The sequence below is a fragment of the Youngiibacter multivorans genome (assembly GCF_017873395.1).
Lineage (GTDB): Bacteria > Bacillota > Clostridia > Clostridiales > Clostridiaceae > Youngiibacter > Youngiibacter multivorans.
In genome coordinates, this window is sequence record NZ_JAGGKC010000001.1 from 115344 (window position 1) to 173014 (window position 57671).

Here is a 57671-nt window from a genome sequence, read left to right on the forward strand (position 1 = left end):
GTCATGTACTACCTTGGATATTTTCCCGTGCATCGGTTCGTTTCCCCAGATAATCTTTGCTCCGAATGAATGGGCTATGCACTGATAACCCAGGCATATCCCAAGAATTGGAATCCTTCCGCTGAAGCTCCTTACGATCTCAAGGCATATACCTGCCTGCTCAGGAGACTTGGGACCTGGTGAGATAACAATCGCTTCAGGATTCATCTCTTCAACATCCTCGATGCTGAGTTTGTCATTCCTGAAGACCGATACATCAGCATCGAGCTCTTCGAGATACCGTACCAGGTTATAGACGAATGAATCATAGTTATCTATCATCAGAATCAAAAAACACCACTCCCGGTTTTGTTTTATATTTAGAACGGAATAATTCTGGATATTTTAGAGATATAATTTCGGTTATTGAACGCTTGTTATGCTATTTATTCGATAGGAAGATATAATTAGCTTGGATGGACTAATCCTAAGCTGATCTGGTGAAAGCTGCCGTAACAACTATTTTTCTTGTTTCTATTTATAGGAGCATCAAGTGCAGTTAAGTCCGATTATTTCATGCAGTTTTTACGATGTATTGCAGCCACTTTACGGAAGTATAACAGTTATCGCATTTTTAAGTTTCGGGGGCTTGAAGGATGAAATATTACTGCAAAGAGCAAATCCTACTCGTTTGGTTATTTTACCAGATACAATATATTCTGTCTCCATATGAAGTTGGAAATCATATGAGTAATAGAACGTTAGACAGCAAAAAATTTATTAAAATTCGTAAGCATATCAGCACGTTTGTTTTAGAACATTCAAAGTTATTGGCAGAAGAAACTAAGAAGTTTCTTTTGAATGAAAGTAACTTGGAAGATATTCTTACTTATCTGGAAGAAGTCAATTCAGAATATTTAATCCGAGAAAACCAAAAGAACTCTGAAGCTTCAGGATTGCTTTCAAAATTTGATGAGAAGGAATCAAAAGCATTCAATGAATTTTTGGAGAGCATAAATGGGGGCGATGGTAGCAGGATATCTATGGATAAAGGATCTTGTGTGATAGACATCCGAGAAACTGAAGCCCTCATGATGTCAATTATATTGGAGAATGCCTATGGAGAAAATATAGAAAGTGACATTTTATGGGATCATGCTGAATTGTCAAAATCAGATGACACATATCTGCTTGAACTTGTTTGTTCCGATTATCTCGATGGCGAAGACATTTTGGGCAAGATTTCGTTTAGCACCATGAGCCTGAATATTCAGTTGTACAACTATACTCTTTCTGTAGTCAGCAGAGGGAATTCGGTGCCATGGGATACTCTCACTGGATTGCTGGGTGAGATTGAAGCAAAGAGGAGTCTTGGATCTGAATATATCAATGAAAAAGAAGAAGAATTACTACCGTTGTGTAACCTTGAGCTTTTCAGGCCTTCAATTTTCGATACAGTTGAGTTTGATGATTCACAGTATGAAAAATTGACTATCTACATCGAGAGATCCAATTGCCAAAAGCTGCTGCCTATCCTTGATTCCATCCGGAAGTCTGAAACGAAGAAACGAAGACAAAAATATATTAAAGAATTCAAGAATGAGATAATCAAATTTCAATATGAACCTTTATGGAGATCCATTTTTGATGATGTGAAGGCTGCGGCAAGTGAATATCCATCAAAGGCGGAAGTTCTATGTGAACAGGTACAGCTTAAAGACATCAGATCTGTCGTTTCAAAGAAGTTTTTCGATGCAGGATTTCAAGGAGAATATCCGCATTTCAGGAAAATGGGGAGCCTTGATAGACTGCATTTGGCAGAAATAAACGGGATTACCTATTGGGTAGGATATGAAAAAAATATGGCAAGCTATGTGGATTGTATGGAATTCTGTTATGACGGGACACTGACACTCTACTTCGTTATAGGGATAATTCTATTAAAGCCAGATAAACTTGATACCTTTAACAAGCTGGATGCATTCAGTGGTTTCTTTCATGATAGAGCTAGAAGAACGGGTAAAGTGCTCTGCGGTTATATTCCAAAAATGCTGCCGGATTCAAGCCGAGACCTTGGTGACTTGTTAGAAACAGTATCAATTGCAATTAAAAAGTCAATGTTTCAGAAGCTGTCTGGAAGTGAAAGGAAAAACCTCAACAAGTATGATATTGATAAAAAAAGCATATTAATGATCGGCCTCATATGGACAATAGCAGGAATATTATATGGATTTATGATGACTGTATCATTCATGATCTTTGAACTGATAGTTGGATTGATAGATTCATCGGGATCAATTAGCGAAGCATGGGCTTTTTTTATTCAGACTCCCTGGTGGATTTTCTTTGCAGGTACCTCATTTGGTTTCGGAATACTAATGTTAATTATCTCTCTTTTTGCACAAAGGTCGTAGTGATTTTATAGATTAGCATGTAGATTGCTCTCTGAATACATTCCCACTTCAATGCCACCTTCCACACATCCTGTAAACTTGAATCAATTCTACAGGATGTGCTACGAGAGTGGTAAACTAATTCATGATCATTGACCTTTGAAGTGGTAAACTAACTGACTACTATTCACATGCAGATTTTCATCGAAGGTGCTGCTGCATTTCTTGCTGCTTATAATATGGATGTTAACGCACTTAAGAAGCTCCGTGATGATTTTTTTAGTAGGGTTATAGCTTTGCAAAAATGGATAAGGAAGAGTGGTGGTATACTGTGTTAGGAATTATCGGATTATTGATAGCAATCCTGGTTCTTGTGGTCTTAGCCTATAAGGGAGTAGGTGCATTTCCAATTACAATAATAGCAGGCTTCATTGTAATCCTGACTAATGGTATGGATCTCTGGGAATCATTTTCAGAAGTCTATATGAACGGATACCTTGGCTTTTTCAAGAATTACTTCTTCATTTTTGCGGCTTCATCTCTCTATGCCAAGCTGATGGAGGAATCCGGGGCTGCAGTATCCATAGGCTACAAGTTTGTTGACTGGTTTGGTTCAAAAAGGACTGTGCTTATCGTATTTATGATTACTGTCGTCCTGACATATGGAGGCATAAACCTATTCATAGCAATATTTGCTGTAACACCTATAATAATGGTTCTCTTCAAGGAGGCTGATATCCCAAGGCGACTGGCTATAGGAGTTTTTGTGGCTGGCTCTGGTACAATAAGCATGTCAGCTTTACCTGGATCCCCAGCACTTGCGAATGTCATACCTACCAGATTTCTTGGAACTTCAATAACTGCGGCACCTGTTCTTGGAATCATAGCAGCAATAATGATGACTGTAATGATACTTGTATACCTGAAATGGGAAGAGAAGAGACTTAGGAAGGCGGGAGAACATTTTTCATATATCCCTGGAACAGACCATAAGATCTATGAGGTGGATAGAAACTCGCTTCCGCCAGCAGGAATATCATTCATTCCGCTTGCTATTGTGATAGGAATGATCATAGGGTTCAAAGAAATCATACCTAATGCCGCTGCGCTAATTGTCCTTGCTATGATAACAGCATCTGCAGCGGTTCTTGCTTTCTTCTGGAGCAGAATCAAGGACAAGAAGACTACAATCAATATTGGTTTAAGTGGCGCGATTGGTGCCATTGCAGGACCCTGTGCAGTAGTAGCATTTGGAGCCATCGTTCAAAAGTCATCATCCTTTATCGATGTTGTAGGTTGGATTAACGGCCTCCGTATGAATCCCTACTGGACGAGCACCATTGCGACAGCGATAATGTCAGGTGTAACAGGTTCAGCATCGGGGGGACTGACAATCACATTACAGACCTTTGCTGAGCAGTTTAAGACTTCAGGCGCGAATCTGTCAATACTCCACAGGCTCATCTCGATTGCATCAGGAAGCCTTGGCTCGCTTCCGCATGGCTCCGGATTTTTTCTTATGTTCGAATGGCTTGGACTAACACACAAGGAATGCTACAGGTTTGTCGGAGTAGTGGCAGTCATCATTCCGCTTATAACCTTCGTTGTGCTTACAACGGCAGTTATTGCGATGGGGTTGTAGTGACCTTGAAAAGAAAGACTAATGTCAGATTCTTTAACCATCGGTGAAAAAGAAATATGTCAGGAAAACAAGCCACCTCGAATCACTTAAGTCAGTGAAGCGAGGTGGCATTTTATTAATATTCAAGTTTGACATGTATGCGGCTATTTTTTGGTATAGCTCTTCGAATCACCATCATCTTGTGTTATAGTCAATGTTTTTCCATTAATCTTAATAGGATCCTGATAAACCTCACCCTGAACCGTAACCTGCAGTTCGCCATTTTCCATAAGCTTAAATGTGCCAGGATATTGGCCTCCAATCATCACTTTGCCATCTGCAAAGAACTCTATGCTCTTAACCGGAAGTCCTACGACTATCTTTGCATCGTCTTCGGTCCATACACCGATGAGATCCGACTGCTTTATGGCAGATGAACAGCTTACCAACATCAGAATTAGTATCAATGATAGTAATCTACTAATTTTCGAAGATTTCATCTTCAAAACCCCCTTCTGAGTCTGATGAACTTCGACACGATTATGTTTACCTTTATTTTCACACTGATTGGGATTCTTTTTCACCAATCTGTTCTTCCTGCTGAAAAAACTTTCCCCAAAGGTAATATCTTCTACTTCAATATTACTGAATTTCTAAACGACGGAAATTTCCGGTAGCAGCCACTTTACATTTACGCCAAAACAAACCCAGCCAACAATGGTGAGTTACTCTGATTGCTCTTTTTTGAATAAGGCTTCCAGTTTTTGACAAATAAAAGTCAAACTCTTATTTTCAACTTCATTCTGTACCTTTATTGTTCAAGATACAATAGAATCAAAATGAATTTACATTCGAAGGTATATCATTATTAATTGTCATAAAACGTTAACACACGTTTAACAAAAGAATTTAACTAGAGCTTTTCTGAAAGCAAAATGGACAATGTCAAACCAATCCTGATTTGACATTGTCATTTATTGTTGGCGCTATTTAATTACTGCTGTTTGTATAAAACTGTGTCTAGAATACCATCGGTGCTATGAGTGTTGCCAGGAGTATTATGAATGCTCCTCCAAGCCTTGAGGATATCTGTGCGAATGGCATAAGCTCCATCCTGTGAGCTGCTGTGAGAACCGCAACGTCTCCTGTTCCACCCATGTTAGCCATGCAGAGGCCGGCAGTTAATGCAGATTCGATCGGATAGAAGCCCATGAGCTTTCCTACTATCATGGTTCCGACTACAGCTCCAAGGACTACAAGGAAGCAGAGGAATATGTAGAGAGGTGTCATTGCTGCAAGTACCTGTCCAAGGTCTGTGTAGGCTATGCCGATACCCATGAGAAGCGCTGCTGTCCAGTTCTTTGCAACGAAGTTGTACCATACTGCACAAGCCTTCTCAAACTTCCTTGGAAGAAGGTTAAGTGCCTTTGCAACTGCAACAGATATTATCATCCATGCATAGGAGTGTATGTCTACTCCGGTAACCTTCTTGAAGAGACTTGCCACGATTACGCCGAATACGAAGAATACGCATGCGATTGCTATTCCTACTCCATAGTCTGAGAGCTCAAGCTTTTCGTTTTGATCTTCCTTCTCGTGAAGCTCCTCATCTCCAACTTCCATGAGCTTTCCGTTTCCTGTAAGCTCTGGTCTTGCCTTTCCAAGCTTATCAAGGAGTCCGCCGGCAACTATTGCCATCGCGTTTCCAAGTGCGACTGCAGGAACAAGCTTTGAGAGTATCTGTTCAGCTGGGATTCCAAGTCCGTTTGCAAATACCTGCGATATTGGAACCGCACCTGCTCCCATTCCGCCTCCCATTATTGGGATTCCGATGTAAGCTATGGATTCTCCTGGTGCCTGGCCGAACAGAAGTCCACCGAGTGCAACGAATGCAAGGGATACGACTACTCCACCGATTATGGTCGGGAAGTATCTGAGCGAAGCCTTTATGAGAAGCTTCTTGTTCATTCCAAGTATGGATCCTGTTATAAGTGCTGCGATGTAGAAATCGAGGAATCCGCCACCCTTCATGAAGGTGTTGACGTTCTTTACCACCGATTCCGGAAGAATATTGTAGTAAGCGAGTGCAGCAGATCCGAAGATGATTACGATCGGGCCGCCGCCGAAGAATGTCTTTACGATCGGAGTGTTGTTTCCTATGACGTCAAGCAGAGCTCCGACAATCATCATGAAGGCGAATGCACCGATCATTCCTGCAGGAAGAATGTCCATTACGATGGCTACGATTAAGATTGCGAGTAATACTAAGTAGAGCGGCAGGCTGATACCCATGATTTTGTAGTCTTTCATTATTTCCCTCCAATATATTATTAACCTTGCGGTTAGCTGGACGAGGTAGTGAAAATTGAGAAATGGGAATGAATCATACTTCTATGTGCACATAAGAGTATCCTGCAATTCTATTTGTTCAAACTATCTTTCATGCGCTTTAGATACATTGGCTTAATGCCGCCTGAATTAAGTATGTTCAACGCATGGTCACCGATTTTTTCTCCTTGCAGCAATTCTCCTGTTGAAACTATAAGTACGGTACACTCTGATACATTGACTTCGATCTCATCTTGATTCTGAAGCTTTTTGCTTAAGTCTTTGCATATGACGAGAGGCAGCCCCAGATTGATGGCATTGCGGTAGAATATCCTGGCAAAGGAGTCTGCAAGTACAATGCTTGCCCCCATGTTCATAAGAGCAATTGGAGCATGCTCTCGGCTGGATCCGCATCCGAAATTACTTTCTGCTACGACAATATCACCCTTTTTGAAATTAGGTGCAATCGTCTCATCTATCCCTGCAAAGCAATGACTTCCAATTTCCTCTGGATCAACTATGTCCAGAAATCTTCCTGGATAAATCTGGTCAGTATCTATATTTTTTCCAACTAATAGAACCTTACCTCTAATTATGTTATTCATATAAGCCAAGCCTCCTTCTCATTTGATTCTGGCTCTTCAAGATAACCTGCGAGGGCAGATGCTGCTACTACTGCTGGAGATGCCAGGTAGATTTTCGCATCCCTGTGACCCATACGTCCAGGGAAATTTCTGTTTGATGCAGTAACGCAAACCTCGCCTTCTGCAAGGATACCTTCATGTGCTCCAAGACACGGGCCGCATCCTGGTGTAGATATTGTCGCGCCAGCATCTATGAAATCTGAAATATATCCAAGTTCCATGGCTTTTTTCATTACTTCATTCGATGCAGGAATGACAATGAATCTCACATGCTCTGCGATCTTTTTACCCCTCACGATATCTGCAGCTGCTTTCAGGTCTTCAAGCCTTCCGCCTGTACAGGTTCCTACTAAGCACTGATCTACCTTTACCCGCTCAACCTCACCAATTGGAAAGACATTATCAACACTGCTTGGCACTGCAATCTGTGGTGTAAGCTGACTAATGTCAAAATAATGAGACTCGATGTATTTAAAGTCTTTGTCGGTATGTTGAACTTCAAAGGGTCTGACAGCCCTTTGCGTCACATAATCAATGACTTCCTGGTTTGGCTGCATGTATGCCGTTTTAGCTCCCATTTCTACTGCCATGTTACAGATGGTCATTCTACCTGCAACTCCCAATGAGTCCACATAGCTGCCGGTGAAGTCAATTGCTTTATACACAGCACCATCTGCTTTGATCTTGCCAAGGACTGCCAGTATCACATCTTTTGGAAGGACTCCTTCCTGAGGCTTTCCATCAAGTCGGACCTCTATTATTTCTGGCACTCGGAACCATAGCTCGCCAGATAACATGATTGTGGCCATTTCTGTAGCGCCTACGCCTGTTCCAATTGCTCCAAACGCTCCATGGGTAGTGGTATGTGAGTCTGTTGCCACTATAATTGCACCAGGGTAGATCACTCCCGCTTCTGGCATTACTTGATGACATACTCCCATATTTGTATCAAAATGGTATTTTAGTTTTTGGTCAGCGCGAAATTCACGCATTTCCTTGTGGATCTGTGCAGATTTGATTGTAGGTGCAGGGGCATAGTGGTCAAAGACAAAAGCCAGTCGTTCATTATCCCATACTCTGTCTCCGCCCATTTCCCAAAAGGAATATATAGTCTGAAGATAAAGATCATTAACTTCTGCAAAGTCGATTTTAGCAACTACAATTTCACCCGTTTCAACGGATTCTTTCCCACTGTTCTTTGCAAGTATTTTTTCAATTGCGTGCAATAGTTATCGTCTCCCTTACGCATATTCTGTATTTCGTATATTGTATACAATTATATATTATTTCTGAAAACGATTTTTGTCAATGAAATCTTAGGATCTTTCATATTTTGATGGATTTCCGAATATTCCTTTTTGCATTCATTATATTTTGACAAATATACAAGATTTGGCCATAATAAATTTAGTATTATGATATGCATTGTAGGGAGAAAAAATGAAATCAAATCAAAACATCCCATCTTTACAGATAGTCTCAATCAGGCATCAGGTTGCATCTACATTGAGGGAAGCAATTCTCAGAGGTGAACTTAAATCAGGCGAAGAGCTTTCTCTGACATCGCTTTCGGAACAGCTTGGGGTAAGCCGGACACCAATCCGTGAGGCCCTGCAGATGCTCGAAGGTGAAAAGCTTGTTACCCTTAGGATGCATAGGGGTGCGATCGTAAATTCAATTGATGAACGTTATATACGCAATCACTATGAAATGCAGATTTTCATCGAGGGTGCAGCCGCGTATCTGGCTGCTTCGAATGGAATGGATGTAACGCAGCTTAAAAGGCTCCATGAAGATTTTTTGAAAAAGGGAGACAGCTTTACCAAAGAGGAATACGTTATTTACAATCGTCAATTCCACAGTATGATCTGGAATGCATCCGAAAATCAGACAATGGTAGAATACCTTGAGGGTCTCTGGAGCGAAGGGCTGATCAGCAGACTTTTCCCGACCCTTGATTATAAGAAGCAATCCCTTGCCGGACATGGTGAGCTGATCAAATTTATTGAAGAAGGCAATTCTGAAGAGGCCAGAAGACTTATGGAGAAGCATGCGACCAGGACGATGAATAACATCCTTAATAATTATCGAAATATGATTAATAAAACCACATAAGTATACTTAAAGCTGTTTCGAAAGACTACTAGAGTTTTTGGTACAGCTTTTCACTTGAGGGATATATTTTTTCAAGTGATGAAAAGGGGAGTAAAGTAAGGAATCACTCAAAATAGCCGTGTCATATTCATCATGGCCGTCCATTCTAATGAAAAGTGTTGTTCTATCATATTTCTACCAAGCAACTTTTAACTCCAAATCAATCGGCTCCTAAAAACTCCAAAAAAATACACTGATTCCCAATTATTGAAAGGAATCAGTGTTTAATAGTCGCAATATTTATTTCCGCAAAATCTTTTCCATTGTCTTTCCTTTAGCCAGCTCATCAATAAGCTTATCCAAATACCTGATTTCCCGCATGGTGGGTTCCTCGATCTCTTCCACCCTTATGCCGCAGATCAATCCTTTGATCAGAGCCCTTGATGGATTAAGCTTCGGTGCTTTTTGAAAGAAGGCTTCAAATCCTGTATGATTTTCAAGTTCTGTTTCCAACTCTTCCTGGCTGTATCCTGTAAGCCACCTTATGATCTCATCGACTTCTTCTTTAGTGCGGCCCTTTTTCTCTGCCTTAGCAATGTAAAGGGGATAGACGCTTGCCACACTCATTGCATATATACGCTGATTGTTCATAGGATATCCTCCTGGCATTAATAAATTCAGTATATCACGAAAGAAACGTTTTGAATGAATGGAGCTTAAGTGATAACCATCATAGGGTTATGGGATACGGGGCGATGTTGTTTGATTCAGACAGGGACTTTCTATAGTCCGTATCCTCTTGAACGGAAAGGACACCCTTTACAAAGTAGTCCAGCATAGTTGCTGTATTCCATGTTTTTCTTGGACCGCCGTTTATTGCATATATCTTCAAAATGAATCCTCTTTTGATTTCTGCTTAGTTGCTTCCATTATAAGTCTTATTCCCAAATCGAATGCCTTTTGGCAGTCGATAGAAAACTGATTCTCTCTTGTAATTGCCTTGAGTTTTGGGTCGAACATTGTAACATCATATTTGGAGTAGTCATTGAATGGGTACATATCCATCGAGTACATCGATTCACAGGTTCCAAATAATCTGCTAAGTGCACGTTCATTTACAGATAATATCTTGGGGTATTCGACTCTTTCCATGATATTTTCAGGTGCATTCATTGTATAGATGAAATGGGGAGAAGAACAAATACAACTGGACACATAAGAAATTCTTCGTAGCCACTGATAAGGGATAGGGACTCTACATTCCTATCTGGCTTGAATTCTGCAGTAATATCAATTGAATCAATTTATGCAGTAACCTTTCTCTGTTTCAGTAAAGTATGCTGAAGCCAGGGAGGGGTTCTATCTTTTCTAACTATTTTTTCTCTGTTTTGTGCATCCGTCAACTTTTAGAAAGCAACACATGGCTGCTATATGTAAAATTCCGCTCTGCCAACAAGTATTCATTTTAGTGATACTCTCAAGTAAGTAAATAAGTATCTGCCTGCATATATCTTATTAAGTCGCCTTAAACTACAGAATGGTGCAGAAATACCAATGGAATCTGGCAAATTAAATAGATAATGCTAAAAACACTGAAGTTTTATGTTGAATACAGAAATTTCTGAAAATTAAAACATTAATACTCGATTTGTGCTATAATGTATACAGGGAGAATTATCACCTAAAGCGTGTATTAAAATGAAGAAGGGATTTTGATATAAACATCTGTTCGGATTCAGACGTGTTATAGGTGAACAAAGACCTTTTTTAATGACACATACTGAATGAACATTCATTCAGAAATGAAACTTTCTCAGTCTAGACTGGAATGTTATTAAATCTAAAAATATCAGCTAAGTGCATCTTAAAAATTCAGAATATTGCGAAAATAGATGTACAAAAAAGAATAGGAGACATATGAATAAGAAGGAGTATACAAATTTATTGGCTACAAAAGCTATTGCAGAAGAGGTTCACTATAAAACTGAAGTCAAAGCAATAACCGACAATGCTGAAATGGCCATTGGTACCATATATATGTATTTCAAAAACAAAGAAGAGATCCTTGACTATTATTTAAGCCACAACATATTAGGATAATTGCATTCATTGGAGAACTCGAGACAAAACCATCTTCATTGGATAATATTTAATATTGTAATACTGGTACAACAAATAGAAGATCAATCTGTTTTAAAAAGGCATTATTGCAGGAGGTAATAATAGTTGAGACTTAATCATGGATGATACGACTAGACAAACTGACACGAGAAATACAAAACTGGTAAGTCATTTGGGAGAAAATATTATTGGCATTATCTACGGCTTAATTGAGATTCTACTGGCCTTTCGTCTGGGTTTCAAGCTGCTTGGAGTAAATCCGGAAAATGAATTTGTTAGTGGGGTCTATAAGGTCACCCAGTATATTGTAGGCATCTTTGAAGGCGGTTTCTCTCGCGTTATAACCAATGGTATCGACACCACTGCAATTTTCGAACCAGCAACCCCTATTTCGATGTTGGTTGTTGCCTTGATCGTCTGGGGCCTCATGAAGTTGATCAAGCCACGATACGTAAATCGTTATGAAAAGGCCGAACAATCTGACCATGAATATCGTGAGAACTAATAGCGAATCGAATTTTTGGTGGATTTCAAATAGCAGGTCCTTAATAAATCCAGAAAAGATGTGTGGACAATACGGCTATATGATTCTCTAATAAAATGGATCAGAAAAATTACATGAATCTGAGGATTATGTTTGTAGACTGTTGGCTAGTTTAACCCGCGTTATGCAACGAGTAAGCTTTTAAGTTCCAGCAATGCCAATCATTGATTTAGTTGCGGATGCTTAGCAAGTAAGCTTTTGGCTCAATATAAGATTATAAAATGGGAGGTTTATTATGGAAATAATAAAAGAAAATGTTGGAGATGCATTTGACGCAGCGAAGGACAAGGCAGTAGAACTTAAGGAGAAAGCTGAAGGCAGGATGGAAGATATTAAGAATAAAGCTGAGGAATCAATCGAGAATGTGAAAGATACTGCTGAAGATATAATTGATGATATAAATGCAGAGGCGAAGGCTGAAAAAATTAAAGCAAAAGCTGAAGAAAAGGCAGAAAAAACAAAAGCAAAGGCTGAAATAAAGGCAGATAAGCTAATTGAGAAAGCTGAAGAAAAGGCTAATAAACTAAAGTACAATGCTTAATTGATGGATCACATTTTTGTTTTACTGGATGCAAATGTCAAAATCTCTTTCATCGTAAGATAGCTGTGACTGGAGGATGTTTCAAGAAATAAGGAACATCCTATGCGACTTAAGCTAGTAACTTCAAATCACAAAATTAATATAGTAGTTTGCTTGAATGATATTTATTTAAGAAAGGAGATAAGTTCAATGGGAATTCTGGGAACTGTACTGGTTGTAGTATTAGTCATTTGGTTGGTTCAAAGAATAATGTAGCATAGAACTGGAGTTTCATGATAAGCGGAAAAATACAGTATAATCCGTGCATGGTGCGGTGTTTGCTTCAAATATGATATTAGGCTGCGGAGTTAGGTTACCCTCAATGTGGTGTGATATTGCCGATAATCTGTAACAGCTGCATAAAGTCTTTGAAAAAGGATGATAGTAAATCTATATGATGATTAGATTGGATTTATAATATGCAGCTAAATGTATTAGCGACAATAAAACTGTTTTGAAACTAACCATTTTAAGACACACCCCACATTGAGGCCGTAGCTATTTTTGCAATATTATAAGTCAAAGCACAGTGTGTAACCCGCTTGCTTGAGCTGCAAATATGGTGCTTCATTGAATCTGAAATATTCGCCAAAACGCATAAGGTTTGAATGGGTAATGAAATAATAAGAGGGTAAGAAGAACAAGCCTGGTAGGTAACCAGAAGTTACTAAACAGGGCAAATTCTAGGTCACATTGTGAACACCCGAACTATTAAGATTGATACAGGTAGATGCTTATGCGAAGAAGTAACCATTGGGTTGATTTCATATTGTAATGAACACAAGAAATATAGAGAGCTAAGAACTTGAGTATTATGGACGAGTGATCTGCAGCTACAGACCATATTTTGCATGGGATACCTATAGAAATCACATTAAGCTATAGAATGTTGTCAGTAATTTCGCTGGAATGCTAAAATTTATATTAATACTATTGAAATATTTGTAACTTTATGTTAATATGAAATTTTAGAAAAATTACGCAAGGGTATTCAATTTGTGTTATGATGTGTATAGGAAGAGAACATCAACTAAAGTGTGGCATGTAAATGATGAGGGGATTTAATACATATTCTGTTGTGGTTCATCAATGTAATATGAGAAAGAGGCTTTTATCTCTATATGAATGAACATTCATTCAGCAGTTCAAAATTTCTAAGCATGGGCTTGTAATGTTTTGAAAATTAGATATCGCAGCAAAGATGCGAGTTAAATATTCAGAATATTGCGAACAAACTGAGGTTAGGATGCGTTAGGAGACATCATGAACAAAAAGGATCTTATCCGTTTATCGGCTACAAAAATAATTGCAGAAGAGGGCTTCTATAGAACAAAGGTCCAAGCTATAGCGGACGATGCGGAAATTGCTGTCGGAACTGTATATATATACTTTAAGAGTAAAGATGATATTCTAGACTACATATTTGAGTCGCAACATACCAAAATTGTTGAATACATAGAGGAACTTGAGAAAACGAAAATACCTCCATTGGAGATGATTAAAAAAATATTGAAATACCACTTCAAAGAATTGAAGAACAATCCTGATTTAGCTAAGGTCTTATCACAAGAAGGTGGAGGTTCAATTGAAAACAAATTGAACGGAATGAAGGACGATTCATTTGGTGTGCCTGAAATATTTCATAGAATGCTGGATGAATCAAAGAAGAAAGGTGAAATCAGGGATATCGATACAGAAATATTTGCATCTGTCATTTTCTTTGTCGGAAGAGAAACCGCATATATGCTCCAGGTTAAGGGGAAAGGTGACAGGTATTATACGGCGTTTGAAGAGTTGGTAACATTCATTATTAACGGTATTAAGAAATAGCGTATATGAATAAGGGATGCTTAGTTCCGCATTTTGCTTAGCAGCAAGGATAATTGGAGGATAAAAAAATGGTTAACATGACAAGAAGAACAGAGACTCATAATAGTAAACAGGAAAGTCATATGGGACAAACTATTATTGGCATAGTCTTCGGAGTAATAGAGATACTGCTTGCATTCCGCCTTGGTTTCAAACTTCTGGGTGCAAATCCAGGAAATGACATAGTCCGTGGGATATATTCAGTCACTCAGTATATTGTGGGTTTATTTGAAGGTATTTTCCCTCGAGTCACCACCGATGGCATCGAGACAACTTCTGTTTTTGAACCGTCAACTGCGATTGCAATGCTTGTAGTGGCCCTGATTGCATGGGGTGTTATGAAGCTGATAAAGCCACGTTCAGGACATCGTTCTGAAAGGACCGAATACACGGATCAGAGTTCGCAGGATAAATAAATTATGAAGCGCGTCATTGATTGATTCCAATGTTATTTGAGACAATACTTATTAATTTATAGAAGTCAGTTTTAACTATAGGTAGTAGGACAAAACCTTTAATAAATGTGGTTGGAACATAGAATTATAAGGAAACTGAGGATAATATTGATTGCCTTGTATCTCGGGTAACTGCATTATGCAATGGTAAGCGCTTGGCTCATCATCCAGATTATAGAATGGAGGTTTTATAATGGAAAGATTCAAGAAAAATATTGGAGATGCATTTGAATCAGCAAAGGACAAGGCGGAAGAACTTAAAGAAAAGGCTGAGGACAAGATGGATGACATCAAAGATAAAGCCGAGGACACTGTCGAAGATATTAAAGATAAGGCCGAGGACAAAATTGATGACATAAAGGCTAAGGCGAAGGCTGAAGAAATAAAAAACAAAGCTGAAGAAAAGGCAGAAAAGCTGATAGAAAAGGCTGAAGATACTGCCAATGATCTAAAATACAATTCTTAATTCTCGGTTCATATTTTGCTGAATCTAGCTTCAAATAAGAACTATGGAAAATCATAGATTGTATTTCTGGATGCATTCGCAACCAAAAAAAGGAAGGTGTTAATAAATGGCAGTAGTAAAAGTGATTGAAATAATCGCGGAGTCGACTGAAAGCTGGGAGGCAGCAGTGCAAGATGCAGTTACAGAGGCAGCAAAGACCGTTGATGGTCTTCAGACCGCCTATGTACAAGACTTCCAGGCAATTCTTGAAGGAAACAAGATAGTCAAGTATCGTGTGAACGTAAAGGTTTCTTTCATTGTAAAGTAGCAGAGTTTAAGGGTGTTCTTATAAATATGGGAACACCCTATAGAGGATCAAGCAATCAATTTCAAGTCCGCTGATTTAATTAAAGTATTGCCTTCTTGGAATAATATTTAATTGCGAAAGGAGAGTTTACTATGAGCACGAATCGTTTAATGGGAATACTAGGAACAGTATTGGTTATTGTATTAATAATTTGGTTGGTTCAAAGAGTACTGTAGCATAGGATTTGGATTTTAAGATATATAGGGAAACACCGCATTATCCATGCATAGTGCGGTGTATAAATCAAATATGTTGTAAACTTTTATTCTACACTCGCTTAAAGTTGACACCTTTAAAAAGAGATGATTATGGAATAAAAAATTAAGATTTATTCGTCAATCCACTATGAAATGAATGAATCAAATAAACAGTAAGCATTTTCTTTAGAATACTCCACATGTTGAAACAGTGGTTCTCCTCAAAGAAAACACAAGGTAATACAGAGCATAATCACATAAGCATTCAGAACATGCTTTGTATTATTTTTTAATTTTGAGATAATGGGTGGTATTCTTAAACCGGTTTGAGAATTCCATCCATTTCTCTTTAAATCCATATTTCGGACTGTGATTGTTTAGTAACTGCTAACAGCGAATGATGTTTTTGTAAAAAAAGAGGATGAAGTAATTCTGGATATCAAGGTTAAATTTGCTCATCAAGGTTAAGGAGGAATTTACAATGGCAAGCAAATTTTTAATAGTCAAGGAAGAAGGCAAATTCAGGTTTCACTTGAAAGCGGTAAATGGCGAGCTTATTTTAAGTTCGCAGCCTTACACAACTCTTGAATCATGTAAGAAAGGCATTGAGAGTATTAGGACCAATGCTCCTATAGCACCTATAGAAGATCAAACTGTTGAGGGATTTGAAACAGAGAAGAATCCGAAGTTTGAAGTATATGAATATAAGAATGGCGATTATCGCTTTAGGTTAAAGGCGAGAAATGGGGAACTTATTGGTACTGGCGATAGATACAAATCGAAAGCTGGATGTATGAATGGTATTGAATCAATCAAGAAAAATTCTGTAGAAGCGATTATCGTAGAAGAATAAACCAGAGTAATTTTGTGCGAGCAGATTGCGTAATCACCGTATTATTCAGAAATGGTGGATAATACGGTGATTTTGTTTATGACCTGTTTGTGTCTTCCAAACTAAGGTAAGACCTCAATAGTGGGAATTTAAGCATTCTTTTACAAATTCCTTAACCAAGTTTCAGCCATATCAATCCAGCTTTGGCATTCCTCCTGGACACAGGAATGATCCTGATTGTCTGTCAGTTCATTGGCCAAGGACAATCCATGGCCTCCTCTTTCATACATATGGAACTCGACAGGAATCTTATGCTGCATTAGAGCCTGAACCCATAATAAGGAATTTTCTGCAGGTACGGTGTCATCTGTGAATGTGTTCCATATGAAAGTTTTAGGAGTTTGAATGCCTACATGCTTTTCTAGAGACACCATCTTCTGGAATTCACTTTTCTGCCAGTCCTTACCAAGAAGGTTCTGTATACTCCCCTCGTGCCGGTAAACTGGATCTGCTGTTATCACCGGGTATCCAAGAATAAGTGCGTTGGGTCTTAGCAATTCGCTTTCACATCCACACAGTTTTGCCAGCTCTGGACTATTCCAGTAAACTCCATAGCTTGCTGCAAGATGACCTCCCGCAGAAAACCCCATGATTACGATTCGTTCGATATCAATATGCCATTTTTCGGCCTTACTCCTAAACATTGCTACACATTGGGCTACTTCCCTTAGAGATACAGGAAAGCAAACAGGTGCAACAGAATACCGTAGTACCGCTGTGTGATACCCCATAGACATTATCCGAAGGGCGACAGCTTCGGCTTCTCTGTCTGTTGTCCTGTGGTATCCACCTCCAGGGCAAATAAGTACAAGAGCGCGCTTTGAAATAGGGATCTCCGCAGAGTCATCCCAAAGATATGTTCTCAGGTTTGCATAATCGGATGAACCTTCTGCTTTAATCTTTATAACCTCATGTTTCATAAAAAACTCCCTCAATTGCTTTCAGCACATTCAATGCTTTCGTTCATTTTCACCATTGTAGCATTTCTCAAATGCTCACTCAATTGTCCAATTCAAGCACATGAAGTGGAATTGATTGAAATACAATCAAGGGATGGAGATAAACCAATTATTTGTGAATAATTCCTTCATACATAAGTTAAGGGGCTTTTTTTAGTTACTGCAAATTGCAATTGGGTTTAAAGAAATACTTTACAAATCACTGATTATCAGGTAAGTTGTAGGTACAACAATTGTATGTACAACTAGTTATGATCATTAAAGGAGATTATGAAATGCGAGAAATATCGCCACGTAAGAGTCCATGCTACTGTATAAACCTGAAACGTGCAACAAATACAATAACCAAGTTCTATGACAAAAAGATGGAGAGCGCAGGTCTGACAGCGAGTCAGTTTTCACTTCTTAACGATATTAGGTTGTTGGGGACATGCAGTAAAGCGGAGCTGTCTGAATATGCGAAGCTTGATAAATCAACAATCACAAGGAATCTGTTAATTTTAAGGGATAAGGGTTACGTAAAGGACTTATCAACTAATGGAAGCAGGGAAAGCCAGGTGTCCTTGACAGATTTAGGACTGGAGAAGATTGAAGAGGGTAATATGGCATGGAAAGAAGCTCAGGAATATATAAAGGAAAAGGTCGGTGGTGAAAACATCGTACAACTCAAAAAAATCCTTGATGTGATTGAGAATGATTTAAGCATATAGTTTTTGAGGAGGGGTATTGTGTCTACTGCTGCTGAAATAAAGGAATACGGGCGATATTTGGGATATTGCAGAGTTGGTATAACTACAGCTGATGATTTTGATGAGTATTTGGAAGTATTGAGTTCAAGGGATAATTACGAGTTTATCCAAAAGAACAATATCGTGACATATGACCCCAAAAGGCTTATGCCTTCAGCAAAATCAATTATAGTTCTGCTTCTTGACTATAAACAAAAATCCATACCTGAAAATTTGGATAATATGATTGGAAGCATCTATCTGGACAGGTGTTATGACCCGCAGCCAGGCTCGCTTAATGGGGCCAGGCTAAAATTGATGGCTGAACACCTGAAAGAATTGGGCTGTGAAGTGAGAACTGATATAAGCATACCAGCGCGCTGGGCAGCTGCCAGAGCCGGGGTTGCTACAATCGGCAGAAATAATTTCGCATATGCTGACGGAATCGGATCATACGTAATGATTTATACCCTGGCAGTTGATAAAGAATTGGATTATGATACTCCGACATTACAAAACAAGTGCCCGGAAAATTGCACATTGTGCATTGACAGCTGCCCAACACAAGCTATACTGAAGCCATTTCATCTAAACCCTAAGAAATGTATCCCGTATAATAACTGGGCGACAAAGGAAGTTCCTGTTGAGCTGCGTGAAAAGTTAGGAAGCAGAATCCATGGATGTGATAAATGCCAGCAGGTCTGTCCAAGAAATATAAAAGTAAGGGATAAGCTTGTGCTGCCAAAGGATGAGTATCTGGAAGAACTGTCAAAGGACCTGACACTTTCTGCCATTTTAAACATGGATGATGAATTTTTTAAAACCAGGATACAACCAATCATGTACAACTATATCTCCAAACCCAGGTTGTTTCGAAGAAATGCAATAATTGCCATGGGCAATTCAGGTGACAAGACTTATATCAAGGATCTGGAAGTGGCTATGAATAGTGATGATGATTTGATAAGCAGATACGCAGGATGGGCACTGGAAAATATTAGGATGAATCAGGGCAACAAATCAGAGTAGAAAGGGAGGATTTTTAAATGAACAAGGCATTAGAAGAGGTAAAGCTGACTAATCTAAGTTTGAAAAACAGAATTGTAAGATCTGCAACAGTGGATCCGTTCGGAAACCTTGACGGAACTGTGTCTGAGGAGCAGGTGAAGCTTTATGAAATCTTGGCTGAGAATAATATTGGGCTTATTATTTCAGCTATGAGTTACATTACACCAGCGGGTAAGGTTGGAAGAGAACAGAATGCAATCTGTGATGATGAATTCATTGACAGCCATAGAAAGCTCGTAGATACAGTGCATCTAGCCGGGTCTAAAGTCATACTCCAAATCAGCCATTGCGGCTCCGGATCAATGAGTCTTGACGGGATGCCGCCGGTGGCACCATCACCTGTTCCATATCCCGGCTCGGATGTTGTTCCCAGAGAGCTGACTGTTCCTGAAATTGAATTGATAATTGAGCAATTTATTGAAGCAGCTGTAAGAGCAAAAAAAGCTGGTTATGACGGTATTCAGTTACACTGCGCCCATCAGTATCTGCTTTCGGAATTTCTTGATCCAGTATACAACAAAAGAGATGATGAATACGGATCGAGCATAATGAACAGATTCAAAATATCAGAACAGATAATCCGTGGCTGTGTCAGAGAATTGGGAGTTTCATATCCAATTTTCATAAAGGTCAATTCCAATACTGCGGGGAATGATGATGAGTATTATAATGACCTGATTTATGTTGCCAAGAAATGCAAAGAGCTGGGAGTGGCTGCAATAGAATACAGCGGCTATAATTTCACGCCGCTTGGAAGGAAAGGTCTTCACAATTATTACCTTGATAGGGTATCAGACATCAGGAGGGAGGTTGACATACCTGCCATCCTGGTCGGGGGAATCAGGAGCTTTAAAGATATGGATACTGTGCTGGATAGTGGTATTGACATGCTTTCAATATCAAGGCCATTCATTTGTGAACCTGACCTGGTGACAAGGTTGATTTCAGGACAGGAAGAGGCAAAATGCACAAGTTGCAGTAAGTGTTTTTATTTATACAGGAAAGAAGGAAGACGATGCATATTTCATGAAAAGTTAGATTAGCATGTCATTTTTCCCATAAGGTGATAATTTGAGATAACAGAAAAACTCTCTGTCCAGTAACACTTAGCGATTCGGACTTAGCAACTCTGATTTGGAAAAGACCAGGGCTCGCCACAGGGACTGGGTGGCAGACTTACCAACAAGCGGCTTTCTTTACCCGGAATTCATAGACCGAAGCTCAGATGTCAATTCATTGATCTACTATACAAAAAATGTCAAGAACCCACATCCTGACATAATTGAGAATGTCCTTGGGCGCTCTGAAAAGCAGACCACAGCCATAATCAGGGATTCTTTCGACGCTATGGTTGTGAATCCTTTGCTACTGATGAAGGATTCTTGGTATTCATGGAACTTCAGGAAAACCTAAATGCCATGGTTGAGGAATTTGATGCAACATATGGATACGCTGATGCCAATCCAGTTTCCCTGACTTTGAAAGACTTGCAGGATTTTTTGAGCGATGTCGGTGTTTCGGAAGAAATATCTGAAGAGCTTGAAAAAGCCTTCTTAGAATACTTTGAAGATGACTATCCATTGACGGAGACACTTCTGGATTCTAAACTCTTCAAGGCTAATGAGCAGAGGAAGAAGGAGGGAAAGCTAATTAAGCAAGTAGAGACACTTCAGGCAAGCTTGAACAAATGAAGCAGATCAGTGAAGAACGGTAAAGTTAGAAGGTATCTTATAGGCTGAAACAGTTCCGGATTCTTTTGATTTATCATTTGACATCGTACGTCACGTGACTCCTGATAAGATACCTCACATCAAGTCTATGGTGATTGACGGGCAGAAATGTATATTGATTCCTGTGAACGATGATGAACAGGCTACAGTCAACGGAAAGACCGGATTGTTATAAAAAAGATGAAATGCAGATCACTATCCGGTGTTTAATGATTTGCATTTTTTTGCCAAAAACGTTCAGACGATTCTATACCAAATAGTATAATCTTGCGGGTATAGTCTTGCATATAATATTGAAGTGGAGAGAGGGATACTATGTTAGGAATTATTGGATTATTGATGGCAATCCTTGTTCTTGTGGTCTTAGCCTATAAGGGAGTGGGCGCATTTCCGATTACAATAGTAGCAGGCTTCATTGTAATCCTTACTAATGGTATGGACATCTGGGAATCATTTTCAGATGTCTATATGAACGGATACCTTGGCTTTTTTAAGAATTACTTCTTCATTTTTGCTGCCTCATCTCTCTATGCCAAGCTGATGGAGGAATCTGGAGCTGCAATAGCAATTGGCTACAAGTTTGTTGACTGGTTTGGTTCAAAAAGGGCTGTGCTTATCGTATTTATGATTACTGTCGTCCTGACATATGGAGGCATAAACCTATTCATAGCCATATTTGCTGTAACACCGATAATAATGGTTCTCTTCAAGGAGGCTGACATCCCAAGGCGACTGGCTATAGGAGTTTTTGTGGCTGGCTCTGGTACAGTTAGCCTGTCAGCCTTACCTGGATCACCGTCACTCGCGAATGTCATACCTACCAGATATTTGGGAACATCAATCACTGCGGCACCTGTTCTTGGAATCATAGCAGCAGTAATGATGGCTCTAATGATACTTGTGTATCTGAATTGGGAAGAAAATCGACTTAGGAAGGCAGGAGAGCATTTTTCGTATATCCCTGGAACAGACCATAGGATGTATGAGGTGGATAAAAACTCGCTTCCGCCAGCAGGAATATCATTCATTCCGCTTGCTATTGTGATAGGGATGATCATAGGGCTCAAAGAAATAATACCTAATGCAGCTGCGCTAATTGTCCTTGCTATGATAACGGCATCTGTAGCTGTACTTGCTTTCTTCTGGAGCAGGATAAAGGACAAGAAAGCGACAATCAATACAGGTTTAGGTGGTGCGATTGGTGCCATTGCAGGACCCTGTGCAGTTGTAGCATTTGGAGCTATCGTTCAAGAGTCCTCATCCTTTATAGATGTCGTAGGTTGGATTAACAGCCTCCGAATGAATCCCTACTGGACGAGTATCATTGCGACAGGGATTATGTCAGGTGTAACAGGTTCGTCATCGGGAGGACTAACAATCACACTACAGACATTTGCTGAGCAGTTTAAGGCGTCGGGTGCTAATCTGTCGATACTCCACAGGCTCATCTTGATTGCATCAGGAAGCTTTGCTTTGCTTCCACACTGCTCTGCATTTTTTTTGATGTTCGGCTGGCTTGGGCTTACTCACAAGGAAGGCTACAGGTTTGTCGGAGTAGTGGGTGTCATAATTCCATTTATAACCTTAGTGGTGCTTACAACGTCAGTTATTGCAATGGGGTTATAGTGACCTTGCAAAGAAAAACTAATGTCGGACTTAATCGACTCGAAAAAACACTGACTCCCAATTTATGTGAGGATCAGTGTTTCGAAGTCTACAGTGTTTATTTCCTCAAAATCTTATCTATTGTCTTTTATTTTGCAAGCTTATCAACAAGTTTATCCAGATATTGGATTTCCCGCATAGTGAATTCTTCGATATTCTCCACCCTGATACCGCAGATTAAGCCCTTGATCAGGGCACATTATGGGTTAAGATTTGAAGCTTTCTGAAAGAAAGCTTCAAATTCTGTCTGCTTTTCAAGTTCTTCTTCAAGTTCTTCCTGGCTGTATCCTGTAACCTGCCATCCTGGTCGGAGGAATCAGAAGCTTTAAGGACATGGATACTGTATTGGACAGCGGAATTGACATGGTCTCATTATCAAGACCATTCATCTGTGAATCTGACCTAGTGACAAGGCTGATTTCAGGACAGGAAGAGGCAAAATGCACAAGTTGCAGTAAATGCTTCTATCTTTATAGAAAAGAAGGAAGACGATGTATATTTCATGATAAGGTGGAGTAGTGTGTAAGCAGCATTTGTTAGATATTTGGGTATTGGATTAATTTCCAAATGCTACTGTAGTCTGAAGGAATTCAATAAGTGGCCAGTTTCACTTCACTCGAAGAAACTGAGCTTGTAGTTATGGACTGCAAGGTAAAACCTCGATAAACTACAGCTTTAGGCATAATGGATAGGTTCTAACGAATTTAAGGCACCAAAACAGCTGATAAGACTGTTTGGTGCCTTTTGAACAGGCTCAATCTTCATACATAATTAACTAATCAGAAATACTTTAACTGTAATGAAGTGCTAAGTTTTAGACAAGACAGGTGATTTCAATATATGACTGCAGCATCGCCTTACGCGCTTCCCCCCCGGCATATCTGATTTTAACGATGTATTTATATCATCTTATCTAAAATGGAACTAATTGTGTTGAATTAGTAGGGTGTGTGAAACACATTGCATATTCGGAACGGTGCCATAGAATGTATGAAAATCCACGCCTTGTTATGGATATGATTTGTGTTAAGTATCATAACCCTAAGATAAAAAAAGGTTAATCTGGTTGAAAGTGAGGTAAAACAAATGAAAATAATTGAAGTGAGAGCGCTTAGAGGGCCAAATTACTATAGCAGACTTCCGGTTATTTTCATGCAGCTGGATATACAAGAACTTGAAACGAAACCAACCGATATGGTTCCTGATTTTAAGGACAATTTGGCTAGGATGATGCCGAGCCTTTATGAGCATAAATGCTCGCCCGGAAGGGTTGGTGGATTCTTTGAGAGGTTGATTAGTGGAACCTGGGCCAGTCATGTTGTAGAACATGTTGCTATAGAACTTCAATGTCTTGCAGGGCATGAGGTTGCTTTTGGAAAAACTTTTAGCACTCATGAATTCGGAATTTACAATCTGGTTTACCGTTATCTCGATGAAAAAACCGGGTTAAGAGCAGGTGAAATGTCTGTAGATTTGGTTGAGAACCTTTTTAAGGGAAAAATCACAAATGTGCAGCCGCTGATCACTGAATTGAAAAAAGTAGCAGAATCTAGCCAGCTTGGCCCTTCAACGCAGGCTATTGTTACCGAAGCTATCAGTCGCGGGATACCCTACATCCGACTAAATGATGCAAGTTACGTACAATTGGGACAGGGAATATTTCAGAGAAGAATACAGGCTACTATGATGGATAATACCTCCGCAATAGGAGTTGAGATAGCCGATGATAAGGAAAGAACGAAAAAACTTTTGTCTTCGATGGGTATCCCTGTGCCAGAAGGACACTCTGTCAAGACAGTTGATGAAGCAATAAGAGTTGCGGAAATGATTGGGTATCCAGTTGTGGTCAAACCTTTGATAGGGAATCACGGCCGAGGAGTTACCGTTAACGTTAAGAATGCAGAAGAGTTGCTTGTTGCATTTCAGATATCAAGTGGAATACATGAAACCTCGATAGTAGAAAAGTATATAAATGGATTTGACTTTAGGGTTCTTGTCATTGATGGGAAATTTGTTGCAGCGGCTCTCCGTGAACCAGCTTTTGTTATCGGAAACGGAAAAGACAGCATTCAGCAACTGATTGACGAAATCAACAGAGACCCTGAGCGAGGTATTGATCATGAGAAAAATCTGACCCAAATAACAATTGATTATACGACAGAAAGGCTTCTAGCTATCCAGAAGGTTACATTGAAGAGCATTCTAGCTGATGGTGAAAAATTATACGTTAAATCCACAGCAAATATTAGTTCGGGAGGTACTGCAAAGGATGTTACTGAAAATGTCCACCCACTGAACAGGCTATTGGCTGAGCGAATTTCCCGAATAATTGGTTTAAATGTAATAGGGATTGATATTATTGCCGATTCACTTGAAAAACCCCTTGAGATGGAACTTTCAGGTGTTGTTGAAGTTAATGCAGCACCGGGCTTCAGAATGCATCTAAATCCTACTATTGGTAGTCCGAGAAACATTGCAATTCATGTTGTGGATATGTTGTTTCCACCTGGAGTGAATCATTCCATTCCGGTTGTTGCTGTTACAGGAACCAATGGTAAAACCACAACCACCAGATTGATTTCTCATATACTGGGGTTCAACGGAAGCATTGTAGGAATGGCATCAACAGATGGAATATACATAGATAATATACCAATTCTAAAAGGAGATTACAGTGGTCCGGAAGGCGCCCTTAAAGTAATGATGGACTCTACCATAAATCAGGCTGTACTTGAAGTAGCAAGAGGTGGAATCCTACGGCGTGGACTTGGCTTTAAAGAATGTGATGTAGGGGTTTTGCTTAACGTTAGTTCTGACCATTTAGGAGAAGGTGGGATCGATACTTTAGAGGAGTTGACGCGTTTAAAATCAACAGTTACTGAAGCGGTTAAAACAACGGGATATGCTATATTTAATGCCGATGATCCGTTGGTTCTTTCTTGTATAGATAAGACTAAAGGTCGTACAATTTTATTCTCCAGAGATCTTGAAAATCAAACGCTTAAATCTAATATTGAAAATGGAAATCTAAATGTAACAATTAAGGACGGCAACATAATCATTCAAAGAAGAGGATCGACTCAAATCGTTGCTAATCTAATTGAAATACCTGTCACCTTTGATGGTAAAGCAGGATTCAATATTGAAAATGTGATGGCAGCAGTAGGAGCTACAGCTGCGCTGGGACTAAATGCAGAGCAAATTAGAGAAGGTCTTATAAATTTCAGCCCATCTATTGGTCAATTACCTGGAAGAATGAATGTCATCGATATGGGTGATTTCAAAGTAATTGTTGACTATGGTCATAATATTGGAGCAATCAACGCTACTGGCGACTTTATCAAAGGATTGATGCCAGGAAGGAAAATTCGTATGGCCCATGGAGTTGGAAATCGAAGAACAGATGATATTATTGAATTTGCATTTGTTCTTTCAAAATACTATGACCACATTGTACTTTGTGATTCTGATCCAAGAGATAGAAAAATCGGGGAAACCGCACGAATTGTTGAACAGGGGTTGCTGAATAGCGGCTTTAAACCGGATATGATAACGTTGGTCTTAGATGAAAAAGAAGCAACTATAGTATCTCTTAAGATGGCAAGACAGGGAGATCTCGTAGTATTGCAAGCAGATAATATCGTTCAGGTCATTAAAGATGTGCTTGATTTTAAACTTAGTTAGCTGGGATACTTCTAATGAAGTGTAAAAATAAACAACTAAGGATTAGCTTCAGTAATCTATCTGATTTTAGGGTTGTTCTAGCTTTATGTTGTAGCAATCATCAGGTTAACTATGAGTACGGTGAAATGCTAAAAATAATACTAAATAAAACACTTAATACGATTGAAATATTTGTAACATTATGTTATTATTAAATTTTATAAAAAATAAGCATGCATGTTTCATTTGTGTTATGATGTGTACAAGAAGAAATATTACTAAAACGTGATATAAAATGAATACATGGCTAGCCTCTGTTTGGCTTCAAAAATGTGATAGTAAAAAAGACCTTTTTTTATTATCTTCATATGAATGAATGCTCATTCAGTATGGAACTTGAATGTTTTGAAGTTAGAAATCTAAGCAGAAATACGATTTAAATATTCAGAATATTGCGAAAATAATGGAGAGGTTAGAAAGCTTCTATAACAAAGGTCCAGGCTATAGAAGACGATGGGTTTCAAACTGCTGGGACAAATTCGGAAAATGACTTTGTCCGTGTGATATACTGTGACCCATTATATTGCAGGCGACTGTGAAGGCATTTTCTCTTAGATTAAAACTAGCGGTATCGGGAACTCTTCGATTTTTAAACCGGCAACCGTAATTTCAATGCTAGTCGTTGCACTGATAACATGGGCGTTATGAAGTTAATTAAGCCGCGTTCTGATGAACGAATACATGGATCATTGCACTCGCGAATAAAGTATGAACCGAATCCTTGATTTGTCCAAGTATTATTGGTGCTTGATATAAGGATGGATAACTATTGTGGTAATTTACCATAATCACTAGTTTATGGCAACTTGGCATTATGTGATTGTTTAGCTTTGAAATTCAGGCAATTCTGATGCCTATTATTGGTATATCTGCGGGTGTTCTAATACTGATTTGCATGTGAGCACTTGGCTCAACATCAGATTATTGAATGGAGGGTTTATAATGGAAAGATTCAAGAAAAATGTTGGAGATGCATTTGAAGACGCTAAGGATAAGGCAGAAGAACTTAAAGAAGAAGCTGGGGACAAGATGGAGGATATCAAAGATAAAGCCGAAGACAAGATAGAGGATGTCAAAGATAAGGCAGAGGATAAAATTGATGATACAAAGGATAAGCTGAGATCTGAAAAAATTAAAAAAGAAGCTGAAGAAAAGGCTGAAGAGCTATTAGAAAAGGCTGAAGAAAAGGCGAATGAGCTAAAGTACAATGATTAATCCTCGATTCATATTTTGCTATCCAGCTGCAAATATGAACATTGGAAAGCAAGGATTGCATTTCATTATGCTATAGAATTTGAATAGAGAAGGAAGGAGTAAAAAATGGCAGTAGTGAAAGTGATAGAAATAATCGCAGAATCAACTGAAAGCTGGGAGGCAGCTGTGCAAGATGCAGTGACAGAGGCAGCAAAGACCGTTGATGGTATTCAGACTGCTTATATACAAGACTTCCAGGCAATTCTTGAAGGAAACAAGATAGTCAAGTATCGTGTAAATGTCAAGATTTCTTTCATTGTAAAATAGTAGAGATTGAAGGGTGTTCTTGCAAATATGGGAACACCCTATATCGGATTATGTAAGTAACTTCAAATTCGCTGATTTGATAAATATAATTGTTTGTTTGAATGATATTTAATTTGGAAAGGAGAGTTTACTATGAACTCGAATCGTTTGATGGGAATACTTGGAGTAGTACTGGTTGTTGTGTTAATCGTTTGGTTGCTTCAAAGAATATAAACATACGAAGCCAAGTACAAGATAACTAGAATCGTGGACTTGTTATCAAGAAGGCGGTTGTCAGAAAACGGATAACGTGGTGGATGAACTTGGCAAGCGTCTAGAAGCAATGACATTTAGTGCGGATAGTGCCTGTGGCTTAGAGGACAACGTCCAGAATGCCAGGGAGAAGAATACTTAACCGGGTAAAAACCGGAAAATATGTGCGGCGAAAACACCCAAAACTGTTGCCAGAGCTCAGTATTTGAAATAGTATCACAGAGGATTTAAGGAGTTCACAAGGAAGAGAACTGCAGTGGAAGGTATACCATCGTCCTAAGAAGATATCATGTTCTCTCCCTTGTTTTCTCACTCCAAAACCATTTGTTAAAATTTTGCCACACTAAAAATCAGTTTTTTATATCCAAAGAAAGATCAAAAATATTGTCGAGTTTAACCGAAAGGAGGACAATGTTATGGGTAAATCTGTTGGTATTGATTTAGGCACAACCAACTCCGTTGTATCTGTCATGGAAGGTGGAAAACCAGTTGTCATCGTTAATTCAGAAGGTGGCAGAACGACTCCGTCTGTTGTTGCATTCACCAATAAAATGGAACGAATCGTTGGCCAGGTGGCCAGGCGGCAGGCAGCCCTAAATCCTGAAAGAACCTTATATTCGGTTAAACGCTTTATCGGCCGGAAGTTCTCTGAAGTTGCCGACGAGATGAAACTTGTTCCCTATAAAGTAGTCCAGGGTCCCAACGACACTGTTAGATTTGATATTGACGGCAAACTTTACGCGCCAGAGGAAATTGCATCAGCAATCATAAAACGACTGGTTGAAGACGCTTCAAAATATTTGGGAGAAAAAATAACCGACGCGATCATAACTGTGCCAGCATATTTTAACGATGCCCAGCGTCAGGCAACCAAAGATGCAGGCAAGATAGCCGGGCTGAATGTCCTGCGCATCATTAACGAGCCAACAGCCGCCGCTTTAGCTTACGGCCTTGAGAAGAAAAAGAACGAAACCATACTGGTCTTTGATTTGGGTGGAGGAACATTTGATGTCTCTATTTTGGATGTCGGCGATGGCGTTTTTGAGGTCAAGGCTACCAATGGCGATACACACTTGGGTGGTGATAACTTTGATAAAGCAATTGTCGACTGGCTCGCAGAAGAATTCAAGAAAGATTTCGGAATCGATTTACGTCAAGATAAACAAGCACTACAAAGATTGACCGAAGCAGCCGAAAAGGCCAAAATCGATCTTTCCAACATTCTTGAAACACAAATCAATCTACCGTTTATTACTGCAGATGCCAACGGCCCAAAACACTTAGACTTCAAACTGACAAGGGCAAAGTTCGACGACTTGACACACAGTCTTGTTGAAAGATGCCGTCAACCGGTTACTAACGCCCTATCTGACGCTAAGATAACTGCTAGCGATATAGATGAAATTATTTTAGTTGGCGGTTCGACGCGTACTCCGTCTGTTCAAAAACTTGTTCGAGAGCTCATGAACGGACGCGATCCCAACCAAGGGGTTAACCCTGATGAGGTTGTTGCAATCGGTGCGGCAATCCAGGCAGGCGTTTTAGCAGGTGAAGTCAAGGATATATTGCTGCTGGATGTAACACCGCTGTCCATGGGTGTTGAAACAATGGGTGGAATCGTTGCTAAGATCATTGAAAGAAATACGACCATTCCGGTTCGCAGAAGCGAAGTCTTTTCAACAGCAGCAGACAACCAGCCAGCCGTGGATATCAATGTACTGCAGGGTGAAAGGGAGTTAGCCAAGGATAACCGTTCGCTTGGCCAGTTCAAACTTGATGGTATACCCCCAGCCCCAAGAGGGGTGGCACAAATCGAAGTTACATTCGATATCGATGCCAACGGCATACTGAAAGTCAGCGCCAAGGATAAAGCAACCAACAGGGAACAGGCTGTAACGATTTCCGGATCCACCAGCCTGGACAAATCGGAAATCGACCGGATGGTTAGTGACGCTGAGTCTCACGCAGCTGAAGATAAAATAAGACGTCAGGAAGTGGAAATACGTAATTCTGCAGATTCGACTGTTTATCAGGTTCAGAGACAGTTGAACGAAGCCGGAAACAGACTACCAGTTCATGAAAAAGGCCGTATTGAGCAGCTTTTATCCGAAACAAGGCAAGCGCTCAATGATAATGCCCCAATCGAGCAGATTCGTAAGCTGACCAGCGACCTGACCCAGGCTGCCAATGTGTTTAATTCTGCTCCAAGGACAGAGTCCCCGACCAACACAGAAGCTGCTCCGAAAACAGATGGACCGGATGATGTCATCGATGCGGAATATACGGAAAAGTAAGGTGGTTTAATGTAAATGGGTGCAAACTATAAAGACTATTATGAGATTTTGGGCGTAGACCGCAAGGCTTCTGAAGCGGAAATCAAGACAGCCTATCTGAAAGCCGCCCGGAAGCATCATCCTGATTTACATATCAAAAGTGAGAAGGCAGCTTCTGAAGAAAAATTTAAAGAAATCAATGAAGCTTATGCCGTCTTAGGCGATAAAGAAAAACGGGCTTCATACGACAGTTTGGGTGAAAATCTGCACAGCGGTCAGGAATGGCAACCGTCACCTGATATGGGAAGCTATGGAAGCCAATCCTGGAGTTCAGAAGAAGCCGAAGGCTTCAGTGATTTTTTTGAAAGCCTTTTTGGACAAGCCAGATCAAATAATCCTTATGGCGGATTCAGGCAGACTAGAAGCATTCGAGGCCAGGACCTGGAAAGTGAGCTTGAGCTTACTTTAGAAGAGGCATATCACGGCGGCCAAAAGCTGCTTCAATTTTCTTTTCGTGGAACGGGCAACAAAACCATCGTCAAGTCACTTGATGTCAAAATTCCTCCTTTTGTCCGGGATAAAAGCAAAATCCGGTTAAAAGGACAGGGTGGAGAAGGCTTAGCCGGTGGTTTAGCCGGTGACTTGCTTCTGACAGTCAAGATCCTGCCGAATGCCAAATTTAAGCTGAATGGCGACTCTCTTGAAACAACCATTAAAATCAGACCTGAACAAGCCGTTTTGGGAAGCCAGGTTCACGCACCTACGATCGATGGCCAAGTTATGATTACTATCCCTCCGATGACGCATAATGGGCAGAAATTGCGCTTGCGTTCCAAAGGGTGGCTGGGCAGAGATGGGATTCGTGGTGATGAATATGTACAAGTGATTATTGATATTCCGCGGTCAATAAATCAATCCGAAAAAGAACAATATGAGCGTCTGGCGGACCTGAATGAAGGGGTACATTAACGATGAGTAAGTTTTATTTACAGGTTATTCGTCAATATTGCGAACCGGAGAACCGTGAAGACAGGATCTGTATCGACGACTTGCCATTCCAGCCATTATTGCTGGAGAGATTGGCTGCGATCGGGTTCATAGAAATTGAAAACAGGATGATCACCATTGAAAAGGTTGAGAGGGTCCAGAGACTCCTTCGCATTCGGAAATCTCTAGGAGTAAACCTATCTGGCGCTGCCATAATCGTCGAGTTATTAGAAAGAATGGAAGAAATGCATGATGAAATTGAGCGGCAGAGACAAGAGTGAGTCTTAATTAAACACAATGCCAATGTTACTTTTTGCAGTGAGATACAGAAAAGAATTTGTTCAAGATGCCAGAAGCAATAAACTTGATCCTGTCATCAGATTGACGTCGAAAACGGTCAAATAATTCGGATTCTGTCCCGAAAATAGAAACAATACTGATCTTGTTATTGAAGCAGGTGCATACTTTTGCCAAAGTGAGGTGCGTGTGCTGAATTTGATTTGTCGTGGAAGAAGTATAGAATATAATCTAAAAGAGAAAAATGCATGGTCGTATATCATACAAATTTCATGAAAACACAAATTGATGGATGATAGTGCATTAGAATGATGAGAAAAATGGTTATAATGCTAAATAGCTATTGTTTATTTGCCGTATTCAGAAATTTCAGAAAATTAAAATATTGATACACAATTTGTGCTATAATGTATACAAGGAGAATAATCATCTAAAGCATTATATAAATGATGAAGGATTTTACTATAACCTTCGTTAGGATGCGAAAATGTGATAGGTGAGAAAATTCCTTCTTAAATAGTGCTTACTGAATGAATATTCATTCAGTAAGCAAAATTACTTTATTCAGACTGGAAGGGCTTATCAGTTTAAAACCGAAGCAAAGTGCAGCTTAAATATTCAGAATATTGTGATAACGAATGATGACTTAAAATGCGAGGAGACATTATGAACAAGAAAGAGCTTACTGGCTTACTGGCGACAAAAATCGTTGAAAAAGGGAGTTTCTATCGAACGGAAGTTCAAGCAATAGCTGACAATGCGGAAAGAGATGTTGGTACTGTTTACATGAATTTTAAGAACAAAGAGGAGATACTTGACTATGCAACGAGTCACAACATACTAGGATAGTTACACTTACGTCAAGAAATGAATGCTCCTCGATGAGATTACATAAGGATAATGAAGTTCCAATCCATGAATGAGGAGTACCAGATGTTGCTAAGGACTCTTCACAGTAACACAGAATTTATATTGCTTATGCTTTGTTTAAATGAAAGGAACTAAAGAAATGAGCAACCAGACCAGACTAGCCGAAACGCGTAATACAAAAAATCTAGGTGATTCTAGACAAACTATCATTGGAATAACCTTCGGAGTAATCCAGGTAGTTCTGGCCTTAAGACTGGGTTTCAAATTACTGGGATCAAATCCGAACAATCAATTTGTAGGTGGTATATATTCGGTGACTAAATATATTGTTAGTTTATTTGAAGTGATTTTTGATCCGATACTAATCAAAATTTCTGGTATCTCTGTTATTTTCGAACCGGCAACACTGATTTCAATGATGGTATTTGGTTTGATAGGCTGGGTTGCAATGAAAACGTTCGCGCCACGTTCATTTCATAGATATGAAAGGACCAGATACATAGATGATAGCTTTGATGAAGATGAAGAATAATTAAGAAGTCTTTGGATTAACTTCATCAGTAGTATATAAATATAATGCTTATAAAGCAATGTAAGGTCCAGTCTAAATACCTCAGACCTACTGGTGTTGTACAACGAATAAACTATTATCTAAAACTCGAATGACAATTCTTACTTTATTTGTGGGGATTATAATCTGAATGGATGTGCGTCCTTGGAGAACTGAAAAATAAGTAACAAAGCCACATAAGGTAGAAAATGTTATATAGGATGCTGAAATAGAGGCGGATAATCTAGTTGCAATTCTTAATTCTCCGTTCAAATCTTTGCTTTATCACAGATAAAAAAATCAAAAATCAGGACTTGAAATTCAATATCTTGGTAATCAATAAAATTAATACGGAAGGAGTGTTTAATGTGAATTCGAATCGTTTGATGGGAATACTTGGTGTTGTACTGGTCATTGTGCTAATCATTTGGTTGATTCAAAGAATATAGATATAACATGAGAAGTGCGAGCGACGCTTCCTTCTCTTAAGAATACAAAATATGGCTCAGTAACAATATATAATAATATATTGTATATAGATCAGAGCGAAAGGGATGAATATAATTATGGAACATAAATTAACACCCTTACCTTATAGTATGGAGGCTTTGGAGCCGATCATCTCAAGAGAGACTTTAGAATATCATTACGGTAAACATCATCACGCATACATTACGAATCTAAATAAGTTGATTATTGATACTGAATTTGAAAATATGCCGTTGGAAGAAATCATTATGAAATCTAGGGATGGCATATACAATAACGCAGCACAGGTATACAATCATACTTTTTATTGGAACTGTTTAGCTCCAAATGCTGGTGGAGAACCAAACGGCAAATTAGCAGATGCAATCAATCAGGCGTTTGGATCATTTGCTGCTTTTAAAGAAAAATTCAGTAAGACTGCTGCAACAACTTTTGGCTCTGGATGGGCTTGGTTAGTAAAAAATGAAGATGGTGAATTGGAAATTGTTAGCTCTAGTAATGCTGGTAATCCACTAACTGATGGTAAGAAACCATTGTTAACATGTGATGTTTGGGAGCATGCTTATTATATTGACTATAGAAATGCGAGACCTATTTACATAGAAAAATTTTGGGATTTAGTAAATTGGGATTTTGTTTCTTCAAATTTATGATGAGATATTTATTTATTAGGTAAGGAGGTCAGTATGAATAAAATTAAGAAAACAACCATGTCTCATAAGGAGATTAATAAAGATGACTCATTGGCTGCTGGCGGTGAATTGCACCAGACAATTGGAGGCGAGCATCCTAAGTTGACCACGAATCAGGGAGTTCCGATATCAGACAATCAGAACTCTCTAAAAGCCAATCCCCACGGTCCTACACTGGGAGAAGATTTCATACTTAGAGATAAAATAACTCACTTTGATCACGAACGCATCCCAGAGCGTATTGTTCATGCACGTGCAACGGGTGTACATGGATACTTTGAGCTTACAGAATCACTGGAGCAATTCACCACTGCGAAGATACTCACTGAGGTAGGCGAAAAGACACCGGTATTTACCAGAATATCCACTGTAGCAGGAGGAGCAGGCTCAGTAGACACTCCTCGTGACATACGCGGATTCGCCGTCAAATTCTATACTAAAGAGGGAAATTGGGATCTGGTAGGCAATAATATTCCTGTTTTTTTTATTCAAGATGCCATCAAATTTCCTGACCTTATTCACGCAGTAAAAATGGAACCAGACAGAGGCTTCCCTCAATCGGCAAGCGCACATGACACTTTCTGGGATTTCATTTCCCTTACTCCAGAATCAATGCATACAATCATGTGGGTAATGTCTGATCGAACACTGCCGCGGTCGCTGAGGATGATCGAAGGTTTTGGCGTACATAGTTTTCGGTTGATAAACGCGGCAGGAGATTCAATATTTGTCAAATTTCATTGGAGACCAAAACTTGGCTTGCAGTCTACTATTTGGAATGAAACCGTCAAGATTTCTGGAGCTGACCAGGACTTCCACAGGCGAGATATGTTCGAGGCTGTTACAGCAGGGAATTTCCCTGAGTGGGAATTATCGGTACAGCTATTCACGCAAAAGGAAGCGGACGCATTTCCGTTTGACCATCTGGATCCAACCAAACTGATACCTGAAGAGCTTGTACCTTTGAAAGCAATCGGCCGAATGGTGCTTAACCGTATGCCTGATAATTTTTTCGCAGAAACAGAACAGGTCGCTTATTGTCCAGCTAATATCGTGCCAGGTATAGATTTTTCAAATGACCCACTTCTGCAAGGTCGTTTGTTTTCTTATCATGACACTCAGCTTTCCAGGTTAGGTTCGCCTAATTTTAACCAAATTCCGATCAATGCACCTAAGTGTCCCTTCTCTAATCAACAGCGGGATGGTCAAATGCAAATGGAACAGCCATCAGGCCGAGTCTCGTATGAACCTAACACACTTTCGAAAACCTCACCGCGTGAAACCCCGGATGGCTTTAGAAGCGCAAAAGTCACTGAAACAGGTGAAAAAGGACGTATACGTTCTGAGAGCTTTGCAGACCACTACAGCCAAGCTAGAATGTTTTATCTGAGCCAAACCTCATATGAGCAAGCACACATTGCTTCCGCATTGGTATTTGAACTTTCAAAGGTTGAACATATACACATACGTGAAGCAATTGTAGGACATCTGCGCAATATCAATGAAGACCTTGCTAAACGTGTTGCACAAGAACTTGGTTTCGATAAAATGCCTGAAGCCCCTGTACCAGTTATGCCTGTGCAGGATATGGATCCTTCACCGGCATTACAGACTATGGGTAAGATGAAAGATACGCTTGAAGGGCGTATGATCGGCATACTGATAGCCGACGGTTCTGATGGTGCAGTGGTCAAAAGAATAAAGAACGCTTCTGTTGCTGCAGGTGCGTCAGTAAAGATAGTTGCCCCTAAAGTGGGAGGAGCGATTCTCGCTGATGGATCAAAAATGGTTGCTGATGGACAACTGGCTGGCACACCATCAGTATTATTTGACGCAGTAGCAGTAATACTATCAGAAGAAGGTGCAATGCTGTTGTCAAAGGAAAGCGATGCGATTGATTTTGTGAAGGATGCTTTCGCTCATTTGAAAGCAATAGCGGTAGATAATGGAGGTCAAAAGCTTTTAGAAATAGCTAAGGTCGAGCGAGATGGCGGCATAGTTGCTGCTGAAGACAAAGATTTATTTATCAGTGCAGCCAAGACGCGCCAATGGAATAGGGAAAAATCAGTTAGAAAACTGCCATAGATTTAAAGGACAAATCTAATGACAAAATGGAGGAGATGAAGAACAAAGCAGAAGATGTAAAAGACAAGCAAACGAAAAGATCTATCATAAGACCAAGTGAAAGAGTCTTAATAATTTGCAGAGAAACTGAAGGACAACTAAAATGAGTACTTGATTCTGGAGTGATACAATATTGAACCCTTTGCCGCATTATGTCTGGAATGTTAAATTGGAGTCACTTTAGATGTGACGAAGTGGTTTATCTATATACACAAAATCTTGCTGGATAAACACGGTTTACCTCATATTTGATGAAGGCGATAAATACACGCAAGTGTGTAATAAGATGATGATGTTGTAGATTTGGTTTGTTTTAAAAACACTGTTAATACACATATTGATACAATCAAGCTTATGACATTCACTAAGAAAAGTGGGGAGATACTTTTATGCGTAAGTCAATTATGCAAACTAGTATCTCCTATTGCCAAAAACATGTGGAGTCGGTAACTTTATCAAGGGGGTTTACTAACATATTTACAGATAAAAAGTAGGTGCTTAATATTGAAAAACATGGGATTAGTATTAGAAGGCGGTGGAATGAGAGGGTTATACACTGCTGGTGTACTGGATTATTTTATGGAAAAAGGACTTTATTTTCCTTATGTTATTGGGGTTTCTGCAGGTGCCTGTAACGCAATTTCCTATATTTCAAGACAAAAAGGTAGAAGTCGAAAGATTAATATCGATTTTGTAAATGACCATAGGTATCTTAATTATACGAACTTATTAAAAGGCAAAGGCATTTTTGACATGGATTTCATCTTCGATCAAATTCCTAATAACTTAATTCCATTCAACTACAATGCATTTAATGCTGCAACTGAGCGACTGGTTGTTCCAGCAACTGATTGTCAATCAGGTATGCCGGTATACTTTGAAAGAGATAAATGTGAGGATTTATACTCTGCGGTTAAGGCCTCAAGTAGTCTTCCTTTTGTTGGGGAAATGGTTTTCATGGAAGAAAAATTACTGCTTGATGGAGGGATTGCCGATCCTATCCCGATTTTAAAGGCCATTCAGGACGGCAATCAAATGAATGTGATTGTACTAACTAGAGAAAATAACTATAGAAAAGAACATTTTATGGTCGAATTCATTGCTAAATATTTCTATTCAGATTATACAGAACTGATTCACGCCATTACCAATCGTCATAATATTTATAATACTACCTTGGAATATATTGCTGAACTCGAAGAGAAAGGCAAAGTTTTTGTTATACGCCCTAAGGATCCTGTGAAAATTAAAGGAATAGTAAGAGATATAAATAAATTAAATGAATTATATACAAATGGATATAATGATGCAGCATCTAGCTTTGAAAAGATGAGTCTATGGATTAGGCGATTTAACGAGGAATAAAATGTGTTCAACTGAGGAGGCTTAACGACGAAAGAATGCAGGAACAATTAAGGAAAAGGTCGAATGAATTGGTAAGTCACCAAGAGGTTGCATTCTTCTGGACGGTTAGGCCTGGACGAGAAGGTTTAAAGTAACAAGGAGTATCTTGCAACAGAACCACGATTTAATTTGGATTAGTGTAATTTCCAGACAAAGGACTTTAAAAAAGGAGATGGAGTATAATGACAGAAAGAAAAAAGTTAACGATTGAACAAGCGCACGAAAATGGTGAAAAACTTGGGATTGATTGGAAGAAAATTGATGTGGAAGAATTTCGCAGAGGGATGGATGTGGAGCTTGAACATGGAAGTAGGGATTCTCTTACGAATATAACCAATGATGATCCATTTACAACAGCGAAGATAGCCTTAGCGCACTTAAATGAAATCCCAGATTACTATACACGGCTTAAAAAGATGGAAACTGAGGCGAAAGCCTATTGGAAAAATAAGTAAACTATGAGATAAAATTCCTTAATTCACAAAAAGCAGTTAAGAGAATAAAATTAAGGACAGTGATAGAACGCTGTCCTTTTAATATATAAAATATTCCAATAGATTCAAGGTTATATTAATTTATTATACATCAATAATGAGCTCTCAGTTTACAAAGGAACATCTCTTTAAAATGCACACATAAGTAATTGCAAAGATGAAGGAACAAAAGTATGGGAAGATTATTAATGTTGCATATGCTGCAGCATTCGGAAATCCTGGACAATCCAATTACTCTGCAGCGAAAGCTGGATTAATTGGATTTACAAGAACCATATCAAAATAGTATGCAAAATATGGAATCACGGCAAACTCTATCAGTCCTGGATTAATAAACACAGATATTATAAAAACAATTCCTGAGGATATTCTAACCAAGATGGTTGAAGCAGTACTAGCACGTAGATTGGGTGAACCGGAAGAGGTAGCATCGGGCGTAAGTTTTCTTGCTAGTGAGTACAGTAATTTCGCAAACGGCAATAACATTATGATTACAGGTTGTATGCCATTCTAGACAATCAAGATCTAATCTACGATATGTAATATTATACGATAGGGGAATATTCGGTATACGAGTATTCCCCTTAAATCAAGCGAATACTACAGTAACAATAGTGGATCAAAGCATATTGATGTGACCTGAAGTACTTTATTGTTATGATGATGAGAAGCGCAAATAGTAACAATAAATGCTTAGTTTTCAATCTAAGTAGGAAGACTAATTGTAATAATCTCATTTACTTATGTACGGTTCTCCATTGTTTGAATAAGTGTGTTAAATATTTAAGTTTGTTAAAAAAATGAATAGTACTAATCAAAAACTTCGCGATATGACTAATTTCACGAAGTTTTTTAAGCAGTCGTTTCGGACTAGAAGCATGTTAAATTGGAATACGGCTGCAATATTATAATAATACACAAATAATATTATTTAAAATCTTCTTTAGATAATACTAATACAGTATAGTCAATATGATTTTGGATCACTTTAGTTGCTTTTACAATATCCTTATCTTTTATTGCCTCATATAAAAACATGTGGCCATCAGTTGTAGCTTGAAAATGTTTGTCCATACCTAGTGTATCAGCCCTTTTATATCTCGAAACAGCAATAGTGTAAAAATATGATTTGAGGTAATCTTGGGTATTTGAATATGCAATAACAAATAGTGGATTATGTGAAATTTCGCAAATTATCATATGAATTTTAAAGTCTGCCTCGGATAATTGCATGAACTTTTCATCAACACTTGTATAAGATGCTTCACTACTTTGTTTATATTCTTCACATGCTATTCTGAGTCTTTCTAAATCATCAAAGGTAGCATTTGCTATTGCTAGTCGGATGCATTCAGAATCAATAACACTTCTGAATTCTTTTACACTTCTCAATAATGTGGAATTTAGTATTCTTGTGCTTGGTATATCATTTAATGTGCTTTCAATGTTAAATTTATTTACATAAGTTCCATTGCCTGCTTTGGTTGTAACTAATCCTAACGCATTTAGTCTTTGGAGTGCAGACCTAACAGTTAGTCTACTCACATTATATAGTTCGACGAGCTCCATTTCTGAAGGTAATTTCTCTTGGTCCGCAAAGTCACCGTTGATAATCGATTCCTTTATTATGTCACAAATTTGTTCTGATAAACTGGTCCTGCTTATCTTATTCTTCATAATATATATCACCCTTTTCTTTTTATATAAACATAGAAGTTTATTAAACTATATCTAGTAATACTTTTCAAGTCTATTCATTATTGATATCATTTGCATTCTAAATGACTACGTACTTAGTAATATTGCAAGTTAATTATTTAGTAAGAAAACTTCTAAGAAGGAAGTTTCAAAAGTAATACCAAGGTCATAATGTTCCCTATGGTATCTCGATTCGACTTTTCAGCCATACCAATTAATCTAACTATCAATTAACATGCCAAGTTCACCTTACATAGTATTAAAAATTTGTGAACTCAAACATTTCTAATAGATAAATCGAATAATCCATCTGTAAGATGCTGAATCATACTTGAAAAAATACGAACACAGGTATAATTCGATGAAAAGTTTCTGGATTGATATATATATGACTCAATTATAGCACACTTGAGGTCAAATATATTTTGTCTGATATTTCATCAAAAAGTACTATATTTCGCTACTTTTTTAGTTATGGCGCTGCTTTATCAACTAAATCCATGATTTTACGTACTATACCAATTGAATTTTAATACCCCAATTGAATATGCGAGATAAATCGATGCCTTGAATATAGGCACTGTTTATATAGTTTGATATTCAAAATTATTGTTCGCTAGTTGACATTGAAATCGTATACTCTTATACTGTTAATACAAGTATATGAGTATACGAGATTTTTGGCAAGCGTCCAGCAGAACAATTATCGAAATGTTGTGAATTCAGTGATTTCATCGTATTAATGTGTAGAATGCAGGTCAATTTATTGACTGGTATATAAAAAACGAGGAGGATAACAATGAAGATTACAAAAGTTGACGTGTTACTCGTGACAACTGCAAATCCAATTTGGCGACCGATTCTGTGCAGAATCCATACTGATGAGGGGATTTATGGAGATGGAGAAGCTGCTGTTGCTTACATCAGTGGACAAACAGCAGCATTCGGAATGATTCAAGATTTAGCCAAAATAATAATCGGGATGGATCCTCTAAAGAACGAAGTTATTTGGGATAAGATGTACAAAAGTACTTTCTGGGGACAAAATGGAGGGCCGATTGTTTTTTCTGGAATGAGTGCGCTTGATATTGCACTTTGGGATATCAAAGGAAAATACTACAATGCGCCGATACATGAGCTCCTTGGAGGGAAAAGGCGAGATAAACTTAGAGCATATGCAAGCCAACTCCAATTTGGATGGGAAATGGACTGGAAAGGTCCTGGCACTGGAATCCCGCAATGCACAGCTGAAGATTATGCTAAAGTATGTCGAAAAGCAATGGATGAAGGTTATGACGCAGTCAAAATTGATTTCTTTACTTTTGATAAAGATGGGACTCCATTTACTGAGGAAGAGCGTACAAGACTCATCAAACCTTACTATATAAACATGATTGAAGAAAGACTTGCTGCAATAAGGAAGGAGTGTGGACCAGACCTCGACATTATTATTGAAAACCATTCGTTCCCAGATGCTCAAGGTGCTGTACAAATTGGACAAATGGCCGAGAAATATAGAATTATGTATTTCGAGGAACCCAATTCTCCAACTCCATATATGCAGAAATATATTGCTGATAAGGTAAACATTCCTCAAGCAAGTGGAGAAAGAATATATAGCAGATGGCAGTATGCACCATACTTTGAAAACCAGTCGCTTCAGGTTATTCAGCCTGATATCGGTAACTGTGGTGGAATTACGGAAGCGAAGAAGATCTGTGATATGGCCTATACATACGATGTTAGTGTGCAGGCTCATGTATGTGCAACCCCACTTTCAACTTCTGTGGCATTACATTTGGAATCAGTTATTCCTAACTTTGTGATTCATGAGCATCATGTCGCCAACAGATGCGAATTTAACTACAATCTTTCAAAGTTTAATCCTCAACCAGTAAACGGCTACATCGAAGTTCCTAATTTGCCTGGAATCGGTAATGAGATTACAGAGGAAGCATACAGACTAGCACAGGTAGTGACAATAGAATAGTTGTATCAATAATTATATTAAGAAGAGGTGTATTTGTATGAAAAACAGGAAAATGACAATCCTAATTGCATCAGCTTTGACATTTGTTGGAATGCTACTTTCAGCCTGCGGTTCGGACTCTAAAGCACCAACGACACCAACTTCAGCTAAGATGGATCTTACAGAATATGCTCTTTCGCTAGCTACACCACTTTCAGCTGAGGATGAGGCAATATTCAAATCTCTTGAAGAACCGTCTAAGAATCCTGATAAAGTCGTATGGAGACATGGAAATGTCACTAATAATATGACTGACTCTCCAGCTGTGAGAGCAGATCGAGCCTTTTTTATTGAACTCAAAAAAATACTTGGAGATAAAGTTGAGTTGCAGTTTTTCTTTGGTGGTAGTCTAGGAACATCTTCTGATCAGATTTTGGGAGGGCTCCAAGCAAAAAACTTTGAAAGTCAGTCATACAACGTAGGTGCAATGGCTGAGTACACTAATGCGTTCATGCCTCTGGATGTCATGTTTCTTGTTCCCGACTTAAAAACAGCATTAGAAGTAGTTAATGGTGAGCCTGGAGATATCATGAGACAGGAATGTATTGATGACACAGGACTTAATGTTCTATATACACCTGCAATTGGTATGAGACATATCACTACTAAGAATAAGGCGATAACTAAAGTTTCTGATTTAAAAGGCTTAAAAATACGTGTACAGAATAATCCACTGCATCTTCTTGCATTTTCAAAGCTAGGCAGTGCACCAACTCCTATTGCATATGCAGAATTGTTTACTAGCTTGCAGCAGGGTGTAGTTGATGGACAAGAAAATCCAATTGCCAACATTTACGCTCAGAATTATGTTGAAGTCCAGAAAAATATGACACTTACCAATCATCTTTATACAGCAGGAGCCTTTATTGTAAATAACGAATGGCTTCTTGAACAGACCCCAGAATTCCAGGAAGCGGTAAAAAAAGCGACTGCAGTTGCTGCGGCTTATTCTGGACCTGAACTTACAAAAACAGAGAATGGAATGCTTGATTATATCAAATCTCAGGGGATGATGGTTACAGAACTAGTTCCAGCAGAATATGATGAGTTCGTTAGGATTTCTAAAGAAACTTGGACCGAAGCTTCAGCAAAAATTGGTGCTGATTACTTTAATAAAGTTGTGACTTCCATAGAAAAGATCACCAAGAAATAACAAATTAAGCAGCATAGGCGATAAATATCAATTTGATTTTATCGCCTCCTATATAAGGAGGGGGACATAAATGAAAAAATTCTTCGATGAATTTGAAATTTACATTGGTGCATTTTGTCAGGGCTTAATGGTACTCATATTATTAGCGCAAGTTGTTTCCAGGTACATATTTAACAATGCATTTTCGTGGTCAGAAGAAACAGCGATAATACTTTTCATACTTTCGGTATATTTTGGCGCTACAGCTGCTATTAGAAGAAACCAGCACCTTAAGCTTGAAATTGTACTAGATAAGCTAAGTCCCAAAAACAGACTAAAGCTTGAAATATTTAACAATAGCTTGTTTGCTCTCTTTAATGTGATCATACTATTTGGCATCGTACCTATAGTACTTAGATTAAGGACCAATGGAACAGAAACCGCAGTAACAGGAATACCAAAGTGGTACATATACATTGTATTACCAATACTATTCGTATTAATGATAATCAGATTAATTCAAGACAGTGGAATAAAATTTAAGAAAATCAAGAATATTGATTCAAATGCTGATTCATTTGAACAAAATAACTAAGGGGGGATTACTATGGCGACCGCAGTATTATTTATAGTAGCTTTTACACTTCTAGCTATTGGTGTACCAGTAGGAATCTCTCTTGGACTTGGTATGATAGCGATAGTATTTGGTTTTGGCACTACAAACTTAGGGTTTTTGGCACAATCCATGTATTCCGGATTTGAGTCACTGCCTCTGACTGCTATTCCTTGCTTCATGCTTGCAGGTGCTGTTATGGAAACAGGAGGCCTATCGAAAAGGCTAGTAAACGTCGCGGAAAAAATGGTTGGCCATACTACTGGAGGCCTCGGAACCGTAACTGTAATAGCATGTCTTTTTTTTGGGGCAATTTCAGGTTCAGGCCCTGCAACAGTTGCAGCAATAGGTGGAATAATGATTCCTTATATGGTTAAAGCTGGGTATGACAGAACCTATTCGACCGGTCTGTCAGCAGTTGCAGGTGGACTTGGAATTATTATGCCACCTAGTATACCTTTGGTAATATATGGAGTAGCAACAAACACTTCTATCGGTGATCTTTTCTTAGCAGGAATAGGTCCAGCATTCTTAGTTGGCTTTATGCTAGTTTTAGTTAATATATTTCTTTCCAATAAGGCTGGATACTTAGGAAATGGTATACCATTCAAACTTAAAGAAATGGGTAAAGCAATCTGGGATGCTAAATGGGCATTACTTATGCCAGGAATCATACTAGGAGGAATATACGGTGGCATATTCACACCAACTGAAGCTGCTGTAGTTGCTACTGCTTATGGAATTCTTGTAGGAATATATGGTTATAAAGAACTTAAGTGGAATGATATTATTCCAATGCTTATCAAGAACACCTCGTTTGTTGGAGGAATACTTCTTACATTTGCTCCTGCCGCTGCTCTTGGTGCTGTATTGGCACTGCTTGGAGTACCACGTGCACTCACAACAATGCTATTCGCTCTATCAACCAATAAGATAGTAATACTCTTAATTGTCAATGTATTCCTTGTATTTGTTGGAATGATAGTTGATACAACAGCTGCAAACATAATATTCTCTCCAATTCTCCTAACAGCATTGAGACCTTATGGAGTTGATCCGGTTCACTTTGGACTGCTTATGACAATCAACCTGGCAATTGGATTTGTCACACCACCTGTCGCCGGTAACTTATTTGTTGCATCTGGTATGACTGGGATTCCAATGGATAAGATTGTTAAGAAAGCATTGCCTTTCATTGTCGCGATGTTTGTTGCACTACTGATAGTCACATATATTCCGGCAACATCAATAGGTATATTGCAATTACTAGGTAGATAGAAAACTAGAGGGGTGAAATAAATGAAAATTGTAAGTGTTGATGTAATCAAAGCTCCAACTAAAGATTCCGATAGCGGTTACAAATGGAATCCTGTATTTGTGAAGATAAATACAGATGCTGGTATTAGCGGAATAGGTGAAGTTGGATTGGCGTACGCTAACGCTAGTCAGGCTGGATTTGGTATGGTCGTTGATTTTGCCGAATTAATAATTGGAATGGATCCTATGAACATCGAACAGATATGGAATAAGTTGCATAGGACTACATTTTGGGGAATGGGTGGCGGAACAGTAATCTTTTCAGGGATGAGTGCCATTGATATTGCACTTTGGGACATAAAAGGCAAGGCTCTGGGTGTCCCCGTATATCAGCTCCTGGGCGGTAAAACAAACAGTAAACTAAGAACTTATGCCAGCCAGATACAGTTCGGTTGGGGAAAGCAGAGTAAAAACCTCATACAACCTGAAGAGTATGCTCAGGCAGCAAGAGATGCCATTGCAGATGGATACAATTGCATAAAGGTTGATCCAATTGGATATGATCTTGAAGGCAAGTGGATGGGTTGGAGTAATTATGGACTTCTTGAAAACAAGCAGTTAAAGATTGCTGTTGAAAGAGTCGCAGCCATCAGAGAAGCAGGTGGTCCTGACTTAGATATAATAATTGAACTTCACTCACTTACAGATACAAATACTGCTATTCAACTTGGAAGGGAGCTTGAAAAATTTAGATGCTTCTATTATGAGGAGCCAACACAGCCGCTAAACTCGAGCTTATTCAAGGAAATCAACCGGGAAGTTAAAATCCCACTGGCAACAGGCGAGAGATCATATAGCAGATGGGGATTTAGACCGTTTTTTGAAGATAGGTCAATATCAATAATACAGCCAGATCTGTGCAATACAGGAGGAATTTCTGAAGGAAAGAAAATTTGTGATATGGCTCATGTATACGATATCGGAGTCCAAATCCACGTTTGTGGTGGACCTGTATCTACAGCAGCTGCATTGCAATTGGAGGCGGTTATACCTAACTTCGTAATTCATGAACATCACCAGATGGCACTTGTTGAAGACAATATTCAACTATGCAATTACGATTATCAGCCCAAGAATGGATACTATGAGATTCCTGACAGACCAGGTATAGGGCAAGAACTTTCAGAGTACACCATGAAAAAATCTCCAATGATAGTAACAGTAAAGTAATAATATACAATATAAAAAGGAGTTGTAGAGTTATGAAAATTACAAGTGTTGATGTCATCAAATCAAATGGAGGTGCTTCATCAGTTAAGGGTGCACATTGGAACCCAGTTTTCTGCAGAATCAATACTGATGAAGGAATAAGTGGTTTCGGTGAGGCTGGAGTTGCTTACACCTGTGGTACTGAAGCAGCATTTGGCATGATCAAGGATTTTGCTGAACTTATTATTGGCATGGACCCTATGAATATTGAAGCGATTTGGTATAAGCTTCAGAGAACAACTTTCTGGGGAATGGGCGGTGGAACAATAATTTTTTCTGGAATGAGCGCTATAGACATAGCACTTTGGGATATCAAAGGTAAAAAACTTGGAGTTCCTGTCTATCAGCTACTTGGTGGCAAGACAAACACTAAGCTTAGAGCATATGCTAGTCAGATACAGTTTGACTGGGGCAAAGAATGCAGACCGCTTTCAAAGCCTGAAGACTATGCAGAGGCTGCAAAAAAAGCAATGGCTGAAGGCTATACTTGTGTAAAGGTAGATCCAGTTGGATTTGACGAAGAGGGAGTATGGATGAGCTGGAGCAACTACGGACTTCTTGAGAATAAGCAGTTGAAAGTTGCTGTTGATAGAATCGCAGCTATCCGTGAGGCGTGTGGTCCAGATCTTGATATTATTATCGAACTACATTCACTTACAGATACAAATACAGCCATACAGCTTGGTAGAGAATTAGAGAAGTATAGGTGCTTCTACTATGAAGAGCCTACACAGCCACTTAATTCAGATCTGTTTAAAGAGATATCAAATAATGTAAAGATACCAATGGCAAGTGGTGAGAGAATATACACAAGATGGGGATATAGACCATTCTTTGAGGATAGATCCTTAGCTATAATACAGCCAGACCTATGCAATACCGGTGGAATAACTGAAGGTAAAAAGATTTGTGATATGGCCCATACATATGATATAGGAGTTCAACTTCATATCTGTGGAGGTCCGATAACTATTGCTGCAGCCTTACAGCTTGAAGCAGTAATACCTAATTTTGTAATTCATGAACATCACCAGTCTGCTTTGATGGATGAAAATATAAAGCTGTGCAAGTATGATTATCAGCCAGTAAATGGATACTATGAAGTTCCAGAGCTACCTGGTATAGGTAATGAACTTACAGACGAAGCAATTGCAAATGCTGAGGTATATACCGTAAAATAACCCATTATCATAACAACATTGGTCAGCTTAGTAAGCTGACAGTATGCAACATAATGTACCTGTGAAGTAACTCTGAAATTTACTTTACATGGTACATTTTGCATTCAAGTAAGTAGTGGTTTTCGTATGAATAACCTAGTATGCATGCTAATATTCTCTTTCTGGAAACACTATCTCCTGGATTTCACTATTCTGCCAGTCCTTACCAAGAAGGTTCTGTATACTCCCCTCGTGTCGGTATTTTGGATCTGCTGTTATTACGGGATGTAAATGACTTTTGATTTTGAATGTAAAAGTTTAAATAGAACTATTGACGAAGGATTTTATGAATGCTATATTGAAGATGGTTCAAAAATAAGGAAACATGTATAAAATAAAATCAAGCAAATAAAATGCTGATTTTAGTACGGTTTATCTTATAAGAGTTTTCTGAAAGATGTACAATTCATATTTAATGAATTAATCTTTCAAATGCCATAATGCTGGATGCTTTCCGGAGAGCATTCTGGGAGAATGGTGATTAAATCAGGGGGGACTAAAATGAATATCGAACAAGAACTTGATCAGGCTTACAAAACTGAACTTAAGAGAAAGCTTGGCCTGAGTGCAGCAGTGGCAATCAGTGTCGGTACAACAGTTGGTTCAGGTATTTTCTCGTCCGTTGGAGAGGTATCAGGTGCTGCGGGATCAGCAATCATAACTATACTGGCATTTTTAATCGGTGGTCTGATAAATATTCCAGCTAACCTTGTCTATGCAGAACTAGCCACCGCATATCCAGAAAATGGTGGTCAGTATGTATATTTCAGAGAAGCAGGATCAAAGCCTATGGCATTCCTTGTAGGCTGGATCAGCTTCTGGGCAACAGACCCACCATCTATTTCAATAATGGCATTGGCTATTGCAAACTATATGGCTTACTTCCTGGGCATATCAGGAATAATGATCAAAATAACAGCCACCGTCTTAGTGCTTTTGTTCATGACAATTCATTTGCGTTCTGTTGAAGGCGGCGGAAAGTTCCAGACATTCATTACAGCATTTAAGATTCTGCCCTTTGCTCTTCTGATCGGACTCGGTCTTTTCTATGTGAAGGGTGATCTCATAAGCGCTCCGGCTGTTGCTGGTGCACCAATGGGTATCCTTGCACTATTGGCAGCGATTTCTGCTACTACCTGGTCCTATGACGGTATGGGTGCTGTCTGCTATATGACAGGTGAAATTAAAGAGCCGAAGAAAACCATGCCTAAGGCGCTGATAATTTCAGTACTTCTTATAATCGTTCTTTATACAGCACTATCCACCGTGATCACAGGACTTACACCTATAGGAGACCTGGCAGGTTCTGATGCACCGGTTGCATTGGCGGTATCCAAGATTCCTGGTATAGGCGGAGCCGCGAGTAACCTTGTGGCAGTAATGGCGATTATTGTAATAATAGGATCCTTGTCAAGCTGTATAATGTTCCAGCCAAGAATGGAATATGCCATGGCAAAAGATGGACTATTCTTCAAATCCTTTGCAAAGGTTCATCCACAGTGGGAAACACCATACTTCTCGATTCTGGTTCAGTGCGCAATGGGTATTATCCTGATTTTCGCATCCAACATCACAGAGCTTCTCGGGTATTTCACGTTAGTGGCACTGGTTAAGAACTTCCTTACTTTCGGTACAATTTTTATCCATCGCAAGAAGGCAAGTTACAATCCATTATGGAAAGCTCCAGCATGGAGATTCATGGCTCTTATGGCAATGGTAACAACTGGAACACTTATTGTTTCAACATTCCTGTGGGCACCAATTCCAGGACTTGTTGCAGCTGTTGTAATTATTGTTACAGGGCTTCCAGTATACCATTATTGGAATAAGAAATCAGAGCAAGCAATAAGCTGATATACTTATCAAATATCAGTAAAATCGGAATTGCACAGTGGAACATTGCATGTTCTGCTGTGCTTTTTTATTGGAAGGATCAATAAAGTGGCCATGTTTCATGAAAGCTTGTATAGAAATGGCCATCCAGAAAAAAAGTATGATATACTTTTAATATGATATTGGAAAGAAGGTAGGCAAATGGAAGAGCTGGGAAAAAGCAAATCAAGAAATGAGGCTCAGGAAGAACTGGAGTATTATATAAAAGTAAATCACCTTGAAGCACATGATAAGTTACCATCAGAGCGTGAACTAAGCGAACTGTTCAATATTAACAGATCTACCTTGAGGGCGGCCATTATTAGAATGATTGATGAAGGGAAGCTGTATAAGGTAACAGGATCAGGTAATTTTGTGCAGGAACCCAAAATAGTCAGGAATCTTAACAACCTTGATTCACTTACAGAACTTGTGAAAGGATTTGGTAAGGAGATTTCAAGTAAAGTTATTCATGCTTCTGTAATTGAAGCAAATAAGCAGATCATGAAAAAGCTGAAGCTGCCTTTGGGGACAAAGGTATTTCAGATGCTTAGGGTGAGACTTATTGATAATGAGCCATTTGCCCTTGAAACGAGCTTTATAGAATATCAGCGTTTTGAGGGAATTGATAAGTATGATTTTGAGGAAGTCTCATTATACAAAACGCTCAAGGATGTATATGGAGTTGATATTGTAAAGGGGCAGGAAAAACTAACATTAACCTATGCAACAGAGGAAGAGGCAGAGCTGCTATCAGTTACTTATGAATCCCCGCTTTTCTTCATCAGCGGAACGGCAGAAGACAAAGAAGACCGGCCTGTTGAGTACTTCAGATCAGTCGTACGGCCAGACAAGATGAAGTTCTCGAGTATACTTGTGAAAAAGAGTCAGGAGGAAATGCAGAATGGATGAGAAGGAGATTACTTATTCGTCTCCAATATACCTACAGCTCAGAGAAGTGATAAGAACTAAAATTGAAGAGGGTGAATATCAGCCGGGAATGGCGATTCCTTCGGAAAATGAACTTGCAGATACCTATGGAATCAACCGGATGACGGTGAGAAGCGCGATTGAAGCTTTGATCAAGGAAGGTCTTCTGAGGTCAGTTCAAGGGAAAGGAATTTTTGTCGTAGGAAAGATTTATCAAAGGAATCTGGATATACTGGAAGGGTTCACCCAGGTGATGAAATCCAAAAATGCGAATCCGAAATTTAAGATACTTCAGAAGAATGCAAGGCCAGCAGGGAAACTTTTTGCGGATCTTTTCGGTATCCAGGAAGAAGATCAGATAAATTATATCCGTCGTACGTGTTATAACAACACTGAACCAGTTTCGATTGAAGAACTCTTTATTCCAGAATATTTAGTTCCCAAGTTCCACGGAATTGATTTAACTGTTTTCTCAATATATGAAATCTATGAGTTCTATGGAATTAATCTGGTGAAAGCAATACAGACATTGGACATTACAAAATTGAACCAGCGGGATGCCAAGATTCTTGAAGAGGAAGAGGATGCTCCGGTACTTTTATTTGAATGTACTAGCTATGATGATCGGGGGCGGATTATTGAGTTTACAAGAAGTTATACCCGTAGCGGAAAGAGTGACTATAGTGTAGATTTTCGAATCTAGGAACAGGCCTGGATTACCAGGCTTGTTTAATCCCAGCAGTGGTACAATAATTGATAAACTTGTTGATTAGGGCAAGTGTTTATGGTAGTATGTTTTTGTGGTACAAAAATAAATTAAAATGTATAGCATCAGGAGGGAATCATGTTAAAGTTTGATGAAAATTGGTGGTTTGAAAGTTTTAAAGGGGCATTGGAAAAGCGTCAGGAGATTGAAAATATAGTGGATAAAGTCACCGAAGAAGGGTATGATAATATTTTCTTTCTGGGGATCGGGGGCACGTATGCTTCCAGTATGCAGGTAGTGCAGCATGTTAAAGAATTCAGTGCCATGCCTACTTTTGTTGAACATGCTGCTGAATATATGACAACGGGTAATAGAGCGCTAACCAAGAACTCTGTTGTTGTGTTTTCTTCTGTCAGTGGAACAACAGAAGAGGTTCTTGTTGCGCTCAAGTATATTAAAGAAAATGTTGGCGCTAGAATCATAGGATTTATAGACAAAGAAAACACGCCAATGGGAGATCTTGCTGATTATGTGGTAATCTATCCGATGAATGAACAGCTGAAGTTCTTCATGCTTGCCGACAGATTTATGTGGCATCGAGGAGATTTTGAGGATTATGAGGCTCTATATAAAGAGCTGGATGCACATTTGCCTGCCGCTCTTGTAGATGTTGAAAAACGTGCTGATGAGTTTGGAAAAGCCTTTGCTGAGAAGCATCATAAAGACGAAATGCACTATTTTGTTGGCGCAGGAAATCAGATGGGGGCTACATATTCTTATGCTATGTGTTATTGGGAAGAACAGCACTGGATTAGGACAAAGTCTATTCATGCCGCGGAATTTCTGCATGGCACACTGGAAATTATAGACAGAGATACCAATGTTACTTTGTTTTTAGGAGAAGACAGCCAGAGACCTCTTGCTGAAAGGGTCAAAGCTTTCCTTCCTAGGATTTGCGGAAACTGCACCTTTATTGACACTAAAGATTATCCGCTTGAAGGAATCAGCCAGCGCTTCAGAGGACATATTTCCCATCTGGTGATGATGGCAGTAAATAGAAGAATTGATGCGCATCTTGAGAAGATCAACTGCCATCCTATAGAAATAAGAAGGTACTACAGAAAACTTAATTACTAAGAAAGCGAAATACAAACATTACTGATAAAATCTATATAATGATGTCATAAAGAACTGCAGGAAGCAGTTCTTTATGACTCTAACAGTTTGTATGGATGATACATTAAAGTATTTGAAAGTAGTTAAATGGGGGAAAGAAATGAGAATTGCAACGGTTGGAGATAACTGCATTGATTATTATGCGAACCTGAAGACAGGTTATCCAGGAGGGAATCCAGTCAATGTGGCGGTATATCTGAAGAGGCTTGGGGTGGAGTCCTCATATGTAGGTTTTGTGGGAAACGATGAATATGGAAAGATTCTCACGAATGCCCTTTCTGAAAAGGGTGTGGATATTTCCCATGTATCTGTCAAAGAAGGATCAACTGCCGTTACACAGGTGGAACTTGTGGATGGAGAGAGGGTCTTTGGGGATTATGATGAAGGGATCATGGCGGACTTTGACCTCACAGAGGAAGATATTAAATTTCTTTCAGGACATGATCTCATTGTAAGTGGTATCTGGGGGAAGATCCATGGGAGACTGCCTGAACTGAAACGCCTTGGCAATGTGATCGCCTTTGACTTCGCAACAAAACTGGATGATCCCATAAAGGAGGAAGCCATTCCCTATGTGGATTATGCCTTCTTTGCAGCGGAAGTGGAGACGGATGATCTTCTCCAGTTTATGGTAAGGGAAAAGGCTAAAGGGCCTAAAATTGTAATAGTCACTTTGGGTGAAAATGGCAGCATAGCTTACGATGGAAGATTTCACAGGTTTGGAATTGTGCCTTGCGAAGTAAGGGATTCCATGGGAGCGGGAGACAGCTATATTGCAGGTTTTCTGAAGGCGATCATGGAAGGTTATCCAATACAGAAGGCTATGGAACAGGGAGCTAAAAACAGCAGTGTTACTTTGGCTTATGTGGGAGCTTGGTAATAATGAAAAAAATTATTAGATGCAAACAGATTTTTACAGAAGAGGGGCTTCTTAATGGGTATCTTGTGGTCTCCGATGGAAATATTGTAAAGGTAAGTGAAGGTGTACCTCAAGAAGATGAGATGCAGGGAGCAGAGTACTTAAGTTTTGAGGAGGGAATGGTTATCCCAGGGCTTGTGGATACTCACTGCTTCTTTATGGGGAAGTACTTTCAGGAGTATGGCGAGGACTTTAATGGATTTGGTGCGGAGGAACTGATGCTTGATATTATGAACCGTACTGATAAGAAGCTGCTTCTTGGCAGAAATGTCAGTGAGGGAGCCTTTCGGACGATTTGTCACAAACCACTTCCCAATGAATACCCAATAGTCATTTACCATGAGTCCTTTGAAGAGATGCTGGTCAATGAGGAAGCGGAGAGATGTTATGCGGTCCATACAGGATCTGTGACAATGGAAGGATGTGTGCATCTCATTGAAGAAGCCATGAAAGATGAAAAGCCTTTTTTGACGGCTTATGAGAACCATTCAAAGAAACTTCTTTCAAGAGGTGTAACTTCTGTCAAAGAGATCATTTTTGATCAAGGATTTGGCTATCTGGAGTCTCTGGAGATGTATCGGGTAAAGATGGGTCTTCCTATAAGAATGTCCGTTGTGAGCCAGCCTGTAGCAAAACCTTGGGATATATCCTGGGGAGTTCAGATGAAGGAGAAGTATCAAAACAGTGATCTTCGGTTCTATGGCTTTAACATGATGCTGGATGGGTCCATGTCTCAGGAGGAAGCACATCTTAAAAACAATTATCTGGGAAAGGATTATTCTGTGCGTACCATGCCGGACTATACGAAGGCGTATACTCTGGTAAAAGAAGCGGATGAGAAGGATCTTGCAGTATCTCTTCATGCCCAGGGCGGAAAGGCAGTGGAGGAAGCGGTGAGAATTTTCGCTACCATGAAAAAGGATGAGAGCGGAAAACTTATTAACAGACACAGCATGACAGATCTTGAGATGGGAGAGCATGAGGAGTTCAGGAAAATGACTGAACTAGGGATACAGGCGGAAATCTACCCTCAGATACAGAGTATTTATGAGGACTGGAATGGAAAGATTGAGCAGATAAAAGGACATGCGGGAGACGAGTACCATAAAATCTGGAACCGAAGGGTTATGGTTTCAGAAGGAGTGACAATCTCCTGTGCGACAGATCTGCCTCTGCTTTTCCCAAGTCTTCCGGAATCCATATATCATGGATGTGGTGCTTTTCTTGGTGCTTCAGATGAACCATTTGTGGGGGAGAATGCCATGGATCGGAAATCGCTGATTAAGGCTTGGACACAAGGTGGAATTACAAACCTTTATGGAAGTGAGGAGAAACTTGGAAAAATCCAGGAAGGCTATGAAGCTGATTTGGTGATTTATGACAGGAATCTTCTGAGTGAACCTTACGATACGGTTCGGGATGCTGAAGTGCTGCTGACGATTTCCAGAGGAGAAATTGCCTTTCAAAAGGACCTTGGTACATACTGAAAATTCACCTTATGATTGATTTTCCCAGATTATTCAATAGGAGAGAAGGCTTCTTGTTCCAGGGAAGCGAATAATATCATCTGTGTAATCTAGAAAGATTCATAAGCGGATAGAGAAACAAAATGGGAGTAAAGTGAAAGAATTTAAGAGCTGTCAGAATGCACGATAAATTGAATTTCTTGAAAGTACTTGAACTATCCCCTCATGAAAATAGTTGAGAAACCTCTAATTAAAATACTCATTCGATTTGCAATACCCTTGATGGTATACTTTAATATCAATTTGTATAGCTAGGAGTGTGCTGATATGTTATGGACTGAAAAGTTATTTAAAGTGAAAAAGCCAATTATCGCGATGCTGCATCTGAAGCCATTACCAGGAGATCCACTATTTAAACATGGGGATTCTATGAAAGAAGTCGTAAAGTATGCCATGCAAGATTTGAAAGCTCTACAGGAGGGAGGAGTAGACGGTATTCTCATATCTAATGAGTTTAGCCTTCCCTACGAGAGAAAAATGAGCTTTATTACGCCTGCCGCAATGGCGAGAGTCATCGGTGAGCTGATGAGTGAGATTCATGTGCCTTTTGGAGTCGACTGCATATCTGATGGATTGGCTACAATAGAACTTGCGGCTGCTGTAAATGCGGACTTTGTCCGTGGAACGTTCAGTGGCGTATATGTGGGAGATGGAGGACTTTACAATAATGATATTTCTCAGCTTCTACGAAGAAAGGCAGCGTTGCAGCTTGATGATTTGAAGATGCTTTACTTTCTGAATCCTGAATCAGACGTAAATCTGGACACAAGAAAATTGAGCAGCATTGCGAAATCACTCATTTTTAAGGCAAAACCGGATGGCTTTTGCATCTCGGCTTCAGCTGCCGGTGCAGAGGTAGATTCTGAACTGATGAAGCTGGTCAAAGAAGCCTCAGAAGAAACCGCAGTGCTTTGCAACACAGGAGTACGTCCAGATACTGTCAGTGAAAAGCTTCAATATGCTGATGCTGCGGTAATTGGCACCTATTTTAAATATGATGGCTATCTATTTAATTCCGTAGACAAAGAACGTGTTCTTAAACTCATGGAAGCAGTTAGGGAATATAGAAAAATTTCAGAGCTGTAAATAATGAAAAGACGTGTGCATTTCCGCAGATAGATGTTTCAAGGGAACAGACTTTGAAGAGTGCATAGTGGAGATTGCATTGGAATCACATCAGTTACAAGGGGGAGCATCTTGAAGTCATATTTTATTGGGATAGATACGGGCACTTACGAAAGTAAAGGAGTGCTTGTTGATGAAGAGTTTAATATCATAGCAAGTCATTCAGCGGCTCATGGCATGGAGAATCCAAAACCAAACCACTTTGAGCATGATGCGGAAAAAGTGTGGTGGCATGATTTCTGTGAGATATCGAAAGCGCTTCTTGAGAAGTCAGATATTGACCCTAAACAGATCAAGGCTGTTGGTGCGAGTGCACTGGGAGCTGATTGTCTTCCAGTAGATGAAAACTGTGTTCCACTTCGGAAAGCTATTCTGTATGGAATAGATTCCCGTGCGGTGGAGGAAATGAAGTGGCTTACAGAGTACTGGGGAGAGGATCAGATCATTGAGTGGTTTGGACGGCCATTATGTTCCTCTGATGTCATGCCCAAGATACTGTGGATCAAAAACAATGAACCTGAAGTATACCGCAAAACGTATAAGTATCTTACTGGTTCTTCATACATTACAGCAAAGCTGACAGGTAATTATACTGTGGACAGGTTTTTAGGACTTGCGTCCTTTAATCCGCTCTATCACAGAGATGGATCCCCCAATGAGAGAACATGCGAGCCAATCTGCAGACCAGACCAGCTTGCAGCAGTGATGAACACCATTGACATCGCAGGTTATGTCACTGAGAAGGCAGCTGCTGAAACGGGTCTTTTTGAAGGGACACCGGTAATAGTCGGGACGGATGATGCAGGTGCGGAAGCAATCAGCACAGGAGTACTTCAGGCTGGAGATATGATGCTGATGTTTGGTTCAAGTCTATATATGATTCTTTGTACTGACAGGCTTGTAAACGATAACAGGATTTGGCGCGAGGAGTTTATCATTCCAAATACTTACGACATATCTGCCGGTACAAATGCAGCAGGAACAATCACAAGGTGGTACAGGGACAATCTTTTTGAGGACTGCCTGAAATCTGAGCGTGAGACTGGACTGAATGCATATGAATTGATGATGGAGGGTGTAGGCGAAATTCCTGCCGGATCAGAGGGACTGATTACACTGCCTTATTTCGCCGGAGAACGGACACCTCTCAACGACCCATTTGCCAGAGGAATGATTTTTGGTTTAACACTGAAACATACAAAAAAGCACCTCTACAGGTCTGCACTGGAATCCATAGGATATTCCATTGGACAGCACTTTTCGATTTTCGAAGAACACAAGGTGAAGATAAATGCGATTATGGCTGTTGGCGGTGGCACAAGAAATCCTGAATGGATTCAGATGGTATCTGATATAACAGGGAAAGAAATAGCTACAGCTGCAGTTACAATCGGAGCCTCTTTTGGAGATGCCATGATGGCCGCGATGGGGATTCAGTTTTTTAAAAGCTATGAAGATATATCCAAACTAATCAAAAAAGGGAAAATATATAAGCCTGACAGCGAGAAGCATGAAATATACAAGGGATACCAGAGAATTTTCGATGAGCTTTACTTAAGAAACAAAGATCTCATGCATATGGTAAATGATCTGGAGAAATAGAGTCTCAAGATAACTGTCACTTGGAACAGGCTTCCGAGGGTACCATATCTTCGGAACAGCATGGAAGTCGATCAAATGGAGTAAAAGGAGTTAAGTATGAGAGCAGCAATGATCGGGGATAATTGCATAGATTATTATGAGAGACTTGGAAGGTGGTATCCTACTGGAAATGTTGTGGATACCGGTGTGAATATGAAAAAGCTGGGGATGAATGTGTCCTTGATCAGCACCACAGGAACGGA

The 57671-nt window shown here is 39.3% G+C and carries 54 protein-coding genes and 3 pseudogenes (2 of these 57 cut by a window edge); 45 read left to right on the forward strand and 12 right to left on the reverse strand.

What is annotated here, in order from left to right:
- Nucleotides 1–330, reverse strand: partial view of an anthranilate synthase component II gene (locus tag J2Z34_RS00570; RefSeq protein WP_209457892.1) — the 5' portion only. It extends 276 nt beyond the left edge of the window; the window shows 330 of its 606 coding nt (coding positions 1–330); the start codon lies at nucleotides 328–330; its stop codon lies beyond the left edge, outside the window.
- 305 nt (nucleotides 331–635) lie between these two features.
- On the opposite strand from J2Z34_RS00570, the gene J2Z34_RS00575 reads away from it, so the two are divergent.
- Nucleotides 636–2393, forward strand: a complete 1758-nt coding sequence (locus J2Z34_RS00575) for a DUF3878 family protein (RefSeq protein WP_209457893.1) — start codon at nucleotides 636–638, stop codon at nucleotides 2391–2393.
- A gap of 310 nt (nucleotides 2394–2703) precedes the next feature.
- Nucleotides 2704–4014 (forward strand): GntP family permease, encoded by a 1311-nt coding sequence (locus J2Z34_RS00580; RefSeq protein WP_209457894.1) that lies wholly within the window; start codon nucleotides 2704–2706, stop codon nucleotides 4012–4014.
- A 143-nt stretch (nucleotides 4015–4157) separates the two neighbouring features.
- Here J2Z34_RS00580 and J2Z34_RS00585 read toward each other — a convergent pair whose 3' ends face one another.
- From J2Z34_RS00585 to J2Z34_RS00600, 4 genes are all read right to left on the reverse strand, one after another.
- On the reverse strand, nucleotides 4158–4445 hold the full coding sequence (locus J2Z34_RS00585) for a hypothetical protein (protein WP_209457895.1): 288 nt from the start codon (nucleotides 4443–4445) through the stop codon (nucleotides 4158–4160).
- Nucleotides 4446–5013: 568 nt separating this feature from the next.
- The gene (locus tag J2Z34_RS00590) at nucleotides 5014–6303 is read right to left on the reverse strand and encodes a 2-hydroxycarboxylate transporter family protein (protein ID WP_209457896.1); all 1290 of its coding nucleotides are present in this window, start codon (nucleotides 6301–6303) and stop codon (nucleotides 5014–5016) included.
- A 110-nt stretch (nucleotides 6304–6413) separates the two neighbouring features.
- The gene (locus J2Z34_RS00595) at nucleotides 6414–6926 is read right to left on the reverse strand and encodes a LeuD/DmdB family oxidoreductase small subunit (RefSeq protein ID WP_209457897.1); all 513 of its coding nucleotides are present in this window, start codon (nucleotides 6924–6926) and stop codon (nucleotides 6414–6416) included.
- The gene (locus J2Z34_RS00600) at nucleotides 6923–8191 is read right to left on the reverse strand and encodes a 3-isopropylmalate dehydratase large subunit (protein ID WP_209457898.1); all 1269 of its coding nucleotides are present in this window, start codon (nucleotides 8189–8191) and stop codon (nucleotides 6923–6925) included. Before J2Z34_RS00600 ends, J2Z34_RS00595 begins: the two co-directional genes overlap by 4 nt.
- A 214-nt stretch (nucleotides 8192–8405) precedes the next feature.
- On the opposite strand from J2Z34_RS00600, the gene J2Z34_RS00605 reads away from it, so the two are divergent.
- Complete coding sequence (locus J2Z34_RS00605) at nucleotides 8406–9080, forward strand: GntR family transcriptional regulator (RefSeq protein WP_209457899.1); 675 nt, start codon at nucleotides 8406–8408, stop codon at nucleotides 9078–9080.
- Between the two features lie 279 nt (nucleotides 9081–9359).
- Here the strand turns inward: J2Z34_RS00605 and J2Z34_RS00610 are convergent, their stop codons facing one another.
- The 3 genes from J2Z34_RS00610 to J2Z34_RS00620 all read right to left on the reverse strand — a co-directional run bounded on the left by J2Z34_RS00610 (nucleotide 9360) and on the right by J2Z34_RS00620 (nucleotide 10211).
- Nucleotides 9360–9710 (reverse strand): DUF2200 domain-containing protein, encoded by a 351-nt coding sequence (locus J2Z34_RS00610; RefSeq protein WP_209457900.1) that lies wholly within the window; start codon nucleotides 9708–9710, stop codon nucleotides 9360–9362.
- A 79-nt stretch (nucleotides 9711–9789) separates the two neighbouring features.
- A complete protein-coding gene (locus J2Z34_RS00615) occupies nucleotides 9790–9951 on the reverse strand; it encodes a hypothetical protein (protein ID WP_209457901.1) in 162 nt (53 codons plus the stop codon).
- Nucleotides 9948–10211, reverse strand: coding sequence for a hypothetical protein (locus tag J2Z34_RS00620; protein ID WP_209457902.1), 264 nt, complete (start codon nucleotides 10209–10211; stop codon nucleotides 9948–9950). Before J2Z34_RS00620 ends, J2Z34_RS00615 begins: the two co-directional genes overlap by 4 nt.
- A gap of 765 nt (nucleotides 10212–10976) precedes the next feature.
- Here J2Z34_RS00620 and J2Z34_RS00625 point away from each other — a divergent pair.
- The 8 genes from J2Z34_RS00625 to J2Z34_RS00660 all read left to right on the forward strand — a co-directional run bounded on the left by J2Z34_RS00625 (nucleotide 10977) and on the right by J2Z34_RS00660 (nucleotide 16490).
- On the forward strand, nucleotides 10977–11159 hold the full coding sequence (locus J2Z34_RS00625) for a TetR/AcrR family transcriptional regulator (RefSeq protein ID WP_209457903.1): 183 nt from the start codon (nucleotides 10977–10979) through the stop codon (nucleotides 11157–11159).
- A 139-nt stretch (nucleotides 11160–11298) separates the two neighbouring features.
- The gene (locus J2Z34_RS00630) at nucleotides 11299–11685 is read left to right on the forward strand and encodes a hypothetical protein (protein ID WP_209457904.1); all 387 of its coding nucleotides are present in this window, start codon (nucleotides 11299–11301) and stop codon (nucleotides 11683–11685) included.
- Nucleotides 11686–11959: 274 nt separating this feature from the next.
- On the forward strand, nucleotides 11960–12265 hold the full coding sequence (locus J2Z34_RS00635; RefSeq protein ID WP_209457905.1) for a hypothetical protein: 306 nt from the start codon (nucleotides 11960–11962) through the stop codon (nucleotides 12263–12265).
- Nucleotides 12266–13567: 1302 nt separating this feature from the next.
- Nucleotides 13568–14134 carry a TetR/AcrR family transcriptional regulator gene (locus tag J2Z34_RS00640; protein ID WP_209457906.1) on the forward strand — a complete coding sequence of 189 codons (567 nt, stop codon included), beginning with the start codon at nucleotides 13568–13570 and terminating at the stop codon, nucleotides 14132–14134.
- A 68-nt stretch (nucleotides 14135–14202) separates the two neighbouring features.
- Entirely contained in the window at nucleotides 14203–14589 is a 387-nt protein-coding gene (locus J2Z34_RS00645; protein WP_245250448.1) for a YggT family protein, read from the forward strand.
- A gap of 232 nt (nucleotides 14590–14821) precedes the next feature.
- Nucleotides 14822–15094, forward strand: coding sequence for a hypothetical protein (locus J2Z34_RS00650; protein ID WP_209457907.1), 273 nt, complete (start codon nucleotides 14822–14824; stop codon nucleotides 15092–15094).
- A 106-nt stretch (nucleotides 15095–15200) separates the two neighbouring features.
- Complete coding sequence (locus tag J2Z34_RS00655) at nucleotides 15201–15401, forward strand: dodecin family protein (protein ID WP_209457908.1); 201 nt, start codon at nucleotides 15201–15203, stop codon at nucleotides 15399–15401.
- 717 nt (nucleotides 15402–16118) lie between these two features.
- A complete protein-coding gene (locus tag J2Z34_RS00660; protein WP_209457909.1) occupies nucleotides 16119–16490 on the forward strand; it encodes a YegP family protein in 372 nt (123 codons plus the stop codon).
- A gap of 140 nt (nucleotides 16491–16630) precedes the next feature.
- Here the strand turns inward: J2Z34_RS00660 and J2Z34_RS00665 are convergent, their stop codons facing one another.
- Nucleotides 16631–17449 (reverse strand): alpha/beta hydrolase, encoded by an 819-nt coding sequence (locus J2Z34_RS00665; protein WP_209457910.1) that lies wholly within the window; start codon nucleotides 17447–17449, stop codon nucleotides 16631–16633.
- A 314-nt stretch (nucleotides 17450–17763) separates the two neighbouring features.
- Here J2Z34_RS00665 and J2Z34_RS00670 point away from each other — a divergent pair, with 314 nt between their 5' ends.
- The 6 genes and pseudogenes from J2Z34_RS00670 (at nucleotide 17764) to J2Z34_RS00700 (ending at nucleotide 22640) form a co-directional block, all read left to right on the forward strand.
- Nucleotides 17764–18198, forward strand: a complete 435-nt coding sequence (locus J2Z34_RS00670) for a MarR family winged helix-turn-helix transcriptional regulator (protein ID WP_209457911.1) — start codon at nucleotides 17764–17766, stop codon at nucleotides 18196–18198.
- An 18-nt stretch (nucleotides 18199–18216) separates the two neighbouring features.
- Nucleotides 18217–19245, forward strand: a complete 1029-nt coding sequence (locus tag J2Z34_RS17870) for an epoxyqueuosine reductase (protein WP_209457912.1) — start codon at nucleotides 18217–18219, stop codon at nucleotides 19243–19245.
- A gap of 17 nt (nucleotides 19246–19262) precedes the next feature.
- Nucleotides 19263–20327: an oxidoreductase gene (locus J2Z34_RS00680; RefSeq protein ID WP_209457913.1), complete on the forward strand. Its 1065-nt coding sequence runs from the start codon at nucleotides 19263–19265 to the stop codon at nucleotides 20325–20327.
- A gap of 124 nt (nucleotides 20328–20451) precedes the next feature.
- A pseudogene (locus J2Z34_RS17545) lies at nucleotides 20452–20975 on the forward strand (DUF4317 family protein).
- Nucleotides 20976–21057: 82 nt separating this feature from the next.
- Nucleotides 21058–21189 (forward strand): DUF4317 family protein, encoded by a 132-nt coding sequence (locus J2Z34_RS17935; protein ID WP_425348029.1) that lies wholly within the window; start codon nucleotides 21058–21060, stop codon nucleotides 21187–21189.
- Nucleotides 21190–21329: 140 nt separating this feature from the next.
- On the forward strand, nucleotides 21330–22640 hold the full coding sequence (locus tag J2Z34_RS00700; protein ID WP_209457917.1) for a GntP family permease: 1311 nt from the start codon (nucleotides 21330–21332) through the stop codon (nucleotides 22638–22640).
- Between the two features lie 127 nt (nucleotides 22641–22767).
- On the opposite strand, the pseudogene J2Z34_RS00705 reads toward J2Z34_RS00700, so the two are convergent.
- Both J2Z34_RS00705 and J2Z34_RS17705 read right to left on the reverse strand, forming a co-directional pair.
- Nucleotides 22768–22974: pseudogene (locus J2Z34_RS00705) on the reverse strand (DUF2200 family protein); the annotation flags it as partial.
- Nucleotides 22946–23068: a hypothetical protein gene (locus J2Z34_RS17705; RefSeq protein ID WP_280922287.1), complete on the reverse strand. Its 123-nt coding sequence runs from the start codon at nucleotides 23066–23068 to the stop codon at nucleotides 22946–22948. The pseudogene J2Z34_RS00705 and the gene J2Z34_RS17705, both read right to left, overlap by 29 nt.
- Before the next feature lie 697 nt (nucleotides 23069–23765).
- Here J2Z34_RS17705 and cphA point away from each other — a divergent pair.
- From cphA to J2Z34_RS17550, 13 genes and pseudogenes are all read left to right on the forward strand, one after another.
- Entirely contained in the window at nucleotides 23766–26363 is a 2598-nt protein-coding gene (cphA, locus tag J2Z34_RS00710; protein ID WP_209457918.1) for a cyanophycin synthetase, read from the forward strand.
- 981 nt (nucleotides 26364–27344) lie between these two features.
- Nucleotides 27345–27617: a YtxH domain-containing protein gene (locus tag J2Z34_RS00715; RefSeq protein WP_209457919.1), complete on the forward strand. Its 273-nt coding sequence runs from the start codon at nucleotides 27345–27347 to the stop codon at nucleotides 27615–27617.
- Nucleotides 27618–27722: 105 nt separating this feature from the next.
- A complete protein-coding gene (locus J2Z34_RS00720) occupies nucleotides 27723–27923 on the forward strand; it encodes a dodecin family protein (protein ID WP_209457920.1) in 201 nt (66 codons plus the stop codon).
- 668 nt (nucleotides 27924–28591) lie between these two features.
- A complete protein-coding gene (dnaK, locus tag J2Z34_RS00725) occupies nucleotides 28592–30469 on the forward strand; it encodes a molecular chaperone DnaK (RefSeq protein ID WP_209457921.1) in 1878 nt (625 codons plus the stop codon).
- 15 nt (nucleotides 30470–30484) lie between these two features.
- Entirely contained in the window at nucleotides 30485–31417 is a 933-nt protein-coding gene (locus J2Z34_RS00730) for a DnaJ C-terminal domain-containing protein (RefSeq protein WP_209457922.1), read from the forward strand.
- Nucleotides 31418–31419: 2 nt separating this feature from the next.
- Nucleotides 31420–31716, forward strand: coding sequence for a chaperone modulator CbpM (locus J2Z34_RS00735; protein ID WP_209457923.1), 297 nt, complete (start codon nucleotides 31420–31422; stop codon nucleotides 31714–31716).
- 682 nt (nucleotides 31717–32398) lie between these two features.
- Nucleotides 32399–32581: a TetR family transcriptional regulator gene (locus tag J2Z34_RS00740; protein ID WP_209457924.1), complete on the forward strand. Its 183-nt coding sequence runs from the start codon at nucleotides 32399–32401 to the stop codon at nucleotides 32579–32581.
- A gap of 142 nt (nucleotides 32582–32723) precedes the next feature.
- On the forward strand, nucleotides 32724–33134 hold the full coding sequence (locus J2Z34_RS00745) for a hypothetical protein (protein ID WP_209457925.1): 411 nt from the start codon (nucleotides 32724–32726) through the stop codon (nucleotides 33132–33134).
- Between the two features lie 584 nt (nucleotides 33135–33718).
- Nucleotides 33719–34294, forward strand: a complete 576-nt coding sequence (locus J2Z34_RS00750) for a superoxide dismutase (RefSeq protein WP_209457926.1) — start codon at nucleotides 33719–33721, stop codon at nucleotides 34292–34294.
- Nucleotides 34295–34327: 33 nt separating this feature from the next.
- Nucleotides 34328–36418, forward strand: a complete 2091-nt coding sequence (locus tag J2Z34_RS00755) for a catalase (RefSeq protein ID WP_209457927.1) — start codon at nucleotides 34328–34330, stop codon at nucleotides 36416–36418.
- A 552-nt stretch (nucleotides 36419–36970) separates the two neighbouring features.
- Complete coding sequence (locus J2Z34_RS00760) at nucleotides 36971–37822, forward strand: patatin-like phospholipase family protein (RefSeq protein WP_342453067.1); 852 nt, start codon at nucleotides 36971–36973, stop codon at nucleotides 37820–37822.
- A gap of 221 nt (nucleotides 37823–38043) precedes the next feature.
- Nucleotides 38044–38316, forward strand: coding sequence for a DUF5661 family protein (locus tag J2Z34_RS00765; protein WP_209457929.1), 273 nt, complete (start codon nucleotides 38044–38046; stop codon nucleotides 38314–38316).
- Between the two features lie 196 nt (nucleotides 38317–38512).
- Nucleotides 38513–38869 (forward strand): annotated as a pseudogene (locus J2Z34_RS17550) (SDR family oxidoreductase).
- Between the two features lie 413 nt (nucleotides 38870–39282).
- Here the strand turns inward: J2Z34_RS17550 and J2Z34_RS00780 are convergent.
- Nucleotides 39283–40032 (reverse strand): FadR/GntR family transcriptional regulator, encoded by a 750-nt coding sequence (locus tag J2Z34_RS00780; protein ID WP_209457931.1) that lies wholly within the window; start codon nucleotides 40030–40032, stop codon nucleotides 39283–39285.
- 820 nt (nucleotides 40033–40852) lie between these two features.
- Between J2Z34_RS00780 and J2Z34_RS00785 the strand changes: the two genes are divergently transcribed.
- The 15 genes from J2Z34_RS00785 to frlD (J2Z34_RS00855) form a co-directional block, all read left to right on the forward strand.
- Nucleotides 40853–42043: a mandelate racemase/muconate lactonizing enzyme family protein gene (locus J2Z34_RS00785; protein WP_209457932.1), complete on the forward strand. Its 1191-nt coding sequence runs from the start codon at nucleotides 40853–40855 to the stop codon at nucleotides 42041–42043.
- Between the two features lie 37 nt (nucleotides 42044–42080).
- The gene (locus J2Z34_RS00790; protein ID WP_209457933.1) at nucleotides 42081–43235 is read left to right on the forward strand and encodes a TRAP transporter substrate-binding protein; all 1155 of its coding nucleotides are present in this window, start codon (nucleotides 42081–42083) and stop codon (nucleotides 43233–43235) included.
- A gap of 70 nt (nucleotides 43236–43305) precedes the next feature.
- Complete coding sequence (locus tag J2Z34_RS00795) at nucleotides 43306–43809, forward strand: TRAP transporter small permease (RefSeq protein ID WP_209457934.1); 504 nt, start codon at nucleotides 43306–43308, stop codon at nucleotides 43807–43809.
- Nucleotides 43810–43821: 12 nt separating this feature from the next.
- On the forward strand, nucleotides 43822–45105 hold the full coding sequence (locus J2Z34_RS00800) for a TRAP transporter large permease (RefSeq protein WP_209457935.1): 1284 nt from the start codon (nucleotides 43822–43824) through the stop codon (nucleotides 45103–45105).
- Nucleotides 45106–45126: 21 nt separating this feature from the next.
- Complete coding sequence (locus J2Z34_RS00805) at nucleotides 45127–46314, forward strand: mandelate racemase/muconate lactonizing enzyme family protein (protein ID WP_209457936.1); 1188 nt, start codon at nucleotides 45127–45129, stop codon at nucleotides 46312–46314.
- A 32-nt stretch (nucleotides 46315–46346) separates the two neighbouring features.
- Nucleotides 46347–47534: a mandelate racemase/muconate lactonizing enzyme family protein gene (locus tag J2Z34_RS00810; protein ID WP_209457937.1), complete on the forward strand. Its 1188-nt coding sequence runs from the start codon at nucleotides 46347–46349 to the stop codon at nucleotides 47532–47534.
- A 540-nt stretch (nucleotides 47535–48074) separates the two neighbouring features.
- Nucleotides 48075–49427 carry an amino acid permease gene (locus tag J2Z34_RS00815; protein ID WP_209457938.1) on the forward strand — a complete coding sequence of 451 codons (1353 nt, stop codon included), beginning with the start codon at nucleotides 48075–48077 and terminating at the stop codon, nucleotides 49425–49427.
- 180 nt (nucleotides 49428–49607) lie between these two features.
- The gene (locus J2Z34_RS00820) at nucleotides 49608–50357 is read left to right on the forward strand and encodes a GntR family transcriptional regulator (RefSeq protein WP_209457939.1); all 750 of its coding nucleotides are present in this window, start codon (nucleotides 49608–49610) and stop codon (nucleotides 50355–50357) included.
- Nucleotides 50350–51078, forward strand: coding sequence for a GntR family transcriptional regulator (locus J2Z34_RS00825; protein WP_209457940.1), 729 nt, complete (start codon nucleotides 50350–50352; stop codon nucleotides 51076–51078). Before J2Z34_RS00820 ends, J2Z34_RS00825 begins: the two co-directional genes overlap by 8 nt.
- 141 nt (nucleotides 51079–51219) lie before the next feature.
- Nucleotides 51220–52218 carry an SIS domain-containing protein gene (locus tag J2Z34_RS00830; RefSeq protein ID WP_209457941.1) on the forward strand — a complete coding sequence of 333 codons (999 nt, stop codon included), beginning with the start codon at nucleotides 51220–51222 and terminating at the stop codon, nucleotides 52216–52218.
- 139 nt (nucleotides 52219–52357) lie between these two features.
- On the forward strand, nucleotides 52358–53137 hold the full coding sequence (gene frlD, locus J2Z34_RS00835; protein WP_209457942.1) for a fructoselysine 6-kinase: 780 nt from the start codon (nucleotides 52358–52360) through the stop codon (nucleotides 53135–53137).
- Between the two features lie 2 nt (nucleotides 53138–53139).
- A complete protein-coding gene (locus tag J2Z34_RS00840) occupies nucleotides 53140–54663 on the forward strand; it encodes an amidohydrolase family protein (RefSeq protein WP_209457943.1) in 1524 nt (507 codons plus the stop codon).
- Between the two features lie 306 nt (nucleotides 54664–54969).
- Nucleotides 54970–55788, forward strand: a complete 819-nt coding sequence (locus J2Z34_RS00845) for a BtpA/SgcQ family protein (RefSeq protein ID WP_209457944.1) — start codon at nucleotides 54970–54972, stop codon at nucleotides 55786–55788.
- A 111-nt stretch (nucleotides 55789–55899) separates the two neighbouring features.
- Complete coding sequence (locus tag J2Z34_RS00850; protein WP_209457945.1) at nucleotides 55900–57429, forward strand: FGGY-family carbohydrate kinase; 1530 nt, start codon at nucleotides 55900–55902, stop codon at nucleotides 57427–57429.
- Nucleotides 57430–57525: 96 nt separating this feature from the next.
- Nucleotides 57526–57671: the 5' portion of a fructoselysine 6-kinase gene (frlD, locus tag J2Z34_RS00855; protein ID WP_209457946.1), read on the forward strand. Its footprint extends 649 nt past the window's final position; only the first 146 of its 795 coding nucleotides appear in the window; the start codon lies at nucleotides 57526–57528; its stop codon lies beyond the right edge, outside the window.

Coding starts and splice junctions, on each gene's coding strand:
- J2Z34_RS00575 (WP_209457893.1), top strand. CDS start 636: ATGAAATATTACTGCAAAGAGCAAATCCTACTCGTTTGGTTATTTTAC.
- J2Z34_RS00585 (WP_209457895.1), bottom strand. CDS start 4,445: ATGTTGGTAAGCTGTTCATCTGCCATAAAGCAGTCGGATCTCATCGGT.
- J2Z34_RS00590 (WP_209457896.1), bottom strand. CDS start 6,303: ATGAAAGACTACAAAATCATGGGTATCAGCCTGCCGCTCTACTTAGTA.
- J2Z34_RS00595 (WP_209457897.1), bottom strand. CDS start 6,926: ATGAATAACATAATTAGAGGTAAGGTTCTATTAGTTGGAAAAAATATA.
- J2Z34_RS00605 (WP_209457899.1), top strand. CDS start 8,406: ATGAAATCAAATCAAAACATCCCATCTTTACAGATAGTCTCAATCAGG.
- J2Z34_RS00610 (WP_209457900.1), bottom strand. CDS start 9,710: ATGAACAATCAGCGTATATATGCAATGAGTGTGGCAAGCGTCTATCCC.
- J2Z34_RS00620 (WP_209457902.1), bottom strand. CDS start 10,211: ATGGAAAGAGTCGAATACCCCAAGATATTATCTGTAAATGAACGTGCA.
- J2Z34_RS00625 (WP_209457903.1), top strand. CDS start 10,977: ATGAATAAGAAGGAGTATACAAATTTATTGGCTACAAAAGCTATTGCA.
- J2Z34_RS00630 (WP_209457904.1), top strand. CDS start 11,299: ATGGATGATACGACTAGACAAACTGACACGAGAAATACAAAACTGGTA.
- J2Z34_RS00635 (WP_209457905.1), top strand. CDS start 11,960: ATGGAAATAATAAAAGAAAATGTTGGAGATGCATTTGACGCAGCGAAG.
- J2Z34_RS00640 (WP_209457906.1), top strand. CDS start 13,568: ATGAACAAAAAGGATCTTATCCGTTTATCGGCTACAAAAATAATTGCA.
- J2Z34_RS00645 (WP_245250448.1), top strand. CDS start 14,203: ATGGTTAACATGACAAGAAGAACAGAGACTCATAATAGTAAACAGGAA.
- J2Z34_RS00650 (WP_209457907.1), top strand. CDS start 14,822: ATGGAAAGATTCAAGAAAAATATTGGAGATGCATTTGAATCAGCAAAG.
- J2Z34_RS00655 (WP_209457908.1), top strand. CDS start 15,201: ATGGCAGTAGTAAAAGTGATTGAAATAATCGCGGAGTCGACTGAAAGC.
- J2Z34_RS00660 (WP_209457909.1), top strand. CDS start 16,119: ATGGCAAGCAAATTTTTAATAGTCAAGGAAGAAGGCAAATTCAGGTTT.
- J2Z34_RS00665 (WP_209457910.1), bottom strand. CDS start 17,449: ATGAAACATGAGGTTATAAAGATTAAAGCAGAAGGTTCATCCGATTAT.
- J2Z34_RS00670 (WP_209457911.1), top strand. CDS start 17,764: ATGCGAGAAATATCGCCACGTAAGAGTCCATGCTACTGTATAAACCTG.
- J2Z34_RS00680 (WP_209457913.1), top strand. CDS start 19,263: ATGAACAAGGCATTAGAAGAGGTAAAGCTGACTAATCTAAGTTTGAAA.
- J2Z34_RS00700 (WP_209457917.1), top strand. CDS start 21,330: ATGTTAGGAATTATTGGATTATTGATGGCAATCCTTGTTCTTGTGGTC.
- J2Z34_RS17705 (WP_280922287.1), bottom strand. CDS start 23,068: ATGAATGGTCTTGATAATGAGACCATGTCAATTCCGCTGTCCAATACA.
- cphA (WP_209457918.1), top strand. CDS start 23,766: ATGAAAATAATTGAAGTGAGAGCGCTTAGAGGGCCAAATTACTATAGC.
- J2Z34_RS00715 (WP_209457919.1), top strand. CDS start 27,345: ATGGAAAGATTCAAGAAAAATGTTGGAGATGCATTTGAAGACGCTAAG.
- J2Z34_RS00720 (WP_209457920.1), top strand. CDS start 27,723: ATGGCAGTAGTGAAAGTGATAGAAATAATCGCAGAATCAACTGAAAGC.
- dnaK (WP_209457921.1), top strand. CDS start 28,592: ATGGGTAAATCTGTTGGTATTGATTTAGGCACAACCAACTCCGTTGTA.
- J2Z34_RS00730 (WP_209457922.1), top strand. CDS start 30,485: ATGGGTGCAAACTATAAAGACTATTATGAGATTTTGGGCGTAGACCGC.
- J2Z34_RS00735 (WP_209457923.1), top strand. CDS start 31,420: ATGAGTAAGTTTTATTTACAGGTTATTCGTCAATATTGCGAACCGGAG.
- J2Z34_RS00740 (WP_209457924.1), top strand. CDS start 32,399: ATGAACAAGAAAGAGCTTACTGGCTTACTGGCGACAAAAATCGTTGAA.
- J2Z34_RS00745 (WP_209457925.1), top strand. CDS start 32,724: ATGAAAGGAACTAAAGAAATGAGCAACCAGACCAGACTAGCCGAAACG.
- J2Z34_RS00750 (WP_209457926.1), top strand. CDS start 33,719: ATGGAACATAAATTAACACCCTTACCTTATAGTATGGAGGCTTTGGAG.
- J2Z34_RS00755 (WP_209457927.1), top strand. CDS start 34,328: ATGAATAAAATTAAGAAAACAACCATGTCTCATAAGGAGATTAATAAA.
- J2Z34_RS00760 (WP_342453067.1), top strand. CDS start 36,971: ATGGGATTAGTATTAGAAGGCGGTGGAATGAGAGGGTTATACACTGCT.
- J2Z34_RS00765 (WP_209457929.1), top strand. CDS start 38,044: ATGACAGAAAGAAAAAAGTTAACGATTGAACAAGCGCACGAAAATGGT.
- J2Z34_RS00780 (WP_209457931.1), bottom strand. CDS start 40,032: ATGAAGAATAAGATAAGCAGGACCAGTTTATCAGAACAAATTTGTGAC.
- J2Z34_RS00785 (WP_209457932.1), top strand. CDS start 40,853: ATGAAGATTACAAAAGTTGACGTGTTACTCGTGACAACTGCAAATCCA.
- J2Z34_RS00790 (WP_209457933.1), top strand. CDS start 42,081: ATGAAAAACAGGAAAATGACAATCCTAATTGCATCAGCTTTGACATTT.
- J2Z34_RS00795 (WP_209457934.1), top strand. CDS start 43,306: ATGAAAAAATTCTTCGATGAATTTGAAATTTACATTGGTGCATTTTGT.
- J2Z34_RS00800 (WP_209457935.1), top strand. CDS start 43,822: ATGGCGACCGCAGTATTATTTATAGTAGCTTTTACACTTCTAGCTATT.
- J2Z34_RS00805 (WP_209457936.1), top strand. CDS start 45,127: ATGAAAATTGTAAGTGTTGATGTAATCAAAGCTCCAACTAAAGATTCC.
- J2Z34_RS00810 (WP_209457937.1), top strand. CDS start 46,347: ATGAAAATTACAAGTGTTGATGTCATCAAATCAAATGGAGGTGCTTCA.
- J2Z34_RS00815 (WP_209457938.1), top strand. CDS start 48,075: ATGAATATCGAACAAGAACTTGATCAGGCTTACAAAACTGAACTTAAG.
- J2Z34_RS00820 (WP_209457939.1), top strand. CDS start 49,608: ATGGAAGAGCTGGGAAAAAGCAAATCAAGAAATGAGGCTCAGGAAGAA.
- J2Z34_RS00825 (WP_209457940.1), top strand. CDS start 50,350: ATGGATGAGAAGGAGATTACTTATTCGTCTCCAATATACCTACAGCTC.
- J2Z34_RS00830 (WP_209457941.1), top strand. CDS start 51,220: ATGTTAAAGTTTGATGAAAATTGGTGGTTTGAAAGTTTTAAAGGGGCA.
- frlD (WP_209457942.1), top strand. CDS start 52,358: ATGAGAATTGCAACGGTTGGAGATAACTGCATTGATTATTATGCGAAC.
- J2Z34_RS00840 (WP_209457943.1), top strand. CDS start 53,140: ATGAAAAAAATTATTAGATGCAAACAGATTTTTACAGAAGAGGGGCTT.
- J2Z34_RS00845 (WP_209457944.1), top strand. CDS start 54,970: ATGTTATGGACTGAAAAGTTATTTAAAGTGAAAAAGCCAATTATCGCG.